Annotated in this window: 57 protein-coding genes and 1 rRNA gene (1 of these 58 only partly in view); 34 read left to right on the top strand and 24 right to left on the bottom strand. The window is 63.1% G+C overall.

The window, feature by feature from the left end:
• Positions 1–323, bottom strand: partial view of a molybdopterin-binding domain-containing protein gene (locus NCR37_RS18540; RefSeq protein ID WP_502800553.1) — the 5' portion only. It extends 781 nt beyond the left edge of the window; the window shows 323 of its 1,104 coding nt (coding positions 1–323); it begins with the start codon at positions 321–323; its stop codon lies off the left edge, out of view.
• A 929-nt stretch (positions 324–1,252) separates the two neighbouring features.
• Positions 1,253–1,951: a HisA/HisF-related TIM barrel protein gene (locus NCR37_RS18535; protein WP_250474307.1), complete on the bottom strand. Its 699-nt coding sequence runs from the start codon at positions 1,949–1,951 to the stop codon at positions 1,253–1,255.
• Between the two features lie 13 nt (positions 1,952–1,964).
• On the opposite strand from NCR37_RS18535, the gene NCR37_RS18530 reads away from it, so the two are divergent.
• Genes NCR37_RS18530 through NCR37_RS18520 form a run of 3 tightly spaced genes read left to right on the top strand, consistent with a single transcriptional unit; the run spans position 1,965 to position 4,711 of the window.
• A complete protein-coding gene (locus NCR37_RS18530) occupies positions 1,965–2,996 on the top strand; it encodes an ATP-grasp domain-containing protein (protein ID WP_250474306.1) in 1,032 nt (343 codons plus the stop codon).
• On the top strand, positions 2,993–4,066 hold the full coding sequence (locus NCR37_RS18525) for a hydantoinase/oxoprolinase family protein (protein ID WP_250474305.1): 1,074 nt from the start codon (positions 2,993–2,995) through the stop codon (positions 4,064–4,066). Before NCR37_RS18530 ends, NCR37_RS18525 begins: the two co-directional genes overlap by 4 nt.
• A 57-nt stretch (positions 4,067–4,123) precedes the next feature.
• Positions 4,124–4,711 (top strand): amino acid kinase family protein, encoded by a 588-nt coding sequence (locus NCR37_RS18520; RefSeq protein WP_250474304.1) that lies wholly within the window; start codon positions 4,124–4,126, stop codon positions 4,709–4,711.
• On the opposite strand, the gene NCR37_RS18515 is transcribed toward NCR37_RS18520, so the two are convergent.
• The 6 genes from NCR37_RS18515 to NCR37_RS18490 all read right to left on the bottom strand — a co-directional run bounded on the left by NCR37_RS18515 (position 4,702) and on the right by NCR37_RS18490 (position 10,378).
• Complete coding sequence (locus NCR37_RS18515; RefSeq protein WP_250474303.1) at positions 4,702–5,406, bottom strand: (5-formylfuran-3-yl)methyl phosphate synthase; 705 nt, start codon at positions 5,404–5,406, stop codon at positions 4,702–4,704. The two genes, NCR37_RS18520 and NCR37_RS18515, sit on opposite strands and share 10 nt — an antisense overlap.
• A 23-nt stretch (positions 5,407–5,429) precedes the next feature.
• Positions 5,430–5,999: a DUF447 domain-containing protein gene (locus tag NCR37_RS18510; RefSeq protein ID WP_250474302.1), complete on the bottom strand. Its 570-nt coding sequence runs from the start codon at positions 5,997–5,999 to the stop codon at positions 5,430–5,432.
• 84 nt (positions 6,000–6,083) lie between these two features.
• On the bottom strand, positions 6,084–6,158 hold the full coding sequence (gene pqqA / locus NCR37_RS18505) for a pyrroloquinoline quinone precursor peptide PqqA (RefSeq protein ID WP_008354335.1): 75 nt from the start codon (positions 6,156–6,158) through the stop codon (positions 6,084–6,086).
• Positions 6,159–6,351: 193 nt separating this feature from the next.
• Complete coding sequence (locus NCR37_RS18500; protein ID WP_250474301.1) at positions 6,352–7,752, bottom strand: DUF6513 domain-containing protein; 1,401 nt, start codon at positions 7,750–7,752, stop codon at positions 6,352–6,354.
• Positions 7,731–8,330, bottom strand: coding sequence for a flavoprotein (locus NCR37_RS18495; RefSeq protein ID WP_250474300.1), 600 nt, complete (start codon positions 8,328–8,330; stop codon positions 7,731–7,733). Before NCR37_RS18495 ends, NCR37_RS18500 begins: the two co-directional genes overlap by 22 nt.
• Positions 8,327–10,378, bottom strand: a complete 2,052-nt coding sequence (locus NCR37_RS18490) for a sigma-54-dependent Fis family transcriptional regulator (protein ID WP_250474299.1) — start codon at positions 10,376–10,378, stop codon at positions 8,327–8,329. Before NCR37_RS18490 ends, NCR37_RS18495 begins: the two co-directional genes overlap by 4 nt.
• 419 nt (positions 10,379–10,797) lie before the next feature.
• Here NCR37_RS18490 and NCR37_RS18485 point away from each other — a divergent pair, with 419 nt between their 5' ends.
• The gene (locus NCR37_RS18485) at positions 10,798–11,202 is read left to right on the top strand and encodes a dihydroneopterin aldolase (protein WP_250474298.1); all 405 of its coding nucleotides are present in this window, start codon (positions 10,798–10,800) and stop codon (positions 11,200–11,202) included.
• 15 nt (positions 11,203–11,217) lie between these two features.
• On the opposite strand, the gene NCR37_RS18480 is transcribed toward NCR37_RS18485, so the two are convergent.
• The 8 genes from NCR37_RS18480 to NCR37_RS18445 all read right to left on the bottom strand — a co-directional run bounded on the left by NCR37_RS18480 (position 11,218) and on the right by NCR37_RS18445 (position 18,347).
• Positions 11,218–11,607 (bottom strand): hypothetical protein, encoded by a 390-nt coding sequence (locus NCR37_RS18480; protein ID WP_250474297.1) that lies wholly within the window; start codon positions 11,605–11,607, stop codon positions 11,218–11,220.
• 84 nt (positions 11,608–11,691) lie between these two features.
• The gene (gene fae / locus NCR37_RS18475; RefSeq protein ID WP_250474296.1) at positions 11,692–12,201 is read right to left on the bottom strand and encodes a formaldehyde-activating enzyme; all 510 of its coding nucleotides are present in this window, start codon (positions 12,199–12,201) and stop codon (positions 11,692–11,694) included.
• A 188-nt stretch (positions 12,202–12,389) separates the two neighbouring features.
• Positions 12,390–13,241 carry a triphosphoribosyl-dephospho-CoA synthase gene (locus NCR37_RS18470; RefSeq protein ID WP_250474295.1) on the bottom strand — a complete coding sequence of 284 codons (852 nt, stop codon included), beginning with the start codon at positions 13,239–13,241 and terminating at the stop codon, positions 12,390–12,392.
• Positions 13,228–14,187: an ATP-grasp domain-containing protein gene (locus NCR37_RS18465; RefSeq protein WP_502800552.1), complete on the bottom strand. Its 960-nt coding sequence runs from the start codon at positions 14,185–14,187 to the stop codon at positions 13,228–13,230. Before NCR37_RS18465 ends, NCR37_RS18470 begins: the two co-directional genes overlap by 14 nt.
• Positions 14,160–15,170: a methenyltetrahydromethanopterin cyclohydrolase gene (gene mch / locus NCR37_RS18460; protein WP_250474293.1), complete on the bottom strand. Its 1,011-nt coding sequence runs from the start codon at positions 15,168–15,170 to the stop codon at positions 14,160–14,162. The genes NCR37_RS18465 and mch overlap by 28 nt, the downstream gene beginning before the upstream one ends.
• A gap of 22 nt (positions 15,171–15,192) precedes the next feature.
• Positions 15,193–16,344, bottom strand: a complete 1,152-nt coding sequence (locus tag NCR37_RS18455; RefSeq protein ID WP_250474470.1) for an ATP-grasp domain-containing protein — start codon at positions 16,342–16,344, stop codon at positions 15,193–15,195.
• Positions 16,344–17,273, bottom strand: coding sequence for an NAD(P)-dependent methylenetetrahydromethanopterin dehydrogenase (locus tag NCR37_RS18450; protein ID WP_250474292.1), 930 nt, complete (start codon positions 17,271–17,273; stop codon positions 16,344–16,346). The genes NCR37_RS18455 and NCR37_RS18450 overlap by 1 nt, the downstream gene beginning before the upstream one ends.
• Positions 17,274–17,318: 45 nt before the next feature.
• A complete protein-coding gene (locus tag NCR37_RS18445; protein WP_250474291.1) occupies positions 17,319–18,347 on the bottom strand; it encodes a beta-ribofuranosylaminobenzene 5'-phosphate synthase family protein in 1,029 nt (342 codons plus the stop codon).
• Here NCR37_RS18445 and NCR37_RS18440 point away from each other — a divergent pair.
• Complete coding sequence (locus NCR37_RS18440; RefSeq protein WP_250474290.1) at positions 18,346–18,714, top strand: hypothetical protein; 369 nt, start codon at positions 18,346–18,348, stop codon at positions 18,712–18,714. The two genes, NCR37_RS18445 and NCR37_RS18440, sit on opposite strands and share 2 nt — an antisense overlap.
• Before the next feature lie 342 nt (positions 18,715–19,056).
• On the opposite strand, the gene NCR37_RS18435 is transcribed toward NCR37_RS18440, so the two are convergent.
• On the bottom strand, positions 19,057–19,431 hold the full coding sequence (locus NCR37_RS18435) for a 4a-hydroxytetrahydrobiopterin dehydratase (RefSeq protein WP_250474289.1): 375 nt from the start codon (positions 19,429–19,431) through the stop codon (positions 19,057–19,059).
• Between the two features lie 376 nt (positions 19,432–19,807).
• On the opposite strand from NCR37_RS18435, the gene NCR37_RS18430 reads away from it, so the two are divergent.
• The 8 genes from NCR37_RS18430 to NCR37_RS18395 all read left to right on the top strand — a co-directional run bounded on the left by NCR37_RS18430 (position 19,808) and on the right by NCR37_RS18395 (position 27,078).
• Complete coding sequence (locus tag NCR37_RS18430) at positions 19,808–21,616, top strand: methanol/ethanol family PQQ-dependent dehydrogenase (RefSeq protein WP_250474288.1); 1,809 nt, start codon at positions 19,808–19,810, stop codon at positions 21,614–21,616.
• Positions 21,617–21,705: 89 nt separating this feature from the next.
• Positions 21,706–22,119 (top strand): c-type cytochrome, encoded by a 414-nt coding sequence (locus NCR37_RS18425; protein WP_244849578.1) that lies wholly within the window; start codon positions 21,706–21,708, stop codon positions 22,117–22,119.
• A gap of 48 nt (positions 22,120–22,167) precedes the next feature.
• Positions 22,168–23,088 (top strand): substrate-binding domain-containing protein, encoded by a 921-nt coding sequence (locus NCR37_RS18420; protein ID WP_502800550.1) that lies wholly within the window; start codon positions 22,168–22,170, stop codon positions 23,086–23,088.
• Positions 23,085–23,852 (top strand): hypothetical protein, encoded by a 768-nt coding sequence (locus tag NCR37_RS18415; protein WP_250474286.1) that lies wholly within the window; start codon positions 23,085–23,087, stop codon positions 23,850–23,852. Before NCR37_RS18420 ends, NCR37_RS18415 begins: the two co-directional genes overlap by 4 nt.
• A 24-nt stretch (positions 23,853–23,876) precedes the next feature.
• Positions 23,877–24,908: a quinoprotein relay system zinc metallohydrolase 2 gene (locus NCR37_RS18410; protein WP_250474285.1), complete on the top strand. Its 1,032-nt coding sequence runs from the start codon at positions 23,877–23,879 to the stop codon at positions 24,906–24,908.
• Positions 24,896–25,792 (top strand): quinoprotein dehydrogenase-associated SoxYZ-like carrier, encoded by an 897-nt coding sequence (locus NCR37_RS18405; protein ID WP_250474284.1) that lies wholly within the window; start codon positions 24,896–24,898, stop codon positions 25,790–25,792. Before NCR37_RS18410 ends, NCR37_RS18405 begins: the two co-directional genes overlap by 13 nt.
• A 68-nt stretch (positions 25,793–25,860) precedes the next feature.
• Positions 25,861–26,730, top strand: coding sequence for an MBL fold metallo-hydrolase (locus NCR37_RS18400; RefSeq protein WP_250474283.1), 870 nt, complete (start codon positions 25,861–25,863; stop codon positions 26,728–26,730).
• Positions 26,731–26,769: 39 nt separating this feature from the next.
• A complete protein-coding gene (locus tag NCR37_RS18395) occupies positions 26,770–27,078 on the top strand; it encodes an EthD family reductase (RefSeq protein WP_250474282.1) in 309 nt (102 codons plus the stop codon).
• A 7-nt stretch (positions 27,079–27,085) separates the two neighbouring features.
• Here NCR37_RS18395 and NCR37_RS18390 read toward each other — a convergent pair whose 3' ends face one another.
• Both NCR37_RS18390 and phnN read right to left on the bottom strand, forming a co-directional pair.
• Positions 27,086–27,832, bottom strand: a complete 747-nt coding sequence (locus NCR37_RS18390; RefSeq protein WP_250474281.1) for a Pr6Pr family membrane protein — start codon at positions 27,830–27,832, stop codon at positions 27,086–27,088.
• A gap of 219 nt (positions 27,833–28,051) precedes the next feature.
• Entirely contained in the window at positions 28,052–28,609 is a 558-nt protein-coding gene (phnN, locus tag NCR37_RS18385) for a phosphonate metabolism protein/1,5-bisphosphokinase (PRPP-forming) PhnN (protein ID WP_250474280.1), read from the bottom strand.
• Positions 28,610–28,954: 345 nt separating this feature from the next.
• On the opposite strand from phnN, the gene NCR37_RS18380 reads away from it, so the two are divergent.
• The gene (locus tag NCR37_RS18380; RefSeq protein ID WP_250474279.1) at positions 28,955–30,319 is read left to right on the top strand and encodes an MFS transporter; all 1,365 of its coding nucleotides are present in this window, start codon (positions 28,955–28,957) and stop codon (positions 30,317–30,319) included.
• Between the two features lie 217 nt (positions 30,320–30,536).
• Complete coding sequence (locus tag NCR37_RS18375) at positions 30,537–30,821, top strand: hypothetical protein (protein WP_250474278.1); 285 nt, start codon at positions 30,537–30,539, stop codon at positions 30,819–30,821.
• A gap of 131 nt (positions 30,822–30,952) precedes the next feature.
• Here the strand turns inward: NCR37_RS18375 and NCR37_RS18370 are convergent, their stop codons facing one another.
• On the bottom strand, positions 30,953–31,387 hold the full coding sequence (locus NCR37_RS18370) for a VOC family protein (RefSeq protein ID WP_250474277.1): 435 nt from the start codon (positions 31,385–31,387) through the stop codon (positions 30,953–30,955).
• 111 nt (positions 31,388–31,498) lie between these two features.
• Between NCR37_RS18370 and NCR37_RS18365 the strand changes: the two genes are divergently transcribed.
• From NCR37_RS18365 to NCR37_RS18350, 4 genes are all read left to right on the top strand, one after another.
• Entirely contained in the window at positions 31,499–32,425 is a 927-nt protein-coding gene (locus NCR37_RS18365; protein WP_250474276.1) for a LysR family transcriptional regulator, read from the top strand.
• Between the two features lie 51 nt (positions 32,426–32,476).
• Complete coding sequence (locus NCR37_RS18360) at positions 32,477–33,517, top strand: FUSC family protein (protein ID WP_250474275.1); 1,041 nt, start codon at positions 32,477–32,479, stop codon at positions 33,515–33,517.
• Positions 33,518–33,694: 177 nt separating this feature from the next.
• Positions 33,695–35,518 carry an alkaline phosphatase D family protein gene (locus NCR37_RS18355; protein WP_250474274.1) on the top strand — a complete coding sequence of 608 codons (1,824 nt, stop codon included), beginning with the start codon at positions 33,695–33,697 and terminating at the stop codon, positions 35,516–35,518.
• 177 nt (positions 35,519–35,695) lie between these two features.
• Entirely contained in the window at positions 35,696–35,938 is a 243-nt protein-coding gene (locus NCR37_RS18350) for a hypothetical protein (RefSeq protein WP_250474273.1), read from the top strand.
• A 27-nt stretch (positions 35,939–35,965) separates the two neighbouring features.
• On the opposite strand, the gene NCR37_RS18345 is transcribed toward NCR37_RS18350, so the two are convergent.
• A complete protein-coding gene (locus tag NCR37_RS18345; protein WP_250474272.1) occupies positions 35,966–37,480 on the bottom strand; it encodes an MDR family MFS transporter in 1,515 nt (504 codons plus the stop codon).
• 302 nt (positions 37,481–37,782) lie between these two features.
• Here NCR37_RS18345 and NCR37_RS18340 point away from each other — a divergent pair, with 302 nt between their 5' ends.
• The 7 genes from NCR37_RS18340 to NCR37_RS18310 all read left to right on the top strand — a co-directional run bounded on the left by NCR37_RS18340 (position 37,783) and on the right by NCR37_RS18310 (position 44,360).
• A complete protein-coding gene (locus tag NCR37_RS18340; RefSeq protein ID WP_175940686.1) occupies positions 37,783–38,148 on the top strand; it encodes a hypothetical protein in 366 nt (121 codons plus the stop codon).
• Between the two features lie 108 nt (positions 38,149–38,256).
• Positions 38,257–39,453 carry a DNA polymerase IV gene (gene dinB / locus NCR37_RS18335; RefSeq protein ID WP_250474271.1) on the top strand — a complete coding sequence of 399 codons (1,197 nt, stop codon included), beginning with the start codon at positions 38,257–38,259 and terminating at the stop codon, positions 39,451–39,453.
• A gap of 109 nt (positions 39,454–39,562) precedes the next feature.
• The gene (locus NCR37_RS18330) at positions 39,563–40,459 is read left to right on the top strand and encodes a TauD/TfdA dioxygenase family protein (protein ID WP_250474270.1); all 897 of its coding nucleotides are present in this window, start codon (positions 39,563–39,565) and stop codon (positions 40,457–40,459) included.
• A 39-nt stretch (positions 40,460–40,498) separates the two neighbouring features.
• The gene (locus NCR37_RS18325; RefSeq protein ID WP_250474269.1) at positions 40,499–41,518 is read left to right on the top strand and encodes an ABC transporter substrate-binding protein; all 1,020 of its coding nucleotides are present in this window, start codon (positions 40,499–40,501) and stop codon (positions 41,516–41,518) included.
• 112 nt (positions 41,519–41,630) lie between these two features.
• Positions 41,631–42,455, top strand: a complete 825-nt coding sequence (locus NCR37_RS18320) for an ABC transporter ATP-binding protein (RefSeq protein WP_250474268.1) — start codon at positions 41,631–41,633, stop codon at positions 42,453–42,455.
• Complete coding sequence (locus NCR37_RS18315; RefSeq protein ID WP_250474267.1) at positions 42,452–43,342, top strand: ABC transporter permease; 891 nt, start codon at positions 42,452–42,454, stop codon at positions 43,340–43,342. Before NCR37_RS18320 ends, NCR37_RS18315 begins: the two co-directional genes overlap by 4 nt.
• Positions 43,343–43,559: 217 nt before the next feature.
• Positions 43,560–44,360, top strand: a complete 801-nt coding sequence (locus NCR37_RS18310; RefSeq protein ID WP_250474266.1) for an exodeoxyribonuclease III — start codon at positions 43,560–43,562, stop codon at positions 44,358–44,360.
• A 13-nt stretch (positions 44,361–44,373) separates the two neighbouring features.
• Here the strand turns inward: NCR37_RS18310 and NCR37_RS18305 are convergent, their stop codons facing one another.
• The 3 genes from NCR37_RS18305 to NCR37_RS18295 form a co-directional block, all read right to left on the bottom strand.
• Positions 44,374–44,976 carry a phasin family protein gene (locus NCR37_RS18305; protein ID WP_250474265.1) on the bottom strand — a complete coding sequence of 201 codons (603 nt, stop codon included), beginning with the start codon at positions 44,974–44,976 and terminating at the stop codon, positions 44,374–44,376.
• Between the two features lie 142 nt (positions 44,977–45,118).
• Positions 45,119–45,952 carry an alpha/beta hydrolase gene (locus NCR37_RS18300; protein WP_250474264.1) on the bottom strand — a complete coding sequence of 278 codons (834 nt, stop codon included), beginning with the start codon at positions 45,950–45,952 and terminating at the stop codon, positions 45,119–45,121.
• Positions 45,953–45,977: 25 nt separating this feature from the next.
• A complete protein-coding gene (locus NCR37_RS18295) occupies positions 45,978–47,357 on the bottom strand; it encodes a nucleobase:cation symporter-2 family protein (RefSeq protein WP_250474263.1) in 1,380 nt (459 codons plus the stop codon).
• Positions 47,358–47,752: 395 nt separating this feature from the next.
• On the opposite strand from NCR37_RS18295, the gene NCR37_RS18290 reads away from it, so the two are divergent.
• From NCR37_RS18290 to NCR37_RS18255, 8 genes are all read left to right on the top strand, one after another.
• Complete coding sequence (locus NCR37_RS18290; RefSeq protein ID WP_250474262.1) at positions 47,753–48,670, top strand: STAS domain-containing protein; 918 nt, start codon at positions 47,753–47,755, stop codon at positions 48,668–48,670.
• A gap of 54 nt (positions 48,671–48,724) precedes the next feature.
• Positions 48,725–49,084, top strand: coding sequence for an STAS domain-containing protein (locus NCR37_RS18285; RefSeq protein ID WP_250474261.1), 360 nt, complete (start codon positions 48,725–48,727; stop codon positions 49,082–49,084).
• A 22-nt stretch (positions 49,085–49,106) separates the two neighbouring features.
• Complete coding sequence (locus NCR37_RS18280) at positions 49,107–49,547, top strand: anti-sigma regulatory factor (RefSeq protein ID WP_175942294.1); 441 nt, start codon at positions 49,107–49,109, stop codon at positions 49,545–49,547.
• Entirely contained in the window at positions 49,532–50,602 is a 1,071-nt protein-coding gene (locus tag NCR37_RS18275) for an ATP-binding SpoIIE family protein phosphatase (protein WP_250474260.1), read from the top strand. Before NCR37_RS18280 ends, NCR37_RS18275 begins: the two co-directional genes overlap by 16 nt.
• Complete coding sequence (locus NCR37_RS18270; protein WP_250474259.1) at positions 50,602–52,359, top strand: ATP-binding response regulator; 1,758 nt, start codon at positions 50,602–50,604, stop codon at positions 52,357–52,359. Before NCR37_RS18275 ends, NCR37_RS18270 begins: the two co-directional genes overlap by 1 nt.
• Positions 52,356–54,269 (top strand): hybrid sensor histidine kinase/response regulator, encoded by a 1,914-nt coding sequence (locus NCR37_RS18265; RefSeq protein WP_250474258.1) that lies wholly within the window; start codon positions 52,356–52,358, stop codon positions 54,267–54,269. The genes NCR37_RS18270 and NCR37_RS18265 overlap by 4 nt, the downstream gene beginning before the upstream one ends.
• A 456-nt stretch (positions 54,270–54,725) precedes the next feature.
• Positions 54,726–55,070 (top strand): DUF4148 domain-containing protein, encoded by a 345-nt coding sequence (locus NCR37_RS18260; protein ID WP_250474257.1) that lies wholly within the window; start codon positions 54,726–54,728, stop codon positions 55,068–55,070.
• Positions 55,071–55,494: 424 nt separating this feature from the next.
• Positions 55,495–55,569: ribosomal RNA gene (locus tag NCR37_RS18255) — 16S ribosomal RNA — on the top strand; the annotation flags it as partial.

The raw sequence follows: 55,569 nt of genomic DNA, 5'->3' as shown, positions 1-55,569 counted from the left end.
TAGAAGCGCGGATAACGGCGCGATGGTTTGCACGCGAACACGATGATGAGATCGGCGCGCGAACGCATTTCCGATAGCGTGGTGAAGAGCGCGCCGCGATCTTGCAGCGCGAGCGTGGCCGCGGCGAGCGAATCGCCGTGCATGTGATCGAGGATTGCGCCGCTGTGGGCCGCGAGTTCGTAGAGCGCGCGTGCGCCGGCTACGTCGGTGGCGAGGCCGCCGAAGAGCGGGCGGCGGGCTTTCGTCAGTATGTCTGCGGCACGCGCGATGGCTGTTGGGATGTCGGTTTGGGTTCCGTCGATCTTTGGTTGTGCGCTTGCCATTCCGGCGTTGACGCTCGCGAGCGAGTTCGCTAGCCGCGGGCAGGCCGTGTTCGTTGCGCTCAGGCGCGCGTCGGCCGCGACGTCTAGCGCGATGTCGTCGCATAAGAGCGGGCAGAATGGACACGTCCAGTGGGTTTTTGCTGGCGCTGGTGTGGGCATGGTGCGCGGGTGTTTGCAAGGTCTATGCCGAGATTCTTTTCGCTCGCGCTATGTCTTTCGTGGAACTTGTTCTCGTGTCGGTCTATTTGCGTTGCCCCTCCCCGGGGCGGGGGTCACTTTCTTTGCTGCTGCAAAGAAAGTAACCAAAGAAAGCAGCTTTTTTCTGGCCCGCAGCAACAAGTGTGTGGTCACTTCGCTGCAAGTAATTGGCACTCAGTTTGAATCAACCTTGAATCGCCCTCCACGCCCGCTGAGCGCCACGTCCGCCGAGCCCCTTGGCTCGTTAACACCGAACGCTTGCAGCGGCATGCATGCTTCTCATGCGTTGGTCTAGACATGCTGGCAAACGCCGTCTCAACGGACTCTGCGCGGCACAGTGCGCGATTGCGAGAGCGAAGCGGGGCCGGGGGTGTGGTGTTATCGAGCCAAGGGGCTCGCATGACGTGGCGCCCAGCGGGCGCGGAAGGTGATTCAGGGTTGATTCAAACTGAGTGCCAATGGTCTTCCGCGAAGTGACCACGCTCTTCCTGCTGCGGGCCCACAAAAGCTGCTTTCTTTGGTTACTTTCTTTGCAGCAGCAAAGAAAGTGACCCCCGCCCCGGGAAGGGGCAACGCCAATAGACCGACACGAGAACAAGTTCCACGAAGAAACTGGCGCAGAAGAAAAACACATGAAACACACTGTCACGCCAGAGCGGCAGCTCAAAGACCGCAACACCGGACCAATGCCATTGGCACAAATATTGAGTCCTAGTGAGGCGAACGCCAAACTAAACCGTCCGATCATGAATCGCAGAAGCAACGAGCCACCCGTGCGCGCCGCGCAACCCGACCTGCGTGAGGTCGTCGCGATCCCGCACCCCTCCCGCGCCGATCAAAGAGCGATCGCCAGCCAAAGCCCGCACGGAATCAAACGTATCGAAGTCCGGTCCGGCCTTGGCACCGACATGATCCAGCGTCATCACGATCACGCGCGAAGGCCACCACGCGCTATCGCCGTTGAGCGCACCCAGCGCGCGTCCGCCGCCAAAGTCGAGCGAGAGAATCGGTTCATAGCCGGCGGCGCTCGCATCGGCAATCGCGCCTTCGTCAAGCAACGTCTCCGTGCCGAACACGGGCACGAGCGTCGCAGCCGCAGCGCATGGCTTCATGTTCATGATGCGCTCGAACAGCGCGCGCATCGACGCGAAATCGCGAAAGCCCGCGTCGAGCCAGATAGCGACGCCATCGCCGAGCGCCTCCCGAAGCGCCGCGAGCGTGTCGATATGCGCGCCACGCCCGAGAATCGCGCCGAGATCGGCCACGTATAGCGTGCGAGCGCCGGTCGCGGCCAGCAAGGCACGGGCGACCTCCAAAGGTTCGCTCGTCGCGCACAACGAAGACTGAATTGGCCGGTAGCGTGAACGCTCGCCGCGCACTGCGCGCACCGCGTGGCCGTCGAGCAGATCGAGAACGGGTATCACCTGCATGGATGGCTTCCCCTTGACCAGAATATTCGTGTTCGAGTATCTCACCGGCGGCGGCATCGATCCGGATGTCGCGAGCGCAAGCACGCTCGCGGATCTCAGCGCGCTCATCGTCGAAGGTCGCGTCATGCGCGACGCAATCGCCGCCGACTTGCGCGCGCTGAAAGGCGTCGATGTCACCGTCGCCACGTCCCGTTTCGAACAAATGCGCGTGGATCACGCGCATGCGCGGCCGCTGCCCGGCGAGCCGATCACGCGCTTCGTCTCACGCATCGCGCGCGAGCACGACTATGCCATGGTCATCGCGCCCGAATGCGACGGCCTGTTGTTGCAGTTGCACGATGCCGTCGGCGCCGCGCGCTGGCTCGGCTGCGCAGAAGAAGCCATACGCACCGCGTCGAGTAAAAGCGCGACAGCCGCATGTCTCGCCGCACACGACATCGCCGTGACACTCGCGCTCGAACCCGAGCAGGCCGTCGCGGGAGAGGGACGCCGCTGGGTCGTGAAGCCCGATGACGGCGCGGGCGGACTCGACACGTATGTCTACGATCAACTCGACGCAGCCCGCGCAGAACACGAAGCGCGCGCAGGGGCCGGGCGCAATCCTGTTCTGCAAGAATGGGTCGATGGCGAACCGCTCAGTCTTTCGCTTCTTTGCGATGACGCGGGCGCGCGGCTCTTGTCCATCAACCATCAACGTATCGCGCTTTCCGAAGCGGTGCAGTCGAAGCGCCGCGAATGCGTCGTACAGTTCGACGGCGTCGATGTGAATACCGTTGCGCGCAACGGCGAGCGAGGGCGCGTGCTCAATAGACTCGCGCAGCGCGTGGCGCGCGCGCTTCCCGGCTTGCGCGGGTTCGCGGGCATCGACCTCGTATGGCACCCGCAACGCGGACCGGTGGTGATCGAAGTCAATCCGCGCCTGACAATGGCCTATGCGGAACTCAGCAAGACGCGCAACATCGCGGCCGAATTGCTGGCGGCGCACGGTGTACCGGGCTTCGAACAACGTGAGCCATCTTTGCGCGCATGCGGAGCGTCGTCATGACGACGCGTGCGGGCGGAGCATCGGTCTTCGGCTGGGACGTGGGCGGCGCACATGTAAAGGTATGCCTGGCGACGGCGGGCGCGCCGGTCGATGTTGCGCAGTGGGCGTGTCCGTTATGGCAAGGCATCGCGCATCTTGAGCGAACTGTCGATTGCGTGTTCGAACGCTGGCCGCAAGCCGCCGACGCCACCGCGCGCCACGCGGTCACCATGACCGGCGAAATGGTCGATCTCTTTGCGGACCGCGCCGAGGGCGTGCGCACGCTGACCCGCACGCTCGCGCAACGGCTCGGGCCGCGAACGCTCTTTTACGGCGGCAAGGCGAACTGGCTCGCGCGTTCCGCGTGCCGCGAGGGCTGGCGCAAGATCGCATCGGCGAACTGGCTCGCCACCGCGGAATACGTCGCGACGCGCTTGCCTCATGCCTTGCTCGTCGATATCGGCAGCACGACCACGGACATCATTCCGATCGTCGCGGGCCATGTCGCTGCACGCGGCATGAACGATGCACAGCGTCTCGTGAGCGGCGAGCTCGTGTATCAAGGTGTCGTTCGGACGCCGTTGTGCGGTGTCGCGCATCGCATTGCATTCAGGGGCGAAACCACGGGCGTGATGAACGAGTGGTTCTCGACGACAGCGGACGTGTATCGCCTGACCGGCGAGTTGTGGGCCGGGCACGACCAGCATCCGAGCGCGGACAACGGCCCGAAGACGGAAGCCGCAAGCCGTGCCCGCATTGCACGAATGATCGGACGTGACGCGTGCGATGCAAGCCCCGATGAATGGCGGCGCTTCGCGCTTGCATGGCGGCGCGAACAGTTGCGCGTGCTCGAGGCGAATCTGGCTCGCGTGAGCGCGCAACACGAGTCGTTGGCGAGGGCGCCTATCGTCGGCGCGGGATGCGGGCGCTTCCTGGCCGCGGCGCTGGCGCAACAGGAGGCGCGCAGCTATGTGGACTTCGCGCGGATTGCGGGAGTCGCGTCCGACGATGCCGGGCAATACGAATGGGCTTCGACGTGCGCGCCGAGCGTGGCGGTCGCGCTGCTGGCTTCGTCGCCCGTACCGGTTTGAATGAAAACGGGGCGAAGGGCGCGAACGAGGCGGTCAATCTCGAACGAGGATAACGGCATGTGGGTGATCAAAATCGGCGGAAGCCTGAGCCATGATCCCGTGCTGCGCGAGTGGCTCACGCGGCTTTGGGAACTGGGCGGCGGGCGTGTCGTGATCGTGCCTGGCGGCGGCGATTTCGCGGATGCGGTGCGGCAGTATCAGCGCGAATGGCGCTTCGACGACCTCGCCGCGCACAACATGTGTCTGCTCGCGATGACCCAATACGCGATTCTCATGCAGGGCGTGCTGCCCGAGCTCGTGCTCGCCTCGAACGAAGAACGCATCCGGCGCGCGCTGCGCGATGGCCAGGTGGCCGTGTGGGTGCCCACCGATCTGATGCGCACCACGCCCGACTCGATGACCAACTGGGACACGACATCTGACAGTCTCGCCGCGTGGCTTTCGACCACGCTCAACGCCGAGCGCCTGATGATCGTGAAGTCGTGCGCGATCGAAGCGCACGCGCCGCTGGAAGCGCTGGCCGCAAGCGGCATTATCGACAGACGTTTTCCCGCCTACGTGAAAGACGCGAATTATCTGGTGGAAGTGTTCAGTAAGGGCGATGCATCGGTCATGCGGGAGCGGCTGCTCGCGTTTCACGCGTGAGCGGTCATGCGCTCGCCATGCAGCGCGCGCGACCACTGACGCACGCGCGATGCATCGAGCCGCCCCGTGCGTCCTTCGCGCTCGTCGCATAGCGCGCCTCTGAAGCCCGCGATATCCGGTGCGAGCGCGCGTATTCGTTCGAGGTCGGGCCAGCCTAGCGATCCTGCGAGGGCGGTCATCATGCCGCGTGACCGCGCTTGCGAAAGGCATGTGGCGAGCGTCGCCGTATCGACGCAGGCGAACAGCGTGCGGCCGTCTTTGTTCGCGGTATCGAATACGATCGCGGCAAAGCCGAGCTGCGCGGCGAGTCCAACGAGCGAACGCTCGATGCCGTCGTCCGAAAGCAGCACCGGCACGACCGTCGCCGGCAGGGACGCGAGATGACGCAAGCACGCCGCGGCGCGTGGTCCGGGCGCAATGCCGACCTTAACGTAATCGACGCCGGTGCTCGCGACATCCAGCACGCGGCTCGTCATTTCATCGAGCGCGTCGTTCGGCAAGTCTCCGATGGTCGCGCTGATGGGCCGCACCGCGTACCGCGCCCGCAATGCGCGCACGATGCGCTCTATGTCGTCCGTCGCGACGCCGCCCAGCGCGCCCGCGCGCGGTTCCTTCAGATCGATCACGTCCGCGCCGGCTTGTGCGGCGTCGAGCGCTTCATCCACCGAGCGGACGCTTGCCAGCAATGCGGTCATGGTCGAAACTCCCGAGCGTTGGATCAGGGATGAAGCGTCTTTGCGCGATGCTGTTCGATAGCCTGTAATAGCCAGTTCCACGCGGTGCGTTCGGCATCGCCCGCTGTCTTGTCGATGGCAATACGCAGATAGTCGATCTCGCTATCTACCTTCTCCTGCGGCAGCATGAACAGACGGCTCACCAGAATCGCGCCTTCCACAACCGCAGCTTGCGCGCGATTGAAGCCGGGAAACGGCGCGTGCGTTTCGCGATGCACGCACGCCATGCGCAGCGAAGGGCGCGTGTCGTCATCGTTCATTTCGACCAGTTGCAACTCCGCGTGCGCGAGCGTTTGCGCGAGCCGCACGCTCGGCACGGCTGTCGCGCGAAGCGTCGGCCAGTCGCGCTGAAAGCCCGTGACGCAGCCTGCGAACACGCGCACGTCCGTCGTAAAGTTGATCACGGCGCTTCGCGTCGCGATGACGTTATCGAGCGTCGTCGAGGGGCGAAACGGCGCGAGAATGGCTGAATCTCCCTCGAAGCGCACGCCCATGGGCGCGACATGCGGACGGCCATCGCGATCCGCCGTGGTGACGATCGTCTCGTAGATCATGGCTGTCCGCGCACGCGTTCACAGCATGTGGCTCGCACGAAGGCGCGTTGACGCACGCGGCTTCGCGCATGTGGGGCGTTGCACTCAGCGCGTGGCGATATACATCGTGATTTCGAAACCGAAGCGCATGTCGGTGAAGCTCGGCGTAGTCCATTGCATGGCAATTTCTCCTTGGTTGAACGAGTGAATCGGTCGATGCCAACGACGCCCTTTCAATTCGAGCGGCGTGCGCCTGCGAACGCAAGCAAGCGGCATGCCAAAAACATGCAATCGTTCATTGGGGCTTCACTGTGACGGAATCGCAGCAAAGTGTCCCGTCTATGTGATGCTTCATCCGATGAAGGCGCGTCGATCATCGCTTTTTCATGGTCGTGCCGGGCGCGTGCCACGCCGTCAGATCTTCCTCAGGACGATCCACCTCGCATCCCCAATCGAGAGCCTGGTCCTGATCGAAACGCTTGCCGAGTTGCCATGCGATTTCGGCTCGCGCAAGCTGCACGCCCATGTAGAACGCGTGGCCGCCGTCGGCTTCGAGCTTGAGGTCAGGGTAAAGCGCGAACGGGTCGGTGGCGATGCGATGTCCCTCTCGGTTATAAACATGAATCCCTTCGGCCGAAATCTGGACGCGAAAGTTAGGATCACGTACGGATTGCGCGAGTTCGTTGATCTCCTCAGCGCTGTATGGGAAAGGGCGCTTCGCGTGCAGCGCGGACAGGTCGCCCGACATGCCCTTGGGCAGCGTCTGCGTTTCGCGCGCGGCGTGCATTATGCGTCGCGCCACATCGGCTTCGCGTACGGCACGGCGCGCATGCAGGCTCACGGATGTCGTGAGCACGGCCGAGATGCGTAGTTCCGCCGCCATGCCGAGCAATACCGCGTTGATGCCGCTCGTGTCCGCTTCCGTCAACTCGGTCACGTTGCCGATGCCCATCATGATCGCAACATCCGGATGACGCTCGCGCAAGTTCACATAACGCGCGATGGAGGCCGCGAGACCGAAGGGAATCGGATCGAGGATCGGGTCGGCGAGAAACGGGCGATTGCGCGCTTTCATCGCGTTTATGGCCGCATCGAGCGATGCCATGTCGTGCGGCTCGCGCGGCACGAGGACGGGCGTCGATGGCGTTTCGTCTGCGATCCACAGCGTATCGACGTTCAGGCTCATCAAGTAATCGGCGCCTGCGCGTGCGCCGCGCACCAGCTCGTCGGCGAGCATCGAATCGACGCTCACGCGATAGCCCTGTTCCTTGAGCATCGCCACCGCGTCTTCGAGATGCGGAAACGGCGTCTCAGGCAGGCAGCCGATGTCGATCACATCCGCGCCCTGTTTAGCATAGTCGCGCGCGCGGGCGGCGATGCCTGCGAGGTCAAGACGCGGCGCATCGACGATCTCCGCGAAGATCTCCGTCTCGTAGCGCGATAAGTCGACATGCCTCGCTTCGCGTCCGAAGAACTGCGGCAAGTCCTTCACTTCCTCCGGGCCGCGCTCGACCTTCACGCCATAGTGCGCGGTGAGCGCATCGAGGTTGCCGCGGCATCGGCCCGGCACGATCATGCGGCTCGTGCCTTCGCCGAGCGGCGTCGCGACGCGCCGGCGAATCATGTCGGCGGTCATGAGTCCCGCCACTTGCAGCCCGATCTCGCGCACTTCCCATGTGAAGGGCGATGCGGTGCCTGTCGGCGCAATGCCTTCGAGCACGCGACGAAGGCTCTGTTCGGCGAGCCTGCCCGTCAGGAAGACAATGTGTTCCATGCGAGATTCAGGTCCGAAAGCCGTTGTTCGAGCGCGGCCTTCAGGTCGTCGAGCGTGCGCGCGACAGTCGTATGTTCGATGCGCGCGAGACGCTCCACGTTATCGAACTCAATGGCGCGCGGCCTGACTTCGACCCATTCGTGGGGCGTTTGCGTGATGACGCTCGGCGCTGTATCGCATGCGAAAACGATGCCCGGCACGCATTGCTTGCCCGCCTGCGCAAAGAGATTGGTGGGCAAGGTGTCGGAGATGCCGAGCGCGCACTTCGCCACAGTGTTGCTGGTTGCGGGCGCAACCACGACGGTGTGATATTCGCCGTGATAGAGCATGCCCACGGGCACGCTGCTCGCGCTGTTGTCGCGAAACACTTTGAAGTGCTCGCGCAGCTTACGGATGGGCCAGCCATAGAGCGGCAACACTTCTTCGCCGGCGCGTGACAGGAAAAGATCGCAGCGCGGCAGGCGCAAAGCGAGTTCGAGCGATTCCTCGATCATGTGCCCCGAACCGGTCACGCACCATGCGAAGCGCGCGTCGGGCTTGAACTCGTCGAGCCGGCGAGCGGGCGCGGGCTGCGTCATGCGTGATCCGGCGTGGCCGAATCGTGCGACAGCCTGATGTGCAGCCGATGCATCTTGCGATACAACGTATTCCGGCTGATGCCGAGCACCTTCGCGACGTTGCTCACGTTCCAGCGATGTTCGTCGAGCAGCAGCAACACGGTCTCGCGTTCCCTGACCTGTATCGCGTTGAGCGCGGATGTGTCGGCGTCGTCGGTGAGATGCGGCAGTGGCGCCGTGGCGCTTGCCGTGGACGCATTCGTCGCGCTCACGGCACGCGCGCCGTTCACGATTTCGGGCGGCAGATGCGCGCAGCGAATCTCGGGGCCGTCGCAAAGCGCGATCGCCATTTGCAGAACATGACGCAATTGCCGGATATTGCCGGGCCACGAGTAACTCAGCAAAGCCTGTCGTGCTTCGGCGCTCAGCGCGGGCGGATCGGTTGATTCGGTTTCGAGGATATGGCCGATGAGCGCGAGCGCATCCGCGCGTTCGCGCAGCGGCGGCAAGTTGATCTCGATGCCGTTGAGCCGGTAATACAGGTCTTCGCGAAAGAGACCGGTCTGCACGAGTTCCGCGAGATTGCGGTGACTCGCGCTAATGAGCTGGAAGTCGACCTTCACGGTCGTTTCCGCGCCGAGCGGCGTGACTTCGTGTTCTTCGAGCACGCGCAGCAGCCGCGCTTGCAGCGTGAGCGGCATGTCGCCGATCTCATCGAGGAAGAGCGTGCCGCCGTTCGCCTGAACAATCTTGCCGCGCCGTCCTTCACGCTGGGCGCCGGTGAATGCGCCCGCGCGGTAGCCGAACAACTCGCTTTCGATAAGGTTCTCCGGCAGCGACGCGCAGTTCACCGCGACGAACGCGCCCGCTCCGTTCGGGCTGATGCTGTGCAGCGCATTGGCGAACACTTCTTTGCCGGTGCCCGTTTGCCCGCGCAGGATGATCGGTATCTTGCGTTGAATCACGCGCGCGGCAAGTTGAATCTGCGAGGCCATGCGCGGATCGCCGAATTCCAGATGCGAGAGCTTGTCGAGACGGCCTGCGCCCGAGCCGGCGCTCTCGCGCGACTCCTTGCGCGCGGGTCTGGCGCGCGTCATCAACGCGGAGTCGTTCATCAGGATGCGCGTCGCGCCGCCTGCCGCTTCGCGCGGCGTCTGGGCAGTGAGGAAGAAGCGGCTGTTCGCCTTCGCGCTATACACCGTGACCGGATGAAACGAGCCGCGTATGCTGCGCGCGATCATGTCTTCGAGCGACGCGTTGAACGCCTCTTCGATGCGCTTGCCGCACAGTTCCGCGGGCGTGCGCAGATCGAGCTGAAAAAGCGCGCTGCGGCTCGCGGCCAGCACCACGCCGTCGTTGCTGACCGCGAGCTTGCCCGCGTGCAGCGTGCCGACGAATTCCGGCCGGCTATGAAAGTGAATCATGTTCGCGTGCCGGTAGCGGGCATCGATCAGACGATTTTCGATCATCTGCCGCGACATGCCGACGAGCACCAGCGAATGCTGCTGCAGGAGCTTCGAGCGGCTCGTGACATCGAGCACGCCGGCGATCGTGCCGCGTTCATCGAAAATCGGCGCGGCGGAGCAGGTGAGCGACGTATAGCGCGGATAGAAGTGCTCGTGCTGGCACACGGCAATGCAGTCGCGCTCGATGAGGCACGTGCCCATGCCGTTAGTGCCGGCTTCACGCTCGCTCCACAGCGCGCCGACGCGCAGGCCGTCGGCGGCGACAGCCTCGCCGAACGGCACCGAGGACACCTGATGCACGATCACGCCGTCGGCATCGACGAGTACGACCGCGAGCTCGGGGTCGGCGAGCTGCTGATACAGCGTGGTCATTTCGAGCTTGGAGCACGCGATAAGGTCGCTCGCGGCTTCGCGGCGCTCGGTGAGTTCCCGCGATGTCAGCACGGGCGGCATCACGAAGCGCGCCGGGTCGAGGTGGAACTCGGTGAGGCAACGCATCCACGACTGCGCGACGGAATCGCTCGCGCGCCGCGTGGCGAGCGGGTTGTTGACGATGTTCAGCACTTCCCGGACATGCGTGTCTACGTCAGCTAGCGACGACATGGGGCCGTGTCTCCGTGGCGTTTTTCGTTGTGTTCGCGCATGAGCCGCGCGTTGCGTCCGACGCCGAATCTGTTGTGTTTCCGCGGGCGCCGCGGCCGCCGCGGCCGTTTCGTTGCCGTCGTGCTGTAGCCGTTCGCGTGCGCGCCTCGTGGCCGGGCGTGGCGTTCGGTCAGGTTTTCCGCCCCGATCTGGCCCGGTTCCCCAAAAACTCTACATCCGATGGCGCGCCGGTTCAATAAGTAGTCGCATAGAGTTTGGCGCTGCGCGCGTTTTTTGCTTTTCTCCCGTGAATCACCAGCGCTTCACGCTTCCATCACTCACCAAGCCGCTCGCGCGGCGACACGCACATGGGCCGATTCGATCCGATCCGCGAAGCCGTTCGTGACACGGCGCCGCGCGCTGCCGAGGAAAACCCGCCGATGGATATCGTTTTTATCGAGGGACTGACAGGACAGACGGTGATCGGCATCGACAAGAGCGAGCTGCACATCGCGCAGCCCGTGCGCGTGAGTCTCGCGATCGGCGTGCCGTCGTTGCGCGCGTGCACGACGGATCGTATCGAGGACACGGTCAACTACGCCGCGGTGCGCGAAGCCGTTCACGCACTGCTTGCGTCGCATGGCGTTCAGCTATTGGAGGCGCTGGCCGAGCACATTGCGCAACTCGTCATCGCGCGGTTCGGGGCGCACTGGGTGAGGGTGTCGCTGGCGAAGCCCGCGAAGTTCGATGATGTGGATGCGGTCGGCGTCGTAATCGAGCGGCGGCGGGCGCCGTCGATGGAAGGCGGACTCGGATGGATCGGCTTGGGCTACGTGCCGCAATAAGCCTTGCGTGCAGCGTTATTTGGCGGCCGCTGCGGGCTTCACGAGTCCGCACGCCCTGAATGCTTCGCGCTGCAACTCGCGATACTTCTTCGTCTGCGCCTTCGCGCGATCGACGCGAAACTCGGCGCCGCCTTCGCCGCCGAGCGCGGCGTATTTCGAAAACGTCGATTGCTCCACGAAGTCGTCATACGTGAGCACTTGCGCGATTTTGTCGATGGCGCACGAGCACTTGTAGACGTTCACGAAGTCATGCCCGTTGTCGTCCATGCAGGCGAGCACGTATTCCACGCGGCCTTCGGTCGGATAGTCGTGGCCTTGTGCCGGCACGCCTGCGGCCGCGAACGACAGCGGGCACACGAACGCCAAGGCGACGAACACGCAGAGCGCGCTGCAACGTGGACTCATTCGATGAACCTCGTATCGTAGTCGATGACATGCGGCCGGCGCTCGACGGCGGCGCCGGCCGCACTATCGACAACATATTGACGATCAGGCCGCCGCGAACGGATGCGCGACCGATGACTTCCTCGACACCACTTCGGATGCCTTCGGTTCGCCCGCTACCGCGCGCTGAATGGCTTCTTTCGTCGCCTGATAGTTGAACTCCTGTATCTTCTTGTCGTCGGTTGCTTCCCAGTGAATGAACACACCGACACAGACGAAGAGATCGTCGGCTTCGTCGGCGGGAATGGTGCCGTCTTCCACGCTGTCGGCGACCGCGAGCGCCACCGCATGCTGCGCCGGCCCGAACATCTGCACGGCCTGCTTCGCGCCCTTGATGGTGACCTTGTTGAAGAGAATCGTATTGGGCTTGGTGATGAGATTGGGTGCGACCACGGCCAGCAGCGACGTGAAGCCGTCCTTGTTGTTCGTGAGCGCGTGGCAGAACGCGGTCTCCGCAGCGGAGCCTCGCGGTCCGATGATCAAGTCGATATGAGCGACCTCGTTGCCGTCGCCGACGAGCGACTCGCCTATCAGGACGCGGTTGATCTTGGCCATGCTGTTCCTCCAGTGAAGGGTTCTTGGGACGATCGACTTGCTCCAGGGCTCAGGCGGCCACGGTCGATAACCCGAAGACCGCGCAACGCATCCTCGATGCAAACGGCTGCACAGAGGGCGGCATAACCGCGTACGTCCTAAACATGATCCGTGCCAATTTCCCGGTTCGGCGGCGCGCGCATCGACGCTCACGCGGTCATGAGCGCGACGAAAAGCGTCGCCACGGCGAGGTCCGCGCTCGTTCCCGGGTTGATGCGTTGCGCCTTGAGTTCGGCGTCCCATGCGTCGAGCGCGGGCGCGGGCGAAGGGCGGCCGGCAGCGCGCCAGTCCGCGCGGTGAACGGCTGCATGGCGCGTGACACTTTGCGCCGTCGCCGCGCCGTGCTTGCGCACAATGTGCGAGTCCGGCCAGAGCGAGAGAAACATGAGGAATGCATCGAGCATGGCCGCGTGCGGATTCGCGATGCCCGCGTCTCGCGCCGCATCGAGGCCCGCGCCGAACACGTCGGCAAAACCGTTCGCGTATTGCCGCGCAATGCTGTCGCGGTTCGCGGCGAGCGTCATCGCGGCGCGCAGGTTCACGGTCGGCGGCGCATGAACGGATTGCTCGCGTGCTTCGCCGAGGCCGCCGGGATTGGCGAGCGCGATCGCGCGATAGGCGAGACGGGCATCGTCGAGATCGAGCGATGCAAGCGCGGCTTCGGACGCGGTATGCCAGTGCTCAACGTCGATCGCACGGTCGCGCGGCAGGCGTTCGAGTGCGGCGCACAACGGCGCGGCGAGCAGCACGATGCCCAGATTCGTGTTGCAGCCGACTGCATCGGAGGTGCGGCGCACGGCGTCGAGAATGCGCATGCCGACGCTCGCGCCCGCTACGAAGAGACCCGTTGCCGCCATTTCCGCGCTCTCGATGAACTGCGCCGCCGTCATGCCGTGACCCGCGCTCGCGATGCTCACGTTGCCGGGTTTGGGCGTCTCGACGTCGAGGGCGCAGGCGCGCATGAACGCTTCGCGCGCGTGGATCGGGTCAGGCGCGGCCATCGCCGCTTGCCAATGCGAGCGTGCGCTGCGATAGCGCGAGCTTGCGGTCGAGGAGATCGTCGGCGAGCAACGCGGCGATATCGAGCGGCGTCACCGACTGCAACCCGCGCCACGCTGCCACGCCGTTCACTTCGAGCACGAGCGGGCGTCCTTCCGCTGCGATCAGATCCACGCCCGCGTAATCCAGGCCGAGCGCTTCGCTCGCCCGCACCGCAGTATCGGCGAGCGAGGGCGTGAGGTCGGCCGGCTCGCAACGCGCGCCACGGGCGAAGTTGTGAATCCAGTCGTCGCCGCCCACGCGCTTCATCGCCGCGACCGCCCGCGTGCCGATCACGAGCACGCGCCAGTCGAAGCCGGGATGCCCGGCATCGACATAACGCTGTAGATACGCCACGCCGCTGAAGTCTTCGAGCGATGGCAACGTCTCGCACGCGTCGTCGCCGAGCCGCCGCAAGCCTTTGCCTTGCGAGCCGAAGAGCGGCTTCATCACGAGCTTGCGGCTTGCGGCGGTTTCGCGCATCAGCACGCGCTTGGCGGATGCGGGCGATTCGCCGGCCCATGTCGCGGGCGTCGGCACGCCGAAACGGTGGAGCAGAAAGCTCGTCATCGACTTGTCGACGCTGCGTTCGATGGCGCGGGCGTCGTTATACACCGGCACGCCGCTTTCGCGCAGCGCATGCAGGATGCCGAGCCGCAGCGTCACCTGTTCGAATGTGCCGCCCGCGATGCCGCGCACGAACACCGCATCCGGCAGCGCGTGGCCGAAGCCGGGAATGGCAAGGCCGTGCGGAGGCCACGTCGTATCGATGCGGCAATCCGCGAGATCGACGCAACGCGCCTCGACGCCGCGCGCGCGAAACGCTTTCTTCAGACGGCTCGTGTGCCAGCCGGTCTCGTCGGTCATGATCGCGACGCGCGTCATGGCGTTTCTTGCGTGACGTGCCATTGCGCGTGAAGCAGCGCGTGGTCGAGCTTGCCGCCGTGATACGTCGCGCCGCTTTCCAGACTGGACACCCACGCTTCGGCGGGCGCGAAGAGCGCGGCGTCTATCTGATAGAAGTCGTAGTTGAACGACTTGAATATCTCGGCGAAGGGCTTGCCGTAGTCTCGCGCGTTCGAAGACGGCAGTTCGGCGGCAAGCCGTCTCGCGGCCACATCGCTCTTGACGGTGAGATGCACGCGGCCGCCGTAGAGGATGGCGTCGTTGGTGCGGCCCATTGCCTGCGTATCGTCGGGCGCGGGCGGCGGCAACGGCGCGCTGCCGCTCGCCTCCACGACCTCGCTCAAGTCGACGCCCAGCACGTGCGTCTTGTGCAGCGCAACTTCCACCACGCGCGCCACGACCTGCACCGTGCCCGCGACAGAATGTGTCGGCGTGACTGCGATGACGAGCTTGTCGGGCGCGAGGCCGCAGTCATCGATCACCTTGTCGATGACCACTTGCGGCGGCAGGCGATTCACTTCCATGACGAGCGCGCCGCGTTCGTGGCTGTCGCGATAGCCGAGTTCATCGAAGAGCGGCTCCTTGCACGCGAGCGCCCGCGCAGGGCCGGAGCCTAGCGAGAAAAACTTCTTGCCGCCGGTCTCCTCTTTGGTCGCGGAGAGACTCCAGCCCGCGTACTGGCTCCCGAGACAGGCGAGCACCGGATTCGACGTATGCACTTCGATGAACACGGGCCAGAGCGGAGCGGCCTCGAACGCCATGCGGCGGGCGACGTGTCCGAGCCCGCCCATGCAGATTCGCGCGATGAGAATGCCGGCATCCGCGCTGCCCGCTGCATCGACGCCTGCATCCACGATGGTCGTGCCCGCAGGCGTGCGCGTGATGCCGACGCGAAGCTGCTCGCTACGTTCGATCAACCGCGCAACGAGCGGCTCGCTCATCGCGTTGACGCTCAATCCAGCGGGAAGAGGAGAAGTCAGTGTCATGGGCTTAATCGACTCAGCGGGCTCAGTGGCTTTCGATGCGTTGCAGGATGCGCGCGCAAACGCTATCCAGCGCCGCGCGCAACAGATCGAGTTCCGGCGCGGTCGTCATCATCGTGCAGACAGGCATGCCCGCCTCGATGCGCGCGCCGGGAAGCGGTATGTCGTGGCACGCGGGATCGGCAAAGCAGGCATCGCTGAAAGCCTGCGATGCGACGAAGCCGTGCGGTGCGAACACGACGCGCTGCCCGGCGATCAGCGGTGGTCGCTTTAGCGCCGTGTCGGTGTGCGGCAACTCGCCGTCGAGGCACGCGTCCAGATGCGCTCCGATCAGGCCGCGCGGCCACGCGTCGGGCCATGCCGCTTCGTAAAGCGCCATGGTCGATGACGGGCGCGTGTTGATTTCGAGCACGTGAAACGTGTCGTTTTCGAGCAGAAAGTCGAGGCTGCCGAGACCCGTGAGATCTGTTCGCCATACGATGGTTTCGATCGCATTCACGATGCGCGTTGCCGTATCGCGCGGCAACGTCACGGGACCGAGCGACCCCGCATGAATGAACGGCAGACGATGCGCGTTCACCGTGGTCTGCTCCGCGAAGCCGATGACCACGGCTTCTCGATGCGCCGCGACGAAGAGCGCGGACATAGGGCGGCCTCGCGACAGCCGCTGAAAATAGGCGCCGGGCGGCGTGTCATCGAGTTCACGCGCCCATTCGATGTGCGTGCCGCCGCAGCCATCGCTTCGCTTGATGAGCCAGTCCCGCGCATCGGCGGGGCGCGTGAAGCGCACATCGGGATGGGCGATATGCGCGTCGTCGAGCAACGCGAAGAAGCGCCGCGGATCGCGCACGGCCGCCGACTGCGCGCCATTGCCGATGAAACGCGGCACGCCCGGCGCGCGACTCAGTTCAATGGCGAGCGGCTCCAGCCCGCTCGTCACGACGAGCCCCAGCATGCGAGGCAGGCGTGCCACGCGTTCCAGCGCGTCGTAGAGGCGCGCGCGGTCGATCGACAAGCCCTCGCCGCCGATGTCGAACCACATGCCCGCGTGCGTGCGCGTATCGCGGTCACCGAAGATGTCCAGCGCGACGACGTTCAGGCCCGCGCGCGCGGCCGACTGCGCAAGCAATCGAGCCGACAGTCCGGCGACGGCGACGCGCGGCGCACGCGCGTTCATCACGAGCCCTGTCCCGCGACGATGGCGCGGGCTTCGTCGAATGCTTCGGGAAAACCCAGGTACACCGGCTTGCCGCCGGTGCGCATGCGTACGAACAAGCGGTGCTCGGCCTGATACTTCACGTTGCCGATGGCAAGCGCGCCGATGCCGATTGCATCCGCACGCGCCGCGCCGGCAAGCGGCTTGCCGTCGTCCATGACGTTGACTCCGGCGATGCCTTCGGGCGGCACGGCGTTCACGTCGGCGGCAATCAGCAGATGCTTCGCCTGCGCGATATCGGCGGCGCTCATCACTTGCACGCCCGCCGCGGCGGTGGCGAACACGATTTCCGCTCGCGCCAGTTCCCGATGCAATTGCTCGGTGGTACCGGTCGCGACGCCCGTCGTGGCGATATCGAAACGCCGGTTGATTTCGTCGCTCACTTGCGTGGCGCGCGACTGGCTCGAATGGCTCCCGACGACGACGTCCGCGCCGAGCGATGCGGTCATCGCGGCGGCCACGCGTCCTACCGCGCCCGTGCCGCCGAGAATCAACACGCGCTTGCCGTCGAACCCGACCTGATGCGACGCCTTCAGATGCTTTTCCGCGAGCGCCACGAGCGCGGCGGCGGTCGTGTACGCGCCGCTGGGATCGGCGAACACGGAGACTTCGAAGGGCGGCACCATCGCGTTGCGCGCCCGTTCCAGCATGTCGGCGGCGAGCATGACGTCGCGTCCGCCGAGAAAGATGCCCGTGCGCGATACGCCTTTGGGACCGCGCGAAAAGATGGCGTCCTGCGTGAGCTGCACGACGCTGCCCTCGTCGACGTTGCAGTACGGCACGACGATCTGATAGCCGGCGTCCGCGGCCATGTTCACATCGAACGGGCTCATCTGCGGCGTGCTCGTGAACATGTGCAGCACGTAAGGTCTTTCGGCGGCATCGGGCATGGTCTGGGCTCGGTCGGTATGGAGAATGACGCGTTGCGGCGCGATTCACGCAGCATTTGCGCCTGATTCGCGCGGACAGGCTGCGCGCCACGTCGCGCCGTGATTGCGGGCCGCGACAATGGAGAAGCTGAGCGACGCGTGCGGAGCCGCGCGTTGCGCCGTTGCGAGCGCGCGCTCGGCCTGCTGCGCGCCTGCAAAGAACGCGAAGCCCACCGGCCCCCATGACGTCTGACCGATGCCGGCCTTCTGTTCTGCCGCGACCGCTTGCAGCGCATGCCCCACCGCGGGACTTGCGAATACGCCGCCTTGCGCGGGCGCGAAGTATTCGCCGATGATCTGCTGCATGTCGGAGATTGCGTCGGCGAACGGTTCGAAGTCGCATTCGGCGACGGCGGGCAAAAGGCGCATTAAGACGAGATGCGAAAGATGGGCCGCGAGCGCGGCCGGAAAGGGCGCAAGCGCGGCGAGGCCGCGTTTTTCTTCGTCGCCGTGCAGCCCTTCGCGGGATGCGTCGTCGATGAGCAGCACGCGCCAGGCATCGGGAAAGCGCTGACGCGCGAGCAGTGGCGGGAGCGTTGCGTTGTCGCTGTGCGTGGTGTTGCGTCCGCCATCCACGATCAGGCCGCCGTGATCGAAGCCGTGTATGCCGATGCCCGAACGCGCGCCGCGGGCGAGCAGGCGTGCGATATCCGCTGTGGTCAGATCGTGGCCGGTCACGCGGGCGAACGCGGTTCCGAGCGCCAGCGCCAGTTGCGTGCCGGAGCCTAGTCCCGTATGGGCGCGTGGCGTTTCGTGCACTTCGATGTCGACGGGTTGCGTGACGCCCAGTGCCGCGTGGAGTCGCGCGAGATACGCTTCGATGCGCTCGTGCTGCGCTTGCGTCGATGCGCCGTCTATGCGCCCCTTGCGTTGTGCGCGCCGCGCGGTGATACGGGTGCCGTGTCCGTCGATGACCAGCCCCACGCTTCCGAAGGCACGGCCGAGCGAACCGTTCGGATCGATGAAGCCTAGATGCAGCCGGGCATCCGCCGAAAGGGTGATCGCCTGGGGCGGCGATAGGGCGGACTTGGGCATGTTTTTTTGGCTTTCGCTCGTGGGGGATTTTTTTATGCCGCAGGCAAAAGGTGTACCAACTTCGTCGTTCTTCCTTTTTCGTGGAACTTGTATTCGTGTCGGTCTATTTGCGTTGCCCCTCCCCGGGGCGGGGGTCACTTTCTTTGCTGCTGCAAAGAAAGTAACCAAAGAAAGCAGCTTTTTTTTGGCCCGCAGCAACAAGTGTGTGGTCACTTCGCTGCAAGGCATTGGCACTCAGTTTGAAACAGCCTTGAATCACCTTCCACGCCCGCTGAGCGCCACGTCCGCCGAGCCCCTTGGCTCGTTAACACCGAACGCTTGCAGCGGCATGCGTGCTTCTCATGCGTTGGTCTCAACATGCTGGTAAACGCCGTCTCAACGGAATCTTGCGCGGCACAGTGCGCGATTGCGAGCGCGAAGCGCGGGCCGGGGTGTGGTGTTATCGAGCCAAGGGGCTCGCATGACGTGGCGCCCAGCGGGCGTGGAGGGCGATTCAGGGTTGATTCAAACTGAGTGCCAAATGCTCTTCTGCGAAGTGACCACACTGTTCTTGCTGCGGGCCCACAAGAGCTGCTTTCTTTGGTTACTTTCTTTGCAGCAGCAAAGAAAGTGACCCCCGCCCCGGGGAGGGGCAACGCCAATAGACCGACACGAAAACAAGTTCCACGACAATAACCGCCCTCGCCCCAAAAGAAGAAAACGGAAAAAATCAATCGTACTTGATATACCGAAACCGTTGATCATCGGAGGGCGTCCCGGCAAGAGGCCCTCCCTCGAGCGAGGGCCGCCACTGCACGACTTCTTCTATCTTCGAAGCAAGCGCAAAGTCTTTATCGGTAATGCCTTTGGCAGAATGCGTCTTGAGCTTCACGATAACGAAGGCATATGAAACGGTAAGGTCCGGATGATGCCAGGCCGCTTCCGCAAGATGGCCCACCGTATTGACGACCATCAGCGTGCCCTTCCAACCTTCCGTGCGGAACTTGCGCCTGAGCCATCCATCCTCGAAGTACCAGTGTTTGAGCGTACCGCTAAGACGCTCGGCGATTTCCGCATCGGCGTACACCTTCTCGGCTTGAGTCATGGCGAGGTCTCGAACAATACGTGAGTGATTCAGTATGCGCGTCTCCGTCAAAGCCACACAAGCAAACGCAAAACTGCTGCGGCGCATCAGAAGCGAAGCTAAGAAGCCAGCATTTCGCGGATTTGACACAGTATGTCTCGCGCTACGCCGCACGCTAGCTCGCGAACATGCGCGAACAGCATGTCATTCCCGCGCCATCCCAGTACGCGCACGAGCGCACTAAACCGGCATGGAATATGCAAATGGCGTCGATACGCATGCGTTCGGCCATGACCGGGCACAGCGTAGCTCGTTACCTGCATTGAGAAGGCGCGCACGATGCAACCCGGTAGCGTGGTCATCCCTGGGTCGGAGGCATCACCATTCTGGAGGAGACATGAACTTACGCACCCTGGTTCTTGGACTGGCGGTGGTTGCGACGGCAGGCCTGAATTCCTATGTGGCGCAGGCCGATTCGCAACTCGACAGCCTCATCAAGAATCCTTCGAATTGGGCAGCGCAAGCGGGCGATTACTCGAATCACCGCTATAGCACGCTCAAGCAGATCAACGAAAACAACGTCGGCAAGTTGCAGGTTGCCTGGACCATGTCCACCGGTGTGCTACGTGGTCACGAAGGATCGCCGCTCGTCATCGGCGACACGATGTATATCCATTCGCCGTTCCCTAACAAAGTCATCGCGGTCAATCTGAAAGACCAAACCTTCATCTGGCAATACCAGCCGAAGCAGGATCAACAAGTCATCTCCGTGATGTGCTGCGACACAGTCAACCGCGGTCTCGCTTATGGCGACGGCAAGATCTTCCTCCAGCAAGCCGATACCAAACTCGTCGCGCTCGATGCCAAAACAGGCGATGTCGTGTGGAGCGCGCAGAACGGCGATCCGAAGAAAGGCGAGACGAACACGAACGCGCCGCACGTATTCGGCGACAAGGTGCTGACCGGCATTTCGGGTGGCGAATTCGGCGTGCGTGGCCGTCTCGTGGCATACAACATCAAGGACGGCAAGGAAGTGTGGAAGGCCTATAGCACGGGCCCCGACGATGAGATGTTGCTGGACCCGCAGCAAACCATGACGTGGTCCGACGGCAAGATGATGCCCGTGGGCGCCGACTCATCGACCAAGAGCTGGCAAGGCGATCAATGGAAATATGGCGGCGGCACGACATGGGGATGGTACGCATGGGACCCGAAACTCAACCTTGTCTACTACGGCACGGGTAACCCTGGCACGTGGAACCCGACCCAGCGCCCCGGTGACAACAAGTGGTCGATGTCGATCTTCGCGCGCGACCTGAATACCGGCAAAGCGAAGTGGGTCTATCAAATGACCCCGCATGACGAATGGGACTATGACGGCGTCAATGAAATGATCTTGTCGGATCTGAGCATCGGCGGCAAGCGGGTGCCCGCGATCGTTCACTTCGACCGCAACGGCTTCGGCTACACGCTGAACCGCGAAACCGGCGAACTGCTCGTCGCGCAGAAGTACGATCCGGCAGTTAATTGGGCCGATAGCGTCGATATCAAGAGCGGCCTGCCTATTCGGAACGCGAGCTATTCGACACAGCAGGCGGGTCCGGATCACAACGTGAAGGGCATTTGTCCTGCCGCGCTCGGATCGAAAGATCAACAGCCTGCCGCATACGATCCGAACTCGAGTCTCTTCCTCGTTCCCACGAATCACGTTTGTATGGACTACGAACCGTTCCAGGTGGATTACGTGTCGGGTCAGCCGTTCGTCGGCGCAACGCTTTCGATGTTCCCGGGCCCGAACGAGAACGGCGCGATGGGCAACTTTATCGCGTGGGATGCGGCCAAGGGCAAGATCGCATGGTCCAAGCCCGAGCGGTTCTCGGTGTGGTCCGGCGCGCTGGCGACAGCAGGCGGCATCGTGTTCTACGGCACGCTCGAAGGCTACATCAAGGCGGTACGCATCAGGGACGGCAAGGAGCTGTGGAAGTTCAAGACGCCGTCCGGCATCATCGGCAACGTGTTCACGTATCAGTACCAGGGCAAGCAATACGTCGGCGTGTATTCAGGCATCGGCGGCTGGGCCGGCATCGGCATGGCTGCGGGACTCGAGAAGTCGACGGAAGGTCTCGGTGCGGTAGGCGGGTACCGCGAACTCGCGAAATACACGGCGCTTGGCGGCACGCTCTTCATCTTCGCTGTCCCGAGTTGACATAGGCGTGAGCAGGAACGCGCGGCGGCATGCGTGCCGTCGCGCAAAGCAGGGCCTTGCATAAGAAACATATTGAAGGAGACACGCGAATGATAGGCCGAACCATCCTGGTGTTGTCGATAGCACTCGTTGCGTCATCTGCGCCTTTCGCTCAGACCTCTTCGGGGCAAATGAAGCCGGTGGCGTACCAGGTCGTCGACGGCAACAAGGTCGACAACGATACGCTGCAAGGATGGCGTACCTGGCGCGCGCTCGCCTGCGAACGGTGTCACGGGGCGAAACAGGAAGGTCTCGTCGGTCCCTCTCTGGTCGACGCTTTCAAGACGCTCGACAAGAACGAATTCCATCGCACGGTTTTCGGCGGACGCGTCGACAAGGGCATGCCCGATTTCAGCGCGAGCCAGATGATGCAGAAGAATTGGGAGAATCTGTACACGTACCTGAAAGGACGGTCCGACGGCAAGATCAATCCGGGCGACCTGCAAGCAATCGATGCGAAGTGAAGGCATCGCGAGCGGCGCGCAATGGCCGCTTCTACTCCCGGAGGCTTCATGTTCCAGCGTAAGGCCAGTCGTACGGTGCGATCCGGTCGCATGGCCGCACTGCTTTCAGCGCTTGTTCTGCTTTCGACCGACGCCGCGTTCGCGCAGGGCGCAGGCGGCCCGCCGCCGAGCCTGCCGAACAACGACGGCGCGGACGGCGTGCTGCGCGTATGCGCCGATCCCAACAACATGCCGCTCTCGAACCAGAAAGGCGAAGGCTTCGAGAACAAAATCGCGAGCCAGATGGCGAGTGATTTCGGCTACAAGCTCGAATATACGTTCTATCCGCAGCGCATGGGTTTCGTGAGGAATACGCTGCGCGACAAGGTGCCGAATACCGAGCAATACAAATGCGACCTGATCATCGGCGTACCGAAAGGCTATGAACTGACTGCGACGACGCGGCCGTACCTGCACTCCACGTACGCAATGGTCTTTCCGAATCGCCCGGAATACGCGAACATCAAGACGCCCGCTGATCTCATGAGTCTGCCGCCGGATCAACTCAAGAAAATGAAGCTGGGCATCTTTGTCAAAAGCCCGGCCGTCGACTGGCTGCTCAGGAATAACCTTATCGAGCAGGCAGTGTCGTATCAGGGGCAAAGCGGCGATCCCGAGGCGTTTCCCGGCGAAATGATCGAACACGACCTGTCGCAAGGTAACGTCGATGCTGCGTTCGTCTGGGGACCGATCGCTGGATACTTCGTCAATCGTTCGGATAACAAAGTAAGGCTTGTTCCGTTCCCGCCGCAACCCGGCATTCGTTTCGACTTCGAAATCTCCATGGGCGTGCGGTACGGAGAGAAAGCATGGCGCGACAAGGTCGATAACTGGATTGCGTCGAATCAGCCAAAGATCGACCAGATATTGACGAGCTATCAAGTTCCACAGCTGCCTCTGCAGCCGATGCAACCCGCGCAAGCACAATGAGAACGCCTGCCGTCATTCTTCGCGCGGTGACGACCGTGTGCGCGCTTGGCCTGGCGCAAGGGCATAACGCGTTGGCCGCAGCACCGCCGGCCGCTTCGGCGCCGGGCGCGGAGATTGCGCCCGCCGAACGTCTCGTGTTCCTTCAGCCGCATATGAACGGCGTGGAGCCGCAGACGGAACTGGATTACTCCGTGGACTATTCCGGCCCGCCCGCAAAAGTCAGCGATACGGTGCGCGTGCTCGTCGTGAGTCCCGGAAACAGCAAGAACGATGCGCGCGTAACGGACCGCACCGGTCCTGTGAATGTACCCGGCGGTCTGCCTTGCAATCCCGTCATCATCTACTTTCTGGAGCACGACGTTGCCGAGATGGAGCAATTGACGGGCGGACAGCGGCGCTATTTCCAGCAGCGCGTTCGTCTCGCGCTGGCAGCGGCTCCGGCGATTACGTCCGTATCGAGCGATGCGCTCGGAATCGGAGGCGGCAGGCATGTGACGGCGCGTCAGGTCGTCATTCAGCCTTACCTGAACGATCCCAATGCCGAACGTTTCTCGCAGTACACGGGCAAGCGTTATACGTTTGTGATCGCCGACGACGTGCCCGGCGGCCTCCTCATGATTCGCACGGAAGTGCCGGGCGCGGGCAATGACTTCGCCCATCCGCTGCAAAAGGAAACGATCGCTTATCAAGGGGCGCTCAAGAATCTGTCGCCGCCCGCGGGCGCGCCTGTCAAGGCGGGGAACGTGCCGCGCGCGAGCCGATAACGCCGCATCAGTGACCAGGTGCGCGTGAACCTCGCCCGCTCGACTACGCTTGCGCCGGGACGCGAAGCGGCTATCGCGCTGATGTACGGCGTTTCGGCGTTCATCGCATCGCCTGTGCGAGTAGGCATCGAGGCGTTCTCATTCGCATGGCATGCGTTGTTGCTCTTTGCGCTTCTTGTCGCACACACGCGCGCGGAACCGCCGCTTTCGATGCAGCAGATTGCGCCCGGCGAATACGCGCATCGCGCTCACGATGACATTGCGACACGCGCGAACAAGGGCGATATCGCGAACGTGGGCTTCATCGTCGGTACGCGCTGCGTCGCGGTCATCGACACGGGCGGCACGCTCGCAGAGGGACGCGCGCTGAGGCAAGCGGTGCGGCAGATCACGCCGCTGCCGGTCTGCCATGTCATCAACACGCACATGCACCCGGACCATATCTTCGGCAATGCGGCGTTCGTGGACGATCATCCACAATTCGTCGGAAGCGTGAAGCTCGCGCAAGCCGAGGCGTCGCGGGCGGAGAATTATCTTCGCGCGCTGAACCGGGAGCTCGGAGGCATCGCCGAAGGCAGCGAAATCATCGGGCCGACGCAAACGGTGGATGGCACCGCAACGCTCGATCTCGGCGACCGTCCGTTGACATTGCGCACATGGCAAACAGCGCATACCAACAACGACTTGACGGTATACGATGAGAAGAGCGGCACCTTATGGACCGGGGATCTGCTTTTCGTGCGCTGCATTCCGGTGGTGGACGGGAGTGTCGTCGGCTGGTTGGATGACATTGCACGTATTAAGCAGATGAATCCGCGACACGTCGTGCCGGGACATGGTCCGCTCGATCCGCCGTGGCAGCAGTCACTCGAAGCAGAAGAGCAGTACCTTGCCGAACTCGCGCGTGACGTGCGCGAAGCTATCAAGCGCGGCGCGACGATTCAACAAGCCGTAGACACCGTTGGCCTCGATCAGCGCGACAAATGGCTGCTCTACGAGGTCTATCATCGTCGCAATGTGACGGCCGCTTATGCGGAACTCGAATGGGAGCAGTAACAGGCAGCATGGAGGGCATCATGATGACCGATACGCCTGGCTCTATGTGCGCACGCGGCGCCTTGTTCGCGCTGCTTGCGTTGATGGCATCGCTTGCGCACGCCGCACAGCCGGACGAGGACTCGAACAAGGTCGCTCGTTGGCTTGATTTCAAGGAAGGCGCGTTCAAGGGGCGAACGGTCGATACGCATGGCGAATCCGTCATCACGCTCGACGCTCCGGCCCGCGCGGCAGATGCCGCAGTCGTTCCTATCGCGATCAACGCACAGTTCGCGCAAAGTCCCGCGCACTACATCAGGAAGATCTACCTTTTCATCGACGAGAATCCCGAGCCGTATGCAGGCTATTTCGAATTCACGCCCGAGTCGGGACTGGCGAGCATCGAAACCCGTGTGCGCGTGGAGGACTATACGTTCATGCGCGCCATCGCCGAGACAAACGACGGGCACCTGTATAGCGCGGTGCGCTTCGTGAAGGCATCGGGCGGTTGCTCGGCACCCGCCGGCAAGGACGACGATGCAGCCGAACGCGCGGCAGGCGCGGTTCGATTGCAATCGGAGGGCACGGCGGTCGTCGGCAAGCCGCAACTCGCGCAAGTGATGGTGCGGCACCCGAACCGCACCGGCATGGCGATGAACCAGATTACGCGCAACTATGCGACGGCCTATTTCATTCGCAAGGTCGCCGTCACCTATGCGGATAAGCCGGTGATGACCGCGAACGTCAACTTCTCGATCAGCGAGAACCCGAATTTTCGCTTCTACTTCCTGCCGGCCGGGAATGGCGAGTTGAAAGCGCATATAGAGGACACCAAGAACAAGCAGTTCGAAGGCGCGATCGCTATTCAGACGCAAGCGGCCGGGCAAGCGTCGGCAATGAAATGACGCTGCGCTACGCGAGGCGACTTATCGCCGCGCTTCTCATTGCATGCGGTGCGTGGGCTGGACCGGCGATGGCCGCGCTCGCCGGCATGCCCGCGCCAACGCGCATTGCGCCGGGGGTGTACGCGTTCATCGGCACGGGAGACGCGGTGGCGCCGGAGAATCATGGCATCGTCGCGAATAACGGCTTTATCGTCGGGACGAGCGGGGTGACTGTGATCGACACGGGGCCGTCTTATCGCTATGGCCGCGCGATGATCGAAGCCATCCGCAAGGTGACGCCTTTGCCGGTGACGCTCGTTATCATCACGCATCAAGCGCCGGAATTCGTCTTCGGCGCCGCTGCCTTCCGCGACCAGAACGTGCCGATACTCGCGCATGTTCGCGCCGCGCAACTGATACATGATCGCTGCTCGATCTGTCTTGCGAATCTGCGCAAGACACTCGGCGAAGATGAAATGGCAGGCTCGCGCGTGACCGTGCCTGACCGCACCATCGACGGGACCACTGAAATAGAGAATGGCGGACGCAAGTTGCAATTGCTGCATTTCGGCCCCGCGAGCACACCCGGCGATCTAGCCGTGCTCGATACCGAAACCGGTGTGCTGTTCGCGGGCAGTCTGGTTTCGAATGGCCGGATTCCCGAGCTACGCAACGAGCAGATACCGGGCTGGCTCGCTGCGCTCGAAAACCTGCGTGCGCTCGACCTGAACACCGTCGTGCCCGCGTTCGGTCCGCCTTTGCGCGGTGACGCCATTCTGCAGACAGGCCTGTATTTGCGCGAGCTCGATGCATCCGTGAAGCAAGCCTATAAGAGCGGCATGAGTCTCACGCAGGCAATGCACGCAGTGCAGTTGCCCGCATTCAGCGGCTATAAGCTCTACACGACCGCGCAGCCGCAGAACGTGCAACGCATCTATCTTCAGCTGGAAAAGCAGTAGCCCGTTCCCTCAGGCAGGCCCGCACCAAGGAGACACGACATGGCCAAGCTGGTTGCACTGTATAAAACGCCGTCGGACAAACAGGCATTCGATGCACATTACACATCCACGCATGTTCCGCTCGCCAAAAAGCTACCGGGCCTCAAGCGTTATGAGTTGAGCACGGGACCGGTCACGGTGGCGCAAGGCGAATCGCCGTATCACCTCGTCGCCGTGCTCGAATTCGATTCGCTCGATGCAATCCGATCCGCGCTCGAATCGCCGGAAGGCCAGGCAACCGCCGGCGATCTGTCCAACTTCGCGCAGGCGGGCGTAGAGGTATTGATGTTCGATACCAAGGATGCCTAATCGTTGTTTAATGCGGCGCGCCCGAATCCGATACGTCGTCGGAGTCGACGTCCGGGTCGGGCACGCGCAAATCGTCGCGCCGGTGATTGATGACGAGAAAGACGCTCATCAGCACGAGGAAAGCCACGACCAGCATCGCGGCATTGAGAAACACGCGCTCGTAACCCAGCTCGGACACGTCGATGAACCAGTACGGGTAAAACTCCGATTCGCTTCCGCGCCATAGCGTTATGAAAAGATAGCCGAGCGGATAGACGAGCCAGAGCGCGCATCGCCGCCACGAAAGATGAAAGCGCGGCACGAACAAGAGCCAGTACAACGCGGACAGCGCGGGCACCACCGTATGCAGCGACTCGTTGACGAACGCGCGATAGCCCGATGGTGTCCATAGAAAGCGCAGAAGCGTGTTGTACGCGATGCCGACGAAGACCATATATACGACGACTGCGGTTACGACCGTCGGCTGACGAAAGAAGCGCGCAAGCGGTGCCTGAGCGCGCGTGGCGACACACGTGAAGCAGATAGCCGTAAGCAATACCGTCAGATTCGTGAGGTAGCTGCTCATGCGGGCGATACCGTCCATAACGGTCAGGCCGCGGTCGAGCGAACGTGCGATGGTCAGGTCCGTCTGCGCTGCGATGGCTAGCCACGCGACCATTGCGATAGCCGCAGCCAGAGCGAGCGAAGCAGTGCTGGGGGTATGAAGCGGCAAGTCGGGCTCGTGCCGCCGCGAGTTCTCTTGGGACTTGGACATGCGGTCATTTTATCGGCGCATGCCGAAGCGTGCAGGCAGCGCCTCGGCGCTCAGGATGCATTTTGACGCCTTCGTGCGTGACTGCCCGAATGAGTTCATTGACATGTCACGCTGCTGGACAGGCCCATTCAAGAGCGTGCGCAGAATGCGCTCGATTCGGCGCCATGTCCAGTTCGTGTGCCAGCAGTGCAATGGCACGCGTGTCCTCTTGCCGTTGCGCTATTGTCCAGCGTGACCGACGATGTTCAAGAATTGGCTGCCGGCTTCTGCAAGCAAGCCGGAATTATCGATATGCACCACGCGCGCATGACGAGGAAGTTCGAACGCGGGCCTGCGTGCGAGCCGCGCCTCGATCTGACGCGCATCTTCGCGTCCACGCCTTGCAAGCCGCGCGGCCAGCACGGCAGGCGCGGCATCGATATGGACGAAGCATGCGTCCGGGTAACGCATGAGCGCCTCCGGCGCGTGCTGCCGCGAACCGTTGACGACGACGGAGATACCGCGCGCGAGCCACGCATCCAGTTCGATACCGATGCCATAGCGCAGACCGAGGCTTTCCCAATGCATCGCAAAGAGCCCGTGAGAAAGACGCGAGGCGAATTCGTCGGGCGTGAGCGCGATATGGTTCTCGCCGTCAGTAATGGCGCGCGTGATGTACCGATGCGCGAACATGACGCGTGTGCCGACGCGTTCACGCGCAAATGCCAACAGTGAGTCTTTGCCCGCCCCGGAAGGGCCCATGACATAGATCAGCCTCGCGCTTTCCATCTTGCCCATGCGATATCCTGTGCAATGTTCCTGATCGGCAGGCGCCGAAGCGCCCGCGGGCGCGTCGAGGGGATATTCGTCCAGCACGAATGGATTGCCTCACTCGCGTAACGGGGCGGTCTGCCCCGATCACACAGCGATTGTAGAGTGCAACTCGTGATGACAGTATGGATCGCTACGGCGCGCAGACATCGATACGATCCGACAAGCCGGCTGCCACGTCCTTTCATTTCCGGGTAACCCCGCGTTGCGGCACATGGGGCTATTCCGTATTCTCACGCGAAACGCATAGTTCGCTATGTGAATCGCTGTTCGCATAGCGAACATACATCGTCTCTTTCGGAAGGGAATGAAGTGAGCAGAAGTCCAAACGTGAACGTGCAGACGTTCATCAACGAGCACCCGTTTTCGCCGTTTCAGTGGCTCATCTTCGGCATGTGCTTCGTCATCGTGCTGCTCGATGGCTTCGATACGGCCGCGATCGGCTTCATCGCGCCCTCGCTGGTTACCGAGTGGCACATCAGCCGGCCGGCGCTCGCGCCTGTGTTGAGCGCGGCGCTTTTCGGCCTTGCCGCAGGCGCGCTGCTTTCCGGGCCCTTGTCCGACCGCCTCGGCCGCCGCGCGATGCTGTTGTCGTCGGTGATCGTCTTCGGCGTCGCGTGCTTTGCATCGGCGTATTCCGCGAGTCTCGAGCATTTGACGACGCTGCGTTTCATCACCGGCCTGGGCCTCGGCGCGGCCATGCCGAACGCTGTCACGATGATGAGCGAGTTCTGTCCCGACAACCGTCGCGCCACGCTCATCAACCTGATGTTTTGCGGCTTTCCGCTGGGCGCTGCATTCGGCGGCTTCCTCGCTGCATGGATGATTCCGCAGTTCGGCTGGCGCAGCGTGCTGTTCCTCGGCGGCGTGGCGCCGCTCGCGCTTGCCGTGCTGCTGCTCATCACGTTGCCGGAATCGGTGCGCTACATGGTGGCGAAGTCGAAGCCGGTCGAGAAGATTCGCGCGACGCTTGCCCGCATTTCGGACGATGCTCGCCATGCCGGCTCGTTCTTCATGACCGAAGCCGCGCCTGCCGTGCAAGGTCAGAGCGGCATGAGCGTGGTGTTGTCGCGTTCTTATGTGATCGGCTCCGTCATGCTGTGGCTCGCGTATTTCATGGGCCTCGTGATCTTTTATGCGTCCATTAACTGGATGCCGATTCTGCTCAAGGAATCCGGCTTGAGCCCGCAACGCGCGACGCTGATTTCCGCGCTGTTTCCGCTCGGCGGCGTCGGCGCGGTGCTGCTCGGCGTGCTGATGGACAAGTTCAACGCGAACCGCGTGATTGCAGCGTGCTATGCATTGACCGCAGTGAGCGTCTACTGCATCGGACAGGCCGTGGGCAACGTCGGCTTGCTCGTGCTGGTGGTGTTCCTTGCGGGCGTTTTGATGAACACCGCGCAATCGTCGATGCCCGCGCTCGCCGCCGCGTTCTATCCGACGCAAGGGCGCGGCACGGGCGTCGCGTGGATGCTCGGCATCGGGCGCTTCGGCGGCATTGCCGGATCGTTCCTCGTTGCGGAACTCACGCGGCTTCATTTCAGCTTCGGTGGCATCTTCGCGGTGATCGCGGTCGCCGGGCTCGTCTCTGCGGTCGCGCTCCTCATCAAACAGGCCGCTCATCCGCAGCGCGCGGTCAATGCCGATCTCAAGGCTACGGGGCCAGCGAGCCACTGAACCCATTGTGCGATTCGCGGCGCGTGGCGACGCGCGCCGCGTTGTCATGTCGATTGCCACGGGCATGCAGGCGCGTCAGCTTGCGAATCGTCAGACCGTGGCACGTCCCATGCTCCAGAGGTCTTGCGACCGGCCGTCGCTCTCGTCACTCGACGGCCAACATGCAGAACAAGCTGCAACAATCGCATTCGCAAACCGCCAACAGGAGTCACTCGACATGAAACGTATCGCTCTCTCCTGCGCCGCCGGCGCATTCGCTCTCGTTTGCGCATCCGCGTTCGCGCAGGACAATCCGCCGAGCTCGGCCACGGGCCTGCAAGCGGGCGACAACGCGCAGACCACCACGCAGGGTTCCGGAATGTCGCACAAGCAATCGCATTCGAAGAAAAAGTCGCACAGCAGCCATTCGTCCTCGACGAGCGGCTCGACCGCCGGCCAAAGCGACAGCGCCACGCCGGGCGGTCCCGGCGCGCCGGTCAGCGCAAGCGGCTCGGGTCAGTAAGCGGGTCAATTAGCGGGTCAGTAAGCGAGTTAGTAAGCGGGTCAGTAACCATTACGCTCGCATGATGTAAAAACGGGACGCCGATGGCGTCCCGTTTCATTTGCAGCGCGAGCGAACGAAGGCTCAGGAAGTCACTTCGCGAATAGCGACGCCATGTTGGCGAAAGCCTTCACCTCCACCGCATTGCCCGACGGGTCGAGGAAGAACATCGTCGCCTGCTCGCCGACTTCGCCCTTGAAGCGAATATGCGGCTCGATAATGAAACGCGTGCCGGCCGCCTTCAGCTTATCCGCGAGCGCTTCCCACTGCGGGATAGACAGCACCACGCCGAAGTGGCGCACGGGTACGGCGTCGCCGTCCACCGCGCTCGTCGACCGATGACCGACTTCGTCCGGCGCAAGGTGCGCCACGATCTGGTGCCCGTAGAAATTGAAATCCACCCAGTCTTCCGAACTGCGTCCTTCCGGGCAGCCGAGCAGTTCGCCATAGAACGCGCGCGCATCCGAAAGACTGTGAACGGGAAACGCGAGATGAAACGGCGGCATGGCGTCGTGCGGGATGTTCATGGTCACAGGTCCGTGAGGGTTGATCCAGGGAAGCCGCTAGTGTATTCATGAACGAATTCCATGAAAAACGATAAATTGCGGGTCTGAGTAACAAGAAAATCGATCAATCACATGCTGCGAGAATTGAGGACTTTCATGGCGGTCGCCCGCCACGGCACCTTTGCGGGCGCAGGGGCGCATATCGGCTTGACGCAATCTGCGGTGAGCGCGCAAATGCAGCGGCTCGAAGCGCATCTCGGCTTTGCGCTTTTTGATCGCACCGGCCGCTCGGCGACGTTGAACGCCGCAGGGCGCCGCACGCTCGAACTCGCCGATGAACTCATCGCGCTCTATGCGCGTCTTGCCGAACCCGGCGGCGAGGAAGAGCGGGGCGGCACGCTTTCGGTAGGTGCGATCGCGTCGGCGCATGCTGCCTTGTTGCCCGATGCCATCGCTTCGTTCCGGCGCGACATGCCGGCATGGCGCATACGTCTCGTGCCGGGCGTGTCGCTCAACCTGCTCGCACAGGTAGACGCCGCCGAGGCCGACATGGCCGTCATCATTCGCCCGCCGTTTTCATTGCCTGCGGAACTGCGCTGGCGCACGCTTATCGCGGAGCCGTTCGTGTTGCTCGCGCCGGCCGCAAAGAAGCGCGTGACATGGCGTGAGTTGATAGAGAGCGAGCCGTTCATTCGATACGACCGGCGCTCGTTCGGCGGCCGGCAAGTGGACGTCTTCATGCGCAAGAAACGCATTGCCGTGCGCGAGGCCATCGAGGCGGATGAGCTGCATGGCATCGCGCAACTCGTCGCACGCGGCATGGGTGTCGCGTTACTGCCGAAGTCGGCGGGCATCGGTGCGTGGCCGCGAGGCACTGTAGCGCACGATCTAGGCGACGATACGTTTCATCGCGAGATCGGTCTCGTCGAGCGGGCGCGGCGCGCCGATCACGACGCAGCGGCGCAGCTTGCCGAATGTATCGCCGATGCAGCCGCGCGCGGCATAGGTTTAGATCGAGCTAAGGCGGTCGAACGACCCGCCCGGAAGAAGCGCAGCTAGAAATTCCATGCAGCTTGCACAAGGTGGATCGCGAGGAATGCCCGCTACCTGTTGGCAGTGACCGCGTGGTTCGAACGCGTGGACCCCGGCACGCACCGGCGCATCAAGGGCTTGCGGCTCGTGACGGCGTATGGACTTGCCGCGGCCGTCGGCGCCTTGCACGATGTGACGCGCGACGTGCCCGCAAGCGTGTCCGTCGGCTCGCTCGCCGCGACGTTCGCGCTGTGGGCGAGCGTGTCCGAGGCGCGCGCGACGCGGCGTGAATCGAGCCGGGACCTCGCGGTGCTGTGCCTCGCGGCCGCGTGCGGCGCGTTCACCTCTGCATTGCTTGGACCGTGGTTCGACGGGCTCGGACGCAGCGGTGCCGAGTTCATCCTCGTTTCCGGGGCCTTTTTCGCGGGCTATTTGAAGCGTTTCGGCGTAACGGGCGCTGGCATCGGATCGCAGCTCTATATCGGCCAGGTGGCCGCCTACGTGATGAAGCTCGCGCCGATGGATATGTGGGCAATCGTGGTCGCCCTGCTGATCGCCATGTTAGCGGCCATCGTGCCGCGTCTCTTGAGCGGACCTGCGGAACATCCTGTGGTGCCGCCTGCGCTCGCATCGCAGCCGTTCCATGGCAGACAGGCGGTGTCGCCCGCTTTCGCCATGGGTCTGCAAGCAGCGAGCGGCGCGCTCGTCGTCGCGCTGCTCAATGCGGCGTTCGCGCTCCCCGAATCGGCGTGGGCCATCACGGCATGCGTCTATGTCGTCGCGACGTCCGCGGTGGGAACGGCGGACCGTGTGCGAAGGCGTATCTATGGCACGCTGGTGGGCGTGCCCATCGGAATCATTTGCTTGCCGCTTGCGGAGCATGCGCCGCTTCTCGTCTGGGCGATAGCTGCCATCGCGATGATCGTCTACGCGATGGCGCTGCCGGAGCGCTACGACATCGCGTGCGGGGCCTTCGCCTTTGCGCTCGTCGTGACGCTGGCCGCGAGCGGCGTTCATTCCGTGCCGCTGCTCGCCGCGCGCGCCTGGGAGACGCTTCTCGGCGGCGCCATCGGATTGCTTTGCGCAAGACTCGTGTTTCCTCTGCGGACCGTTCCATAGCGCGTCGGTTTCGCTTCATGGAACGATCGTTCTATACCGGTCCGGTATTGACACCGACACCCGCTGTTTGTAGCGTGTAAGCCAACACATTGTCCGTAAGCCGCTATCCGGTCGGATTGAAAGTCGACACATCGAGCGCGCAGGGTCTGTCTGCCACGTTGTTTCCTGGAGGCTTTCATGGATCGTCGCCGCTTCATGTCGTTGTCCATGTTCTATACCGTTGCGGCGGCGTCCGGCACGCTCGCGGCCTGTCATCATTCGAGCGATGACGACAGCGGCAGCAGCGCGGGGGGCGGCACCACGCCACCGCCCTCGGGCGTGTATGCGTTCGCGCAAGGCGTCGCGAGCGGAGACCCGCGCGATACATCCGTCGTGTTCTGGACGCGCTGCGTCGCCAATGCCAGCAGCGCCTCGCAAACGGCGATCGCCCTGACGTTGCAGGTCTCCGCGCTTCCCGATTTCTCGCAACTCGCGGCGAGCGTGCCCATCAGCGCCATTCCCGACTACGACTTCACGGTGCGAGCCAAGGTCACGGGTCTCAGCGCGAAGACGACCTACTACTATCGCTTCATTGCCGGCAGTGACATCAGCGCGACCGGCACGACACGCACCGCGGCGGCGGCCACCGAATCGCTCGCCCAACTGCGCTTCGCGTGGTTTGTCTGCCAGAACTGGAGCGTGAATCACTGGCAGGCCCTCACGCTGCTCGCGGCGGAGACCGATCTCGATTTCGTCGTCCATCTGGGCGACTATATTTACGAAACCGTCGGTAGTCCGAACGAAACAAACGCTGCCGAGCCGGCGCACCCACAGATCACCTTGCCGGATGGCGTCGCGATGTCAGGCGGCGGCGTCTATGCGAACACGCTCGCCGATTACCGCACGCTCTATCGCACGTATCGCGGCGACGCGCGCTTGCAGACCGTTCATGCGCGCTTTCCTGTGATCGCCATCTGGGACGATCACGAGTTCTCGGACGATTGCTGGCAAGACCACCAGACGTACACGAACGCGAACGTGCAGCAAACAGCGCGACGCCGCAATGCGAATCAGGCGTGGGCGGAATACTTGCCGGTGGATTGGGGCGACGTGTCGTTCGACCTCAACAACGCCAGCTACGACAACATTCGCATTTACCGGGACTTTCACTTCGGCTCGCTGATTCACCTTTTTATGACCGACGAGCGGCTCTATCGCGACGATCATGTCGTCAGCGAAGCGGCTATCGCGCAGAGCCTGGGACATGATCCGGTGAACGGCAACGATCTCGTCGGTTCGCGATACGCGGTGCCGCAGCAGGTGCTTGCGCAGTTCGAGGCGGCGGACACGCAGCGTCTCGGGCGCGTTCCGTCCATGCTTGGGCCGCTGCAGACGCAATGGTGGAAGGACACGCTCAAAGCGTCGACCTCCATCTGGAAAGTATGGGGCAACGAGGTGATGATGAATCGCCTGTGGCTCGACCTGCGTTCGATCGCGCCTGCGCCCGACAACCTCGTGTTCGTGATGGATTGCGACGCATGGGACGGGTATCCATCGCACAAGGCCGATCTCACGTCGTTCGTGAAGGCGCAAGGCATTACGAACCTCGTCGCCATCACGGGCGATCTTCACGCGTTCCAGGCCGGCATCGTGCGCGATGTGCCCGATCCCGCGACAGGCACGCCTGTGCTCGTCGATCTCATGTCGGCGGGCGTCAGCAGCCGCCCCTTCTTTCAGGATGCGACGAACTATGTAGCCGGCATGCCGCTGGCATCGCTCATCACTTCTTCGTCGGCACTGGATGCGTTCATCAGGCAGAACAATCCGGACATGCTGTATGCGGACCACGACGCTATCGGCTATGCATCGGCGACAGTCACGCCCACGCAGTTCGTCGCGATCTACAACAAGGTGAAGGGGCTGAACGCGGACGGCACGGCGCCGCAGAACCCTTTGCAAAAGCGCACGCGTTTGACGATCAATGCGGGCGCCGTGGCAATCGCGGTGCAAGACAACGTCTGATCCGAGTGCGCGAAGCGCTTCATTCAGGGCGCTTCCGCCATTCGTATCCGCGCTTCTGGGGGGATTTCTTGGTCGAGTCACGCACGTAGACTGCGTGCACATTTCGGAAGGTCGCATGCTGGCAGGGCAGTGCATTGGCCGATGAAGTGGACATCTGAAACCCTCAGGAGTACGACCATGATCAGCAAAGTCACCGGCATTGTTCTCGTTGCGGCCTCGCTTGCCGCGCCATACGCGCTCGCAAGCGGCTATGGTCCTGCGCCGCACTACAAGCCCGACACCGGCGCGCCCACGTCGCAACAAGGCATGAACACGCAGACCATCGCCGCGGACGAATCCGCTGCGCCGGGAAGCGAGAGCGCAGATGCCAGCGTGTCCAAAGACAAGCAGGATAGCCCGCTCATTCAGGCGCAGGATTGAGGCTGCCTGCAACGCATCGACGCCGGATCAGGCGTCGATGCCGACGCCTTCCGGTGCGTCGTTCGCGCCGACCGTCTCCACCGTGGGACCTGCCCGACCGATGTCCACTGCGGGCATGAACAGCATGGAAATTACCGCGCCCAGCGCGATTACGAACATCGACGTGAAGGTCAGATGCAGCGCATGGTGCAGCGCGAAGCGAATCTCCGCGTTGCTCGCGAAGTTGCCGGGCACGGCAGATAGCAGGCGCTTCAATTGATCGGCGCTGACGGCCGGCACGCCGCTCGCATGAGCCAGTCCATAGTTCTGCACGGCGCCGAACACGGCCGCGCCGAGCGTGTTCCCGAGATTGCGGGCAAAGAGGTTCGATGCAGTGGCGCTCCCGCGCTCGGACAGCTTGACGATTTCCTGAATCAGGATCAGGCACGACACGCTCAGTATCCCCATGCCGAAGCCCATCACCGCGGAGCCGACGCCGGCCCACACCGGACTCGACTGCGGCGTCAGAAGCACGAACGGAACTGCGCCGAGCGGAATGAAGACGGTCCCGCCGATCAATAAGCGGCGCAGGCCGATGCGGCTGAAGGTACGTGAAGTGAAGGTGGCGCCGCTGGGCCAGCCGATCATCATCATCGTAAGCGTGAGGCCCGCTTCGACCGGCGAGCGATGCATGACGCCCTGCACGTACATCGGCAGGAAGGTGGTCAGGCCCATCAACGCCATGCCCGCGAGCAGCGTCGCGGCGTTGCCCGCCGCGATCGGGCGATGCGCCCATAAGCCGAACGAGATCATCGGATCGGCGGCGCGCTTTTCCTGCACGACGAAGAGCACGCTCGCCACGATGCATATCGCGACTTCCGCGCCGACGCGCGCACCGCTTGCGGTGCTGGCATCGGTGAGCGCCATCATCAGGGATGCGACGGCCGCCGTGAACAGGAACGCGCCGGCAAGGTCGATTGCAGGACGTTCGTGGCGCTTCTCCTCGTGCAGGAAGAGCACGAAAAGCAGCGCGGCGAGCGCGCCGATCGGCAGGTTAATCCAGAAGATCCAGCTCCACGAGAGATGCCGGATTAGCAAGCCGCCGACCATCGGCCCTAACACGGCGGAAACGGCCCATACGCTTGCGAGGTAGCCTTGCACCTTACCGCGTTCCCGTGCCGGATAGAGGTCGCCGACCACTGTCAGCGCAACCGGCAGAATGGCGCCCGCGCCGACGCCCTGTATCAGGCGAAAGACGATCATGGCGGGCATCGACCACGCAAAGCCCGCGAGTATCGACCCGACGAGAAAAATGGCGATGCCGGCGAGTATCGCGGGCTTGCGGCCGTAAAGATCCGCAAGCTTGCCGAACACGACGGTAAGTGCGGTCTGCGTCAGCAAGAACGACGAGAACACCCAGCTATACAGATTGAGGCCGCCGAGTTGCGTAGCGATCTGCGGCATGGCGGTCGAAACGATGGTGGCTTCGATCGCCACCATGGCCATCGAGGCCATCACTGCGGCGATGACGAGGGGACGGACGGTCTGCTTGTGTTGGGACATGCGGTCGGGAGTTGATGAAGAGGACGCGATTCGCGGCGAGCATGGCGGTTCGACTGGTCATGGTATCCCGGTGCGCCGCGCACTGCTTGCGCGGTCTTACTTACCGCTTTTGACATGCTCCCTCGTCGCGAGGCCGGGAATTCTTAGCCGCGATTCATGCGTTCGTCAGCACACGATCCCCTCCTTGCAAGGCACTGCCGCGGCGCACCATCCCGTGCTATCTTGTTTTATACGGAATTCATACGGAACGCAGCGTATTCGCTGACGTACCTCTCGTCGAAACGTCCTTCGTGAGCGCCGCCATGAACGATGTGCCTCGTACCCTGAGTGCCCGGGACCGCGTTGAGTTACTCTGCTGGCTGACATGCGGCAGTCTGGGCGCGTTCTATCTGAACGGAGACTGGCCGGCGGCGGCTTTTCACGTGCAGGCCGCGCACAAGTGGCTCGACAGGCATGAACGGCTCGCGGACTGGCTGACGGTCGCGAAGCTCGCCGCCATCGCGCGCGATCTGGCGGCGCGTCATTGCGCGATACTCGAGGCCGACTGGGCGCGCGATGCCGTCGAGGAAATTCTCGACAGCGAAGACCTTAACTACCAGTCGGATGTGGTCCGGCAGGTCTTCGACGACTGCCGCCGCGCACTTGCGGAGAAGCGCGCAGCAGAGTAGCCGCTGAAGCGTCACTGAAAGGCCGCTGGCGAAAATCACTGTATGAATGTACAGTAAGCCATTTTCGACTTCGGCCCGATGCGCTTCTGCGCTCGCCTTTCGCCGTCGATGGACGCCTCACTGCCTTCTTCGTTCGCCTCTCAGACGCCGCCGCGCCGTATCGCGCATCTCGACATGGATGCGTTTTTCGCGTCCGTCGAACTGCTGCGCTATCCGGAATTGCGCGGCGAGCCAGTGGTGGTCGGAGGCGGCCGAAATGCCGCGCCGGAGACGCTTGCGGACGGCACGCGCCGCTTCAAGCGATTGCGCGACTACGCGGGCCGCGGCGTCGTGACCACCTCCACGTACGAAGCGCGCAAGTTCGGCGTTTTCTCCGCAATGGGCATGATGAAAGCGGCGCAGCTCGCGCCCGACGCCATTCTTCTTCCAACGGATTTCGAGTCTTACCGGCATTATTCGCGGCTCTTCAAAGCGGCGATTGCCGGATTCACCACGCAAATCGAGAACCGTGGCATCGACGAGATTTACATCGACGTCACCGATATGCCCGGCGATTCCGCGGACATTGGTCAGCGCATGAAAGACGCGGTGCGCGAAGCGACCGGCCTCACGTGTTCCATCTGCATCGCGCCGAACAAGCTGCTCGCGAAGATCGGCTCGGAACTGGACAAGCCCGACGGTCTCACCATTCTTACGATGAACGACCTGCCCACGCGCATCTGGCCGCTGGCCGCGCGCAAGGTGAACGGCATCGGGCCGAAGGCGAATGACAAGCTCGCAGCGCTCGGCATCGTGACCGTGGGCGATATCGCGGCCGCCGACCTCGGCCTTCTGCAATCGCATTTCGGCCCGACTTATGCGGCGTGGCTCGCGCGCATCGCGCAAGGGCAAGACGAGCGGCCCGTCGTCGTCAGTTCCACGCCCAAGTCCATGAGCCGCGAGACCACGTTCGAGCGCGACCTTCATCCTAAACACGACCGCGCCACGCTCTCGGCGGAATTCACGGGGCTTTGCAAGCGCGTGGCGGACGATCTCACGCGCAAAGGTTACGTGGGGCGCACCGTCGGCATCAAGCTGCGTTTCGACGACTTTCGCACCGTGACGCGGGACTTGACGATTCCGGTCGCCACGGCCGACGCATCCGAGATTCGTCGCGCAGCGACCGAGTGCCTGAAGCGCATCGTGCTCGAAAAAAGGCTGCGACTGCTCGGAGTGCGCGTGAGCGCGCTAGAGTCCGCCGACGAAGCCGGCGGTTCCGTCGCGCCGGTACAGGTCGAATTGCCTTTCGACGCGATCGAAGACTGACGTTTCGCGGTCTTAGCATCGCGCCAGATAACCAAATCGCGCATCGTTCGTTGCCGCGCGTGCGTGCGGAGCGTAGATTATTCGTCTGTCCGCCGCTTTTCATTACACCGTGACCATTCTTTCGCCGACTCACGACGCTGCCGAGGCCGTCGAGCAACATATCGTCATTCGTCCCTTCGACGGCCCGCTGGGCGCAGAAGTCATTGGGCTCGACCTGTCGCTGCCTTTGTCCGATGCGGATTTCGCGCGCATTCATCGCGCTCACCTCGATCATCACGTGCTCGTGTTCCGTGAACAGCGCATCACGCCCGCGCAGCAGGTCGCGTTCAGCAAGCGGTTCGGGCCATTGCAGATTCACGTATTGCACCAGTTCGGACTGGCCGGTTATCCCGAAGTGCTCGTGGTGTCGAACATCATCGAGAACGGCAAGCCTATTGGACTCGGCGACGCCGGCCACTTCTGGCACTCGGATCTCTCGTACAAAGAGAAGCCCAGCCTCGGCTCGATGCTTCATGCGCAGGAACTCCCGTCGACAGGCGGCGACACGCTGTTCGCGAATCAGCATCGCGCGTGGGAGACGTTGCCCGCGCATCTGAAGAACGCGGTCGAGGGACGCTTCGCGGAGCACACGTATCTCGCGAAATATGCGGAGTTGCAAAAGCGCAGTCCGTGGCGTCCGAATCTGACACCCGAGCAGATCGCGCAGGTGAAGCCTGTCGTCCATCCCATCGTGCGCACGCATCCGGAGACAGGTCGTCAGGCGCTTTTCGTGAGCGAGCACTTCACCACGCGCATCGTCGACATGCCGGAAGATGAAAGCCGCGCATTGCTCGACGAAATCTTCGCGCACAGCGTACGGCCCGAATTCGTCTATCGGCATGTCTGGCGCGACCACGACATGGTGTTCTGGGACAACCGCTCGGTCATGCATTTGGCGGCGGGCACGCCGGACGATCAGCGCCGCAAGCTGTATCGGACCACCATTGAAGGCGATGCGCCTTTCTAAGCCGAAACACAAATAGGTCTACAAACACGGGGTCTTTCGATGCATTCTCGAAAAGGGAAGGGCGCGTTGCGCGCGTTTGTCTGCGCGTTGGCGCTTTCGCTCGGTGGCACTTGCAACGCCTTCGCAGAAGGCACACTGCGCATTGCGGAACAATATGGCGTGGTCTATTTGCTGCTGAACGTTGCGCGCGACCAGAAGTTCATCGAGCAGGAAGGCAAGAAGCAGGGCATCGATATCAAGGTGGATTGGGCGAAGCTCTCCGGCGGCGCGAGCATCAACGACGCGCTGCTATCCGGTTCCGTGGATATCGCAGCGGCAGGCGTCGGTCCGCTCCTGACCATCTGGGACCGCACGCACGGGCGCCAGAATGTGAAGGGCGTCGCTTCGCTCGGCAATCTGCCTTACTACCTCGTATCGAATGATCCGCGCGTGAAGACCATCGCCGACTTCACGGATAAAGACCGCATTGCGTTGCCGGCGGTGGGCGTGTCGGTGCAGTCGCGCATTCTGCAATATGCCGCCGCGAAGCAGTGGGGCGACAAAGAATATGATCGCCTCGACAAGCTGACGCAAGCGGTGCCGCATCCCGATGCAGCCGCCGCGATCATCGCGGGCGGCACGGAAATCGATGCGCATTTCGGCAATCCGCCGTTTCAGCAGCAGGAGTTGGCGGGCAATCCAAAGGCGCACATCGTTCTCAGTTCCTACGACGTGCTCGGCGGACCCAGTTCCGCAACGGTGCTTTATGCGACCGAGAAATTCCGCAACGCTAATCCGAAGACGTATCGCGCGTTCGTCGATGGTTTAGCCGATGCCGCGCGCTTCGTGACGCAGCATCCGAACGAAGCTGCGGACATCTATCTGCGCGTGAATCAGGCCAAGATCGACCGCGCCTTGCTCGTCAAGATCATCACGGACCCTTCAGTGCAGTTCAAGATCGCGCCACAAAACACCTTCGCGCTTGCGCAGTTCATGCATCGCGTGGGCGTCATCAAGAACGAACCGAAGTCGTGGCAAGACTACTTCTTCAGCGACCCCGCCACGCGCGACGGAAGTTAAGTCCTTCGCCCGCGCGCCTTATCCGCAATCGTGCATTGAATATGCGCATTCATTGGTTAGGCGCCGAAACGCGCGCCGGTATCTTGATGGTTTGCGTTTTTGCACTGCGATCATGGCTGCCAATCCTCATGTGCTGTATCCGGTCGAAAGCAACAAGGCCGTGTTATCGACCACCAAGCTGTTAAGCGCGCGCAATGTCTCGCTGGAATACCGCACGCCGGAGCGTCTCGTGCGCGCGACGCATGACGTGAGCTTCGATGTCTATGGCGCGGACCGCTTCGTGCTGCTGGGACCGTCGGGTTGCGGCAAGTCCACCTTGCTCAAGGCAGTGGCGGGATTCATTCAGCCGGTGGCGGGCAGCATCGAGATCGACGGCGAGCGCGTGCGCGGACCGGGCATGGACCGCATTGTCGTGTTTCAGGAGTTCGACCAGCTTCCGCCCTGGAAGACGGTGCTGCAAAACGTGGCCTTTCCGTTGCGCGTCGCGCGCAAGCTGGGCCGCGCAGAAGCGCGTGAACGGGCGCTTCACTATCTCGACAAGGTCGGCCTTGCCCATGTGGCCGACGCTTATCCGCATACGCTGTCCGGCGGAATGAAGCAGCGCGTCGCGATTGCGCGAGCGCTCGCCATGCAACCGCGCGTGCTTCTCATGGATGAGCCGTTCGCCGCGCTCGATGCGCTCACGCGCCGCCGCATGCAGGAAGAACTGCTACGGCTGTGGAGCGATGAGCGCTTCACGTTGCTGTTCGTGACGCATTCCATCGAGGAGGCGCTGATTGTCGGTAACCGGATTCTGCTGTTGACGCCGCACCCCGGCCGCGTGCGCGCGGAATTGAACAGTCATCAGTATTCGCAGGAGAGCGTGGGCCGAGGCGACTTCCAGCAGAGCGTCGCGCGTATCCATCGTCTGTTGTTCGAAGAGGAGATCGCGCAATGAGCACGCCGCAATTGATCGAACCGCCGGTGCGGCCCGAGTTTGAACGGCATCCGTCGACATTCTCGCCCGCAGCCGATGTGACGCGGCGCGACGCGAGCTTGCCACTTGCGACGCGTCTTTTCGACCGCGCGTGGCTGCGCAAGGTGCTGATCGCCCTCGTGCTCATGGCGTTATGGGAATGCGTCGCGCGCGTGGTGGATAACGACTTGCTCTTGCCGACCTTCAGCGCGACCTGCGTTGCCTTCGCGCAGGGCATGATCTCCGGCGAGTTGATCGCCAAGACCGCGATCTCGCTGTCCGTGCTGCTGCGCGGTTACCTGCTGGGCGCGGCGCTTGCATTTGCTTTGACATCGCTTGCGGTATCGACCCGCATCGGCCGTGACATTCTTTCGATGCTCACTGCCATGTTCAATCCCTTGCCCTCCATTGCGTTGCTGCCGCTCGCGTTGTTGTGGTTCGGGCTCGGCACGGGCAGTCTTCTTTTCGTGCTCGTGCACTCGGTGCTGTGGCCGCTCGCCCTTAATACGTATGCGGGATTCCAGGCTGTGCCGTCGACGCTGCGTATGACCGGCCGCAATTACGGGCTCACCGGCTTGCGGCATGTCGTGCTGATTCTCGTGCCCGCCGCGCTGCCTTCCATTCTCGCCGGCTTGCGAGTGGGTTGGGCGTTCGCGTGGCGCACCTTGATTGCAGCGGAGCTCGTGTTCGGCGCGAGTTCGGGCAGGGGCGGTTTGGGTTGGTACATCTTCCAGAACCGCAACGAACTCTATACGGACCGCGTGTTCGCAGGGCTGGCAGCGGTCATCGTGATCGGTCTGGCGGTCGAACATCTGGTGTTCGATACCATCGAACGCGTGACCGTGCGGCGCTGGGGCGTTCAGTCGTAGATTACGATGAGCTGAATGCGCGCCGGCGAACTTCGAACGCTCGGCATCAATAAGAACGAGCGAGTGCCCGAATCCGCCGAGCCGGCGCGTATGACGTATGACGCGCCTAGTCGACTGAATTTTCTTCCAATCCTCCAAGGTTTCCGTAGCGGCACGCATTGTGCGGGGCGTGTACGATCGACGGCGATATGACGCCATGACCGATGGAGACCGCTGGATGAAAATCGCGACCTTCAACATCAACGGCATACGCTCGCGTCTCGATGCCTTGCTCGCATGGCTCGAACGCGAAGCGCCGGATGTCGTCTGCTTGCAGGAACTCAAGGCGACCGACGCGCAGTTCCCCATTTCGGCCATACAGGCTGCCGGTTATGGCGCGGTTTGGCACGGACAGGCATCGTGGAACGGCGTGGCGATACTGGCGAGAGACGCCGAGCCGGTTCTCAGCCGTCGCGGCTTGCCCGGCAACGAAGACGACACGCACAGCCGTTATATCGAAGCGGCGGTGCATGGCATCCTGATCGGCTGTCTCTATCTTCCCAACGGCAACCCGCAGCCGGGCCCGAAATTCGATTACAAGCTCGCATGGATGGAGCGCTTCAACGCCCACGCGAAGACGCTTTTCGAAAGCGGACATCCGGTAATACTGGCGGGCGACTATAACGTCGTGCCGACCGACGAAGATATCTACAACACGCGCTCTTGGCTCAAGGATGCGTTGCTTCAGCCGGAAAGCCGCGCGGCTTTCGCGAAGCTGCTCGCGCAGGGCTGGACGGATGCGCTGCGCAAGAAGCATCCCGATGAGCGCATCTATACCTTCTGGGATTATTTCCGCCAGCACTGGCAGACGAACTCGGGGCTGCGCATCGATCACATCTTGCTCAGCAAGGATCTTGCGTCCCGGCTTCAGGATGCGGGCGTCGATACGTGGGTGCGCGGCGAGCCTCACGCGAGCGACCATGCGCCCACGTGGGTCGTGTTGAAGGAGCCGCGTGCGAAGAAGAAGGCGGCCGACTGAGACCGCCTTTGCATCAAGGCTGGCGACGCGACGACGAACGCGGCGGCTTGACCGGCGCGCTCTGCGCTTCTTCCGCGGGCAGAATCAGCTGCTTCGTTTCGTCGGCGGACTCGCTGGCCGCTTCGTTTGCGATCTCGCCGCTTGCATCGAGGATCACGCCGCTCGTGTTCGCCGCTGCTTCGCTCGTTGTTTCCGCGAGATTGGTCACGACGAGGCTCGTCGATTCCGTCGTCTCTTGAGCAGCTTGTGCGCCGCTATCGAACAGGCCTTTCAGCGTGATGCCGTTGCGCTCATACTGGCTGCGCACTTCGCCGAGAATGTCCGCTTCGGTCGACGTGATGATCGACAGCACATGTTGTCCATACGAAGCCGCCTTCTGCGGCAACTGCGCGAGCATCACCGATTGCCAGCTCAACACCTCGCCGGGGCTCGTATCGTCGCCAGTGCGCAGCAGTGAATGACTTTCCTCGATGACCGTGCGCACCGTCTGAACATTCAGTTCTGTCAGCGCATGCAAGCCGTTCGCGAAACGCTCGCTCGCGTTGAGGAACGCCTGAAGATTGGCGCGTGCGATCGACGGCATTTGATAAGCGATGAGACTGGGATACTGAAACATTGACCGCTCCTTTCCTTAAGCCGAATTATCAATCGGTAAATAACGAATGCGGGGCGGGACAGCCGCGCCTTATGAGTTGATTCTGACGGAGCCCATGCTAGGCGGTTCCCGTCCGAAGCCCGATTTTTTCAAGCACGACCGGTCACGTTGCGTCGGAGGTTTTTTGCCGTTCGCGCGCGCTCAGAGAAGCCAGAAACTGCATGACGTGGGCGCGCCCGCCGTTGTGCCATGCATCGAGATGGTCGGCATCCTCGATCATCGCCAGATGTTTGTCGCCCCGTGCCGCTTCGAAGAGACGCTGGAAGTGAACAGGCGGCACCACGTAGTCCCGCGTTCCGCCGTAGATGAAGACAGGCGCACGTATTGAAGCGATCTTCGAGAGATTGTCATAGCGGTCGCGTGCGAGCGCGCGCACCGGAAAGAACCGGAAGCGCGCGGCCGCCACATCCACGATGCTGGTAAAAGGCGCTTCCAGTATCAGCGCCGTCACGCTCGCTTCGCTCGCGAGCTGCACGGCTACGCCCGATCCCAGCGAATAGCCGTGCAGCACGATGAACGGCGAACGCGCGCGAGCGTAGGCGTAAGCGGCGCGCGCATCCGCATAAAGCCCGGCCTCGTGCGGCTTGCCGGGATTGCCGCCATAGCCGCGATATTCGGCCAGTAACACGCCGTAGCCGGCTTCGATCATCTCGAGCGCAATGTGCGCGCGTTGCGTCAGGTCTTCTCCGTTGCCGTGAAAAAGCAGCACGGTCGGCGCGCGTGCGTCGGGCGGCGCGCGATAACGCGCCTTCAGCGCGAGTCCGTCTTGCGTCTGCAGCGTGATGACTTCGGTGCTCTCTTCGAGCGTCGCATCGACGAAAGCCTGGATCTGTTCCAGCGGATACACGAGCCGCCCTTGCAGCCAATACAGCGCGGCGAGCGCGAAGAGATACGCCAAAGCAACGGCCGCAAGTAAAACGCGTAATGCTTCAATCATGAGTCGCTGCAATGCAAGTGGTTTGTCATTCGCGCGGGCGCATGCGGGCTTCTTCGCTTTGCCGCAGACTGAGCGGCATGTCAGCCGCAATGTCGCGCTGCACGGTGTCCGCAGATTGTCTGCGATTGAACAGCGCGTTCAAACAGATCGCGAAGAGGGCGGCAAGCGTAATGCCGCTATGCGTGAGCGGGCCGGCCCACGCGGGCATCTGAGCGAAGAAAGTCGGCGCCGCGAGGGGAATGACGCCGACGCCGAGACTGATGGCAATGATGAGCAGATTGTTCTTGTTTTCATAATCTACTTTGCTGAGTATCTTGACGCCGGTGGCCGCGACCATGCCGAACATGGCGATGCCCGCGCCGCCCAATACGACGACCGGTATCGACGCAATAAGATTGGAGAGCTTCGGCAATAGCCCGAGCAGCATCAGGATAACGCCCGACACTGCGACGACCCAGCGGCTTTTCACGCCGGTAATGCCGACGAGCCCGATGTTCTGCGAAAACGACGAATGCGGGAACGTATTGAACACGCCGCCGATGACCGTGCCGAGTCCGTCCGTGCGAAGGCCGCGCGTGGCATCGGCGCGCGTGACGGGGCGCATCGTGAGATCGCCGAGCGCGAGAAACATGCCGAGCGATTCGACCATGATGACGATCATCACGAGGCACAACGACGCAATCGCCGCGATGTCGAAGGTCGGCAAGCCGAACGCGAACGGCCGCACCGGCGCGAACCACGCGGCACGCCCCACGCCCGAGAAGTTCACGAGGCCCATCGGCAACGCGACGAGAAAGCCGATCGCCATGCCCAGCAGCACCGAGATGTTGGCGACGAAGCCCTTCAGATACTTGTTGATGAGCAGAATCGCTAGCAGCACGATGCTTGCGATCATCAGGTTCTTCGGTTCGCCGAAATGCGGCGCGCCATGTCCGCCGCCCGCCCAGTTGATCGCGACGGGAAATAGAGCCATGCCGATGGTGAGGATGATCGTGCCGGTCACGATAGGCGGGAAGAACCGCATCAGCCGCCCGAAGAACGGCGCGATGACGATGGCGAACACGCCCGCGGCGATGGTCGCGCCGAAGATGGCGGGCAGTCCCGCGCCCGACGAAGCCATTGCGACCATGGGCCCGACCGGCGCAAAACTGACGCCCATGATGACGGGCAGCCGGATGCCGAACTTCCAGATGCCGATGCACTGAATCAGCGTGACGATGCCGCATGCGAAGAGGTCCGAACTGATCAGAAACGCCACTTGATCCTTCGGCAGCTTGAGCGCCGCGCCGATGATGAGCGGCACGGCAATGGCGCCCGCGTACATGACGAGCACATGCTGTATGCCGACGGCGAGCATCTGTCCGAGGGGCAGCACTTCGTCGACGGGATGATGGGTTTGGGCCATGTGCGCTCCGGGCGGCAGGGTGAATCGCGTGGTGCGACCGAGTATTGCACCCGCTGACGCGCAAAAAAATATTCGCGTCGCTATAAGCGGCATCGCACATCCAGCGAAATGCTCAGGGACATATGACCGTCTTTTGTCCAGCCGCTAACGAACGCCCGGCACATTTTCCCGATCCCTAAATAACGCGCGAGCATTCTTCGCACGAATCGCGTTAAGTCTTGTAAATCAAGGCCGAGCGCACTGTCGATTTTCAAGATGACGTGCTACATTCCGAGCGCCTTTGCGTTGCGCGGGGACGGGCGCGGATTCGCGGCCGATGCTTTCAACGCAAATAACGGCGACATCCGGGGCTTTGGCGCCCAAAAAAAAATCATCATTCGCACAGGGATCTCGGCATGGAAATGGTCGGCGGAACGCGACTCGCCCAACTCTTTACTTCGAACCAGGCGGACTTGCTCGCCGAATGGATCACGCAGCAGCATGCCATCGCATCGCGGCGCGGACTGGTCGGGGAAGCGGAGTTGCGCAATCAGTTCGGACAGTTCGTCTCCTTGTTGCTGGCGGCGCTCGGGGCGTCGGATCGCGTCGATTTCAAGGCATCGCACTGGCAGGAAGTGCGCGCGTTTCTCGCGGATATGTCGGGGCAGCGCGCCCGTCAGGGCTTTTCGCCGGTCGAAACGGCAATGTTCGTCTTCTCGCTTAAGCAACCGCTCGTGGCGCGTCTGCGTCAGCAACTCGCAAGCGACCCGGTTGCGCTCGCGGATCTCACGTGGACTGTCAGCTCGCTGTTCGATGAACTCGGCCTCTACACCACCGAAGTGTTCCAGGCGAGCCGCGAGCAAGTAATCGTGCGCCAGCAGCAAGAACTGCTCGAACTGTCGACGCCGGTTGTGCAGCTGTGGGACGGCATACTCGCGCTGCCGCTCATCGGCACGCTGGACTCGGCGCGCACGCAAGTCGTGATGGAGAACCTGCTGCAAAAGATCGTGGAAACCGGCGCGGCCATCGCGATCATCGACATTACTGGCGTGCCGACCGTCGACACGCTCGTCGCGCAGCATCTGCTCAAGACGGTCGCAGCGGCGCGGCTCATGGGCGCGGACTGCATCATCAGCGGCATTCGTCCGCAGATCGCGCAGACCATCGTGCATCTGGGCGTGAACCTCTCGAACGTGACGACGAAAGCGTCGCTCGCGGCGGCGTTCATCGTCGCGCTGCAGCGCACCGGCAAGTCCGTGACGGCGGCGGGCGCGCAGGAAAACGCCATGCGCAACGGCGCGGGCGGCTTGCACGATTCGTCGCTGCCGGAATGACGGCGCGCGAGGTCGACAACCGCATGCAACGCGACTGAACAGGGCCCCCAAGCGATGGATCGCATTCCAATTCTCACGATGGGCAAGCTGCTGCTCGTCACCATTCAAGTGGACATGCACGACCGCCTCGCGCTCGCGCTGCAGGACGATCTGACGAGTCGCATCGTCAAAGACGGCGCGAACGGCGTGCTGATCGACATCTCGTCGCTCGACGTGGTGGATTCGTTTATCGGCAGGATGATCGGCAACACGGCGGCGATGGCGCGCGTGCTCGATGCGCAGACGGTCGTCGTCGGCATGCAGCCGTCGGTCGCGATCACGCTCGTGGAACTCGGGCTCACGCTCTCGGGCGTGCGCACGGCGCTCAATGTGGAAAAAGGCATGGCGCTGCTTACCGGGGGCGGCGCGGTCTGACGGCCGCCAAGCGAACCATTCCATGATCACCTTCGATTCCTCGGCAGCGCGCGCTGCCTCTTCACCGGCCGAGACGCTGCCGATCCGCTCGGACGAGCAGATCGTACGGCTGCGCCAGTTCGTGCGCGAGAAGGCGGTGGCGCAGGGTTTGTCCCTCATCGATCAGACCAAGTTCGTGACGGCGGCGAGCGAACTGGCACGCAACACGCTCATCTACGGTGGCGGCGGCGACGTGCATTGCACGATCGTCGAGCGCAATGGCCGCCGTGGCCTCAAACTCGAATTCGTCGACAACGGGCCCGGCATTCCCGATATCGCCCGCGCGCTCTCGGACGGCTACACGTCCGGCAGCGGGCTGGGGCTGGGTCTCGGCGGCGCCAAACGCCTGTGCGACGAGTTCGATATCCGCTCTGCGCCGGGTGAAGGTACGCACGTCTCGATCACGAAATGGAAACCGTTCTGAAGGAATCGATGGCCGCGCAACAGCGCCACGAGATCGCGGAGGCAAGCCAGATTGCCTTCGCGCGACGCTCGATCGGCGAACTGGCGCGCGGGCTCGGTTTCAACGAGACAGTCGCGGGCGAGCTCGCGATTGTCGTCACCGAATGCGGTACGAATCTTCTCAAGCACGCAGGCCACGGCGAACTGCTCGTGCGTCCGCTGCTGGACGCAGGCGAGCGTTACGGCATCGAGATCCTGTCGGTCGATAGCGGCCCCGGCATCCACGATCTTTACCGCTGCTTCGAGGACGGTTACACGACAGCCGGCAGCCCCGGCAACGGCATGGGCGCGATCCGGCGTCTCTCCGGCGAGCTCGATATCTGGAGCATGCCGCAACAGGGCACGGTCATGCGCGTCGTCTGCTGGAACCGCGCGGCCGCGCCTGCCGCCGAGTCCACCGGTGCAGCGCGCGTCACCTACGGCGTGGTGAACCTGCCGCTTCCGAGCGAGACGGTTAGCGGCGACGCGTGGTCCTGTAGCGTGGGCGAGAACGGCTTCACGGTGCTCGTCGCGGACGGCCTCGGTCACGGGCCGCTCGCGAACGTCGCGGCGGTCGAAGCGGCGCGCGTGCTCGGCTGCCACGGCGAGGCGCCGCTCGAACGCATCATGGAGATCGCGAACGATGCGTTGCGCCCGACGCGCGGAGCGGCGGTCGGCATCGCGCGCATGCCGGTGCTGGCGAGCGCCGCGTCGGCGAGCGGCGCGAAGGTCGCGTTCACCGGCATCGGCAATATCGCGGCGAGCGTGTGGACGGAGGATTCGCACCGGCATCTGGTGTCGCACAGTGGCATCGTCGGGCACGGGGCGCGACGCGTGCAGCAATTCGACGTGCCGTATTCGCCGAACGCGCTCGTCGTGCTGCATTCGGATGGAATCGGTTCGCGCTGGGATCTCGCGCGCTATCCGGGCCTGAGCGCACGGCATCCGGCGCTCGTCGCGGCGGTGCTGTACCGCGATTTTTCGCGTGGCCGCGACGACGTCACCGTGTTCGTCGCCCGCGCGGCCGGGAGCGCGTGATGACGCTTCCGCTCTACTCGATGCAGATCGACGGCGAGCACGACATTGTCGCGGCTCGCCGCAAGGCGCGCGACGCGAGCGCCGCGCTCGGCTTTTCCGCGCAGGACCAGACGCGCATTTCGACCTCGGTGCTCGAAGCGGCGCGCACGGTGCTCACCGCCGGCGCGCGGGCGCGGGCGGATTTCGTCGTCGACGACGCGACGTATCCGCCGCGCTTCGTCGTGCGCTTTCTGGCGTGCGTGGGCGCGGGCGAGCGGCTTCGCGCCATGAAGAACGACGATTCGCAAGCCGCGCTCGGCCTGCTCGCCGCGCAGCGTTTGATGGACCAGTGCGCGATCGCCGACGAAGCCGGCGGCGGCACGGCCATTTCGCTCGCGAAGACGCTGCCCGATAACACGCCTGTCGATGCCGGCGCGGTGCAGGCCATATCCGCCACGCTCTCGCAGCAGGACAGCGAAGACTCGACTGCGGAACTCGCGCGTCAGAACCGCGAGCTGATCGGCGCGCTCGCCGACTTGCGGGAGCGCCAGGAAGAACTGACGCGCCTCACGCGCGAGCTCGAAGACACGAATCGCGGCGTCGTCGCGCTGTACGCCGAGCTCGACGCGCGCGCGGATCATCTGCGGCGCGCGGATGAGTCGAAGTCGCGCTTCCTGTCGAACATGAGCCACGAATTCCGCACGCCGCTTTCGTCGATTCGCGCGCTGTCCAAGCTGCTGCTCGAACGTATCGACGGCGAGTTGACGGAAGAGCAGGAAAAGCAGGTGCGCTTCATTCGCAAAGCGGCGGAAGATCTCTCCGAAACGGTCGACGATCTGCTCGACCTCGCGAAGATCGAAGCCGGGAAGATCGAAGTGCGCGCCACGGAATTCGAAGTCGATACGCTCTTTTCCGCGCTGCGCGGCATGCTGCGCCCGCTCACGCCAGGCGGCGCGGTGGAACTCATCTTCGAATCGTGCGAGGGGCTTCCGCCCATTCACACCGACGAAGCCAAGGTCGCGCAAGTGCTGCGCAACTTCGTGTCGAACGCGCTGAAGTTCACCGAGCGCGGCGAAGTGCGCGTGTCGGCAAGCTATGACGAAGTGCGGCGCCTCATCACCTTCGCGGTGAAGGACACGGGCATCGGCATCGCGCCCGAGCATCAGCACGTCGTCTTCGAAGAATTCGGACAGGTCGAGAACCGGCTTCAGCAATACGTGAAGGGCACGGGACTGGGCCTGCCGCTGTGCAGGAAGCTCTGCAAGCTTCTCGGCGGCGATGTTTCCCTCGAGAGCGAGCTCGGACGCGGCTCCACCTTCATTGCGACGATACCGGCCGAATACGGCGCACCGGAAAGCGGCCAAGCCGCGATTGGCGACGCGCGTCCGATGGTGCTCGTCGTCGCCAGCAACCCGATCGAGCGGCTGGATTGCGAAGCCGCGCTCAAGGCTTCGCCGTATCGCACGGTAAGCGCCGCGACGCTCGACGAAGCGAGCCGCGCGCTCGCGCGCACGCCGCCGGCCGCGCTGCTGCTCGCGGTGCGGCCCGCGGCGTCCGAAGCGTGGATCTGGCTCGCCGCATTGCGCGCGCAGGCGGCGACGCGCAATGTACCGGTCGTCGTGCTCGGCGAGGCCGAGGACCGCAACGAGGCGGAAGCGCTCGGCGCGGCGGCATTCATCCAGAAGCCGATCTCCGGCGGAGAACTGGCCGGCGTGCTGGACATGGTGTCGAAGGCGATGGAGGGCTTGCGTCGCGGGGAAGAAGGGCTGGCGACATGAAAAGCGACTGGACGGAGGTGCTGATCCTCAACGTCGACGACAACGACGGCGCGCGCTACGCGAAGACGCGCATTCTGTCGCGTGCCGGATTCAACGTGATCGAGGCGGGAACCGGCACTGCCGCGCTGGAGCGCGTGCGCGCGGAATCGCCGGATCTCGTGCTGCTCGACGTGAAGCTGCCCGATATCAACGGCCTCGAAGTGTGTCGGCAGATCAAGGCATCGGCGGAAACGGCGGGAACGCTCGTGCTGCAAACGTCGGCGGCGGCGGTGCATAGCATGGATCGCATTCGCGGTCTGGAAGGCGGCGCGGACAGCTATCTGACCGAACCGGTCGAGCCTGCCGAACTGATCGCGCACGTGCGCGCGCTGCTGCGCGTGCGGCTCGCGGAAAATGCGTTGCGCGAGAGCGAGGAGCGGTTTCGCCAGCTTGCGGATAACATCGACGACGTCTTCTGGATGCTCGATCCCGCCGCGAATCGCCTGCTTTATGTGAGCCCCGCCTACGCGCGGCTGTGGAATTCCGGCGATGGAGCGCCGACTCCTGAGCCCGGCCCGGATCACTGGTCGGGCGAGATTCATCCGCTGGATCGTGAGCATGTCGCGGCGGCGTACCGCCAGTTGCTCGCGAGCGGCGCGCCGTATCAGGTCGAATATCGCATTCCGCGCGCGCATGGCGAACCGCGCTGGGTGTCCGAGCGTGCGTCGCTCGTGCGCGATGCGCAGGGGCGACCGGCGCGTATTGCGGGCATCGTCAACGACATCTCGGAGCGCAAGGCCGCAGAGATGCTGTTACGCGATGCTGACCGCCGCAAAGACGAGTTCCTCGCGATGCTCGCGCACGAGCTGCGCAATCCGCTCGCGCCGATTCGCAATGCCGTGGACCTGCTCGACCCCGAACGCGCGCCCTCGGCGCAGAATTTCTCGACGGTGCGCTCGATCATCGACCGGCAGGTGCGGCATCTGAGCCGTCTCGTCGACGATCTGCTCGACGTCGCGCGCATCACGCAGGGCAAGATCACGCTGCGGCGTGAAGTGGTGGATATCGCGGCGGCGGTGGAAGCGGCCGTCGAAACGGCGCAGCCCGCGCTCGACAGGAAGCGCCACCGGCTCACGACCAAGCTTTCGGACGCGCCGCTCTTCATCATTGGCGACAGCGTGCGGATTGCGCAGGTGTTCGGCAATCTGCTGTCGAACGCGTCGAAATACAGCGTCGAGGAAGGCGAGGTCGCCATTGAGACCGAGCAGGTCGGCGACGAAGTGCGCATCACCGTGCGCGACAAGGGCATCGGCATTGCGGCGGACATGCTGCCGCATATCTTCGATCTGTTCGTGCAGTCGGAGACATCGCTCGAACGCTCGGAAGGCGGGCTCGGCATCGGCTTGCCGCTGGCAAAGACGCTCGTCGAATTGCAGGGCGGGCGTATCGACGCTCATTCCGCCGGGCCGCATCAGGGCAGCGAGTTCGTCGTATGGCTGCCGCTCGCGAAGGGGGCGGAAATCGCGCCGCGTGCTGTGGAGCGCGAGCCGGCGAGCGTGAGCGGCGGCATGCGCGTGCTGCTCGTCGATGACAGCGTGGATGCCGCAACGGCGATGTCCTTGTTGCTGGAAGCCGATGGCTTCGATGTGCGTACCGCGCACGACGCGATCACGGCGCTCGCCATAAGCGATAGCTTCGCGCCGCAGATCATCCTCCTCGATATCGGACTGCCGGGAATGGACGGTTACACGCTCGCGGCGGAGATGCGTTCGCGTCCCACGACGCAGGATGCGCTGATGCTAGCGGTAACGGGCTATGGGCAGGCGAACGATCGGCAGCGATCGAGGGAAGCAGGCTTCGATCATCATCTGGTGAAGCCGGTGGCGTTCGCGGAGATTCGGAAGGCCGTGCAGGGTCGGTTTGGCGAGTGACGGGCCTTCGCGATGACTTTTTGCGTGTCGGCTTGGGAACGGCGCGTTTTCAGCATCAGCGGGCGCGGGTGATGTAACGCGCGTTGCGCCGGTAGTGTCGGAGTGTCTCGCATGTAGATACGCCTAAGCTTAAAATAGTAAGTACATCTACATATCGAGCCTCAACGCTGCGGGTGATACGTTGACGCCCTCGATCGTTCGTGACGATGACAGTCCGCCCCGTGATGCATACACGCTGCTGTGCCGCGCGTTTCTCGTTGCAAGCGGAAGACATGTTGGGCGCTAGCCAACAGGTTGGCGAACGCAGATCGCATGCGAGTCCTTCTCGCCATGGAATAGATCGGCATGTGCGGCGGTTAACCATTCGAAGCCTCAATGCTTGGAACCCGGGCCGAGCGAGGTTAGCGGATCGCATGCGATCTACTTCAACGCTACTCGTCGGAGTTTGCACTCACCATGAATACCATCGCTAAAGTTGTCTTGTCGGTCGCCGCTGTCGTCGCGCCGACGTTTGCATTCGCGCAGGATCAGACTGGCCCGGTGACTCGTGCGCAGGTCAAGGCTGAACTTGTGCAGCTGGAACGGGCGGGATTCTCGCCAGCCAAGGGAGAGAACGCGACTTACCCCGCGGACATCCAGGCGGCGGAAGCCAAGGTCGCCGCGCGGAATGCGCAAGAGGCCTACGGCGGCATGCCGTCGGCTGCGGGCGCGTCGGGGTCGATGCGGCACGGCGGCTCGTCGGCTGCTGCGGCGGATTGCGTCGGTCCGGCGGGCTTCTGCACGCCGTTCTTCGGGAACTGAGCGCGCGAAGCATATCGAGGCTCTGCGCGCCAGGCGGATATCGTGATGCGAATGCACGCACTGGCGCGCGTTTTTTCTGGCGTTTTTTAGTGCCTCATCGTCGCCAGAAAATAATTTGGAAAAAGGGGTTGACCTACGTGTCTTGCGCCAGTCATAATTCGCCTCCCGTTGAATGACGGCGCGCAAGAAAGCAAGCAAATAAGCAAAGCGATTCTTGTGCAATTGCTCTTTAAAAACTAACAGCCGATAAGTGTGGGCGCTTGATGGTGAGTGCGGCTGGTTCTTAGGAACTGGTCAAGCAAAAGTATCAAGAGTCTCACACGAAGTATCAGAGGAAGGTTTATCTGTCTTAGGATGGATTAATCATCGTCAGTACGTTGAGTGAGCGACCTATTCGGAAGAATAGAAAACAGTAACAGGCATTGAACTGAAGAGTTTGATCCTGGCTCAGATTGAACGCTGGCGGCATGCCTTACACATGCAAGTCGGACGGCAGCGC

Source organism: Caballeronia sp. GAFFF1, from assembly GCF_023630705.1.
Taxonomy (GTDB): Bacteria; Pseudomonadota; Gammaproteobacteria; order Burkholderiales; family Burkholderiaceae; genus Caballeronia.
Note: the sequence above shows the minus strand (reverse complement) of the source record. Positions and strands in the feature narration are given on the sequence as shown.

What these genes read in the sequence shown, in the direction of transcription:
- NCR37_RS18535 (WP_250474307.1), bottom strand. Translation starts at nt 1,951, where the DNA reads ATGCAGGTGATACCCGTTCTCGATCTGCTCGACGGCCACGCGGTGCGC.
- NCR37_RS18420 (WP_502800550.1), top strand. Translation starts at nt 22,168, where the DNA reads ATGTTCCAGCGTAAGGCCAGTCGTACGGTGCGATCCGGTCGCATGGCC.
- NCR37_RS18285 (WP_250474261.1), top strand. Translation starts at nt 48,725, where the DNA reads ATGGATCGCATTCCAATTCTCACGATGGGCAAGCTGCTGCTCGTCACC.
- NCR37_RS18495 (WP_250474300.1), bottom strand. Translation starts at nt 8,330, where the DNA reads ATGACGCAGCCCGCGCCCGCTCGCCGGCTCGACGAGTTCAAGCCCGAC.
- NCR37_RS18415 (WP_250474286.1), top strand. Translation starts at nt 23,085, where the DNA reads ATGAGAACGCCTGCCGTCATTCTTCGCGCGGTGACGACCGTGTGCGCG.
- NCR37_RS18365 (WP_250474276.1), top strand. Translation starts at nt 31,499, where the DNA reads ATGCTGCGAGAATTGAGGACTTTCATGGCGGTCGCCCGCCACGGCACC.
- NCR37_RS18300 (WP_250474264.1), bottom strand. Translation starts at nt 45,952, where the DNA reads ATGATTGAAGCATTACGCGTTTTACTTGCGGCCGTTGCTTTGGCGTAT.
- NCR37_RS18375 (WP_250474278.1), top strand. Translation starts at nt 30,537, where the DNA reads ATGAAACGTATCGCTCTCTCCTGCGCCGCCGGCGCATTCGCTCTCGTT.
- NCR37_RS18470 (WP_250474295.1), bottom strand. Translation starts at nt 13,241, where the DNA reads ATGGCCGCGCCTGACCCGATCCACGCGCGCGAAGCGTTCATGCGCGCC.
- mch (WP_250474293.1), bottom strand. Translation starts at nt 15,170, where the DNA reads ATGACACTGACTTCTCCTCTTCCCGCTGGATTGAGCGTCAACGCGATG.
- NCR37_RS18435 (WP_250474289.1), bottom strand. Translation starts at nt 19,431, where the DNA reads ATGACTCAAGCCGAGAAGGTGTACGCCGATGCGGAAATCGCCGAGCGT.
- NCR37_RS18485 (WP_250474298.1), top strand. Translation starts at nt 10,798, where the DNA reads ATGGATATCGTTTTTATCGAGGGACTGACAGGACAGACGGTGATCGGC.
- NCR37_RS18520 (WP_250474304.1), top strand. Translation starts at nt 4,124, where the DNA reads ATGTGGGTGATCAAAATCGGCGGAAGCCTGAGCCATGATCCCGTGCTG.
- NCR37_RS18310 (WP_250474266.1), top strand. Translation starts at nt 43,560, where the DNA reads ATGAAAATCGCGACCTTCAACATCAACGGCATACGCTCGCGTCTCGAT.
- NCR37_RS18305 (WP_250474265.1), bottom strand. Translation starts at nt 44,976, where the DNA reads ATGTTTCAGTATCCCAGTCTCATCGCTTATCAAATGCCGTCGATCGCA.
- NCR37_RS18290 (WP_250474262.1), top strand. Translation starts at nt 47,753, where the DNA reads ATGGAAATGGTCGGCGGAACGCGACTCGCCCAACTCTTTACTTCGAAC.
- NCR37_RS18405 (WP_250474284.1), top strand. Translation starts at nt 24,896, where the DNA reads ATGGGAGCAGTAACAGGCAGCATGGAGGGCATCATGATGACCGATACG.
- NCR37_RS18270 (WP_250474259.1), top strand. Translation starts at nt 50,602, where the DNA reads ATGACGCTTCCGCTCTACTCGATGCAGATCGACGGCGAGCACGACATT.
- NCR37_RS18525 (WP_250474305.1), top strand. Translation starts at nt 2,993, where the DNA reads ATGACGACGCGTGCGGGCGGAGCATCGGTCTTCGGCTGGGACGTGGGC.
- NCR37_RS18480 (WP_250474297.1), bottom strand. Translation starts at nt 11,607, where the DNA reads ATGAGTCCACGTTGCAGCGCGCTCTGCGTGTTCGTCGCCTTGGCGTTC.
- NCR37_RS18430 (WP_250474288.1), top strand. Translation starts at nt 19,808, where the DNA reads ATGAACTTACGCACCCTGGTTCTTGGACTGGCGGTGGTTGCGACGGCA.
- NCR37_RS18400 (WP_250474283.1), top strand. Translation starts at nt 25,861, where the DNA reads ATGGCCGCGCTCGCCGGCATGCCCGCGCCAACGCGCATTGCGCCGGGG.
- NCR37_RS18325 (WP_250474269.1), top strand. Translation starts at nt 40,499, where the DNA reads ATGCATTCTCGAAAAGGGAAGGGCGCGTTGCGCGCGTTTGTCTGCGCG.
- NCR37_RS18515 (WP_250474303.1), bottom strand. Translation starts at nt 5,406, where the DNA reads ATGACCGCATTGCTGGCAAGCGTCCGCTCGGTGGATGAAGCGCTCGAC.
- NCR37_RS18260 (WP_250474257.1), top strand. Translation starts at nt 54,726, where the DNA reads ATGAATACCATCGCTAAAGTTGTCTTGTCGGTCGCCGCTGTCGTCGCG.
- NCR37_RS18440 (WP_250474290.1), top strand. Translation starts at nt 18,346, where the DNA reads ATGTTTTTTTGGCTTTCGCTCGTGGGGGATTTTTTTATGCCGCAGGCA.
- fae (WP_250474296.1), bottom strand. Translation starts at nt 12,201, where the DNA reads ATGGCCAAGATCAACCGCGTCCTGATAGGCGAGTCGCTCGTCGGCGAC.
- NCR37_RS18510 (WP_250474302.1), bottom strand. Translation starts at nt 5,999, where the DNA reads ATGATCTACGAGACGATCGTCACCACGGCGGATCGCGATGGCCGTCCG.
- NCR37_RS18350 (WP_250474273.1), top strand. Translation starts at nt 35,696, where the DNA reads ATGATCAGCAAAGTCACCGGCATTGTTCTCGTTGCGGCCTCGCTTGCC.
- NCR37_RS18390 (WP_250474281.1), bottom strand. Translation starts at nt 27,832, where the DNA reads ATGTCCAAGTCCCAAGAGAACTCGCGGCGGCACGAGCCCGACTTGCCG.
- NCR37_RS18370 (WP_250474277.1), bottom strand. Translation starts at nt 31,387, where the DNA reads ATGAACATCCCGCACGACGCCATGCCGCCGTTTCATCTCGCGTTTCCC.
- NCR37_RS18340 (WP_175940686.1), top strand. Translation starts at nt 37,783, where the DNA reads ATGAACGATGTGCCTCGTACCCTGAGTGCCCGGGACCGCGTTGAGTTA.
- NCR37_RS18465 (WP_502800552.1), bottom strand. Translation starts at nt 14,187, where the DNA reads ATGGCACGTCACGCAAGAAACGCCATGACGCGCGTCGCGATCATGACC.
- NCR37_RS18500 (WP_250474301.1), bottom strand. Translation starts at nt 7,752, where the DNA reads ATGGAACACATTGTCTTCCTGACGGGCAGGCTCGCCGAACAGAGCCTT.
- NCR37_RS18455 (WP_250474470.1), bottom strand. Translation starts at nt 16,344, where the DNA reads ATGAACGCGCGTGCGCCGCGCGTCGCCGTCGCCGGACTGTCGGCTCGA.
- NCR37_RS18450 (WP_250474292.1), bottom strand. Translation starts at nt 17,273, where the DNA reads ATGCCCGATGCCGCCGAAAGACCTTACGTGCTGCACATGTTCACGAGC.
- NCR37_RS18265 (WP_250474258.1), top strand. Translation starts at nt 52,356, where the DNA reads ATGAAAAGCGACTGGACGGAGGTGCTGATCCTCAACGTCGACGACAAC.
- NCR37_RS18295 (WP_250474263.1), bottom strand. Translation starts at nt 47,357, where the DNA reads ATGGCCCAAACCCATCATCCCGTCGACGAAGTGCTGCCCCTCGGACAG.
- dinB (WP_250474271.1), top strand. Translation starts at nt 38,257, where the DNA reads ATGGACGCCTCACTGCCTTCTTCGTTCGCCTCTCAGACGCCGCCGCGC.
- NCR37_RS18355 (WP_250474274.1), top strand. Translation starts at nt 33,695, where the DNA reads ATGGATCGTCGCCGCTTCATGTCGTTGTCCATGTTCTATACCGTTGCG.
- NCR37_RS18425 (WP_244849578.1), top strand. Translation starts at nt 21,706, where the DNA reads ATGATAGGCCGAACCATCCTGGTGTTGTCGATAGCACTCGTTGCGTCA.
- NCR37_RS18320 (WP_250474268.1), top strand. Translation starts at nt 41,631, where the DNA reads ATGGCTGCCAATCCTCATGTGCTGTATCCGGTCGAAAGCAACAAGGCC.
- NCR37_RS18275 (WP_250474260.1), top strand. Translation starts at nt 49,532, where the DNA reads ATGGAAACCGTTCTGAAGGAATCGATGGCCGCGCAACAGCGCCACGAG.
- NCR37_RS18280 (WP_175942294.1), top strand. Translation starts at nt 49,107, where the DNA reads ATGATCACCTTCGATTCCTCGGCAGCGCGCGCTGCCTCTTCACCGGCC.
- NCR37_RS18445 (WP_250474291.1), bottom strand. Translation starts at nt 18,347, where the DNA reads ATGCCCAAGTCCGCCCTATCGCCGCCCCAGGCGATCACCCTTTCGGCG.
- NCR37_RS18395 (WP_250474282.1), top strand. Translation starts at nt 26,770, where the DNA reads ATGGCCAAGCTGGTTGCACTGTATAAAACGCCGTCGGACAAACAGGCA.
- NCR37_RS18345 (WP_250474272.1), bottom strand. Translation starts at nt 37,480, where the DNA reads ATGTCCCAACACAAGCAGACCGTCCGTCCCCTCGTCATCGCCGCAGTG.
- NCR37_RS18490 (WP_250474299.1), bottom strand. Translation starts at nt 10,378, where the DNA reads ATGTCGTCGCTAGCTGACGTAGACACGCATGTCCGGGAAGTGCTGAAC.
- phnN (WP_250474280.1), bottom strand. Translation starts at nt 28,609, where the DNA reads ATGGGCAAGATGGAAAGCGCGAGGCTGATCTATGTCATGGGCCCTTCC.
- NCR37_RS18315 (WP_250474267.1), top strand. Translation starts at nt 42,452, where the DNA reads ATGAGCACGCCGCAATTGATCGAACCGCCGGTGCGGCCCGAGTTTGAA.